Source organism: Rugamonas aquatica, from assembly GCF_009380215.1.
GTDB classification, from domain to species: Bacteria; Pseudomonadota; Gammaproteobacteria; order Burkholderiales; family Burkholderiaceae_D; genus Rugamonas; species Rugamonas aquatica_B.
The window spans coordinates 55,917-112,835 of the sequence record NZ_WHUG01000017.1 but is presented as its reverse complement, the minus strand read 5'-3'; the positions used below and the strand labels follow the sequence as shown (position 1 = coordinate 112,835).

Annotated in this window: 50 protein-coding genes (2 of these 50 running past the window's edge); 32 read left to right on the top strand and 18 right to left on the bottom strand. The window is 65.8% G+C overall.

Annotation, left to right across the window (positions count from 1 at the left end; genetic code table 11):
* The 3 genes in view from GEV02_RS28320 to GEV02_RS28310 are tightly spaced (at most 33 nt apart) and all read left to right on the top strand, a layout consistent with a single transcriptional unit that may run on beyond the window.
* Nucleotides 1-884: the end of a M1 family metallopeptidase gene (locus GEV02_RS28320; protein WP_152841221.1), read on the top strand. It extends 961 nt beyond the left edge of the window; the window shows 884 of its 1,845 coding nt (coding positions 962-1,845); its start codon lies beyond the left edge, outside the window; its stop codon occupies nt 882-884.
* Nucleotides 884-2,473, top strand: a complete 1,590-nt coding sequence (locus GEV02_RS28315) for a serine hydrolase (protein WP_152841220.1) — start codon at nt 884-886, stop codon at nt 2,471-2,473. The genes GEV02_RS28320 and GEV02_RS28315 overlap by 1 nt, the downstream gene beginning before the upstream one ends.
* A gap of 33 nt (nt 2,474-2,506) precedes the next feature.
* Complete coding sequence (locus GEV02_RS28310) at nt 2,507-4,474, top strand: alpha/beta hydrolase family protein (RefSeq protein ID WP_152841219.1); 1,968 nt, start codon at nt 2,507-2,509, stop codon at nt 4,472-4,474.
* Nucleotides 4,475-4,481: 7 nt separating this feature from the next.
* Here GEV02_RS28310 and GEV02_RS28305 read toward each other — a convergent pair whose 3' ends face one another.
* Entirely contained in the window at nt 4,482-6,200 is a 1,719-nt protein-coding gene (locus GEV02_RS28305; protein ID WP_152841218.1) for a GGDEF domain-containing protein, read from the bottom strand.
* Between the two features lie 199 nt (nt 6,201-6,399).
* Between GEV02_RS28305 and panD the strand changes: the two genes are divergently transcribed.
* Nucleotides 6,400-6,756 carry an aspartate 1-decarboxylase gene (gene panD / locus GEV02_RS28300; protein WP_026334859.1) on the top strand — a complete coding sequence of 119 codons (357 nt, stop codon included), beginning with the start codon at nt 6,400-6,402 and terminating at the stop codon, nt 6,754-6,756.
* Nucleotides 6,757-6,804: 48 nt separating this feature from the next.
* Here the strand turns inward: panD and GEV02_RS28295 are convergent, their stop codons facing one another.
* Complete coding sequence (locus GEV02_RS28295) at nt 6,805-7,350, bottom strand: Crp/Fnr family transcriptional regulator (protein ID WP_152841217.1); 546 nt, start codon at nt 7,348-7,350, stop codon at nt 6,805-6,807.
* A gap of 271 nt (nt 7,351-7,621) precedes the next feature.
* On the opposite strand from GEV02_RS28295, the gene GEV02_RS28290 reads away from it, so the two are divergent.
* Complete coding sequence (locus GEV02_RS28290) at nt 7,622-9,244, top strand: methyl-accepting chemotaxis protein (protein WP_152841216.1); 1,623 nt, start codon at nt 7,622-7,624, stop codon at nt 9,242-9,244.
* 15 nt (nt 9,245-9,259) lie between these two features.
* Here GEV02_RS28290 and aqpZ read toward each other — a convergent pair whose 3' ends face one another.
* A complete protein-coding gene (gene aqpZ / locus GEV02_RS28285) occupies nt 9,260-9,952 on the bottom strand; it encodes an aquaporin Z (RefSeq protein ID WP_043479666.1) in 693 nt (230 codons plus the stop codon).
* A 91-nt stretch (nt 9,953-10,043) separates the two neighbouring features.
* The gene (locus GEV02_RS28280; protein ID WP_152841215.1) at nt 10,044-11,609 is read right to left on the bottom strand and encodes a response regulator; all 1,566 of its coding nucleotides are present in this window, start codon (nt 11,607-11,609) and stop codon (nt 10,044-10,046) included.
* A gap of 273 nt (nt 11,610-11,882) precedes the next feature.
* Between GEV02_RS28280 and GEV02_RS33485 the strand changes: the two genes are divergently transcribed.
* From GEV02_RS33485 to GEV02_RS28215, 13 genes are all read left to right on the top strand, one after another.
* On the top strand, nt 11,883-13,049 hold the full coding sequence (locus GEV02_RS33485) for a methyl-accepting chemotaxis protein (RefSeq protein ID WP_328595939.1): 1,167 nt from the start codon (nt 11,883-11,885) through the stop codon (nt 13,047-13,049).
* Nucleotides 13,050-13,070: 21 nt separating this feature from the next.
* Entirely contained in the window at nt 13,071-13,439 is a 369-nt protein-coding gene (locus GEV02_RS28270; protein ID WP_008444158.1) for a response regulator, read from the top strand.
* Nucleotides 13,440-13,455: 16 nt separating this feature from the next.
* Entirely contained in the window at nt 13,456-13,764 is a 309-nt protein-coding gene (locus GEV02_RS28265) for an STAS domain-containing protein (RefSeq protein WP_008444159.1), read from the top strand.
* A gap of 53 nt (nt 13,765-13,817) precedes the next feature.
* On the top strand, nt 13,818-15,995 hold the full coding sequence (locus GEV02_RS28260; RefSeq protein ID WP_152841214.1) for a chemotaxis protein CheA: 2,178 nt from the start codon (nt 13,818-13,820) through the stop codon (nt 15,993-15,995).
* 16 nt (nt 15,996-16,011) lie between these two features.
* Nucleotides 16,012-16,569, top strand: a complete 558-nt coding sequence (locus tag GEV02_RS28255) for a chemotaxis protein CheW (RefSeq protein WP_174999388.1) — start codon at nt 16,012-16,014, stop codon at nt 16,567-16,569.
* 13 nt (nt 16,570-16,582) lie between these two features.
* Nucleotides 16,583-17,389 carry a CheR family methyltransferase gene (locus tag GEV02_RS28250; RefSeq protein ID WP_152841213.1) on the top strand — a complete coding sequence of 269 codons (807 nt, stop codon included), beginning with the start codon at nt 16,583-16,585 and terminating at the stop codon, nt 17,387-17,389.
* The gene (locus GEV02_RS28245) at nt 17,386-17,916 is read left to right on the top strand and encodes a chemotaxis protein CheD (RefSeq protein ID WP_152841212.1); all 531 of its coding nucleotides are present in this window, start codon (nt 17,386-17,388) and stop codon (nt 17,914-17,916) included. Before GEV02_RS28250 ends, GEV02_RS28245 begins: the two co-directional genes overlap by 4 nt.
* 2 nt (nt 17,917-17,918) lie before the next feature.
* Nucleotides 17,919-18,992, top strand: a complete 1,074-nt coding sequence (locus GEV02_RS28240; RefSeq protein WP_152841211.1) for a protein-glutamate methylesterase/protein-glutamine glutaminase — start codon at nt 17,919-17,921, stop codon at nt 18,990-18,992.
* Between the two features lie 11 nt (nt 18,993-19,003).
* Complete coding sequence (locus tag GEV02_RS28235) at nt 19,004-20,284, top strand: EAL domain-containing response regulator (protein ID WP_152841210.1); 1,281 nt, start codon at nt 19,004-19,006, stop codon at nt 20,282-20,284.
* Between the two features lie 42 nt (nt 20,285-20,326).
* A complete protein-coding gene (locus GEV02_RS28230) occupies nt 20,327-22,024 on the top strand; it encodes a methyl-accepting chemotaxis protein (protein ID WP_152841209.1) in 1,698 nt (565 codons plus the stop codon).
* Between the two features lie 11 nt (nt 22,025-22,035).
* Nucleotides 22,036-22,572, top strand: coding sequence for a chemotaxis protein CheW (locus tag GEV02_RS28225; RefSeq protein WP_152841208.1), 537 nt, complete (start codon nt 22,036-22,038; stop codon nt 22,570-22,572).
* Between the two features lie 19 nt (nt 22,573-22,591).
* Nucleotides 22,592-24,163 (top strand): HAMP domain-containing methyl-accepting chemotaxis protein, encoded by a 1,572-nt coding sequence (locus GEV02_RS28220; RefSeq protein ID WP_152841207.1) that lies wholly within the window; start codon nt 22,592-22,594, stop codon nt 24,161-24,163.
* 89 nt (nt 24,164-24,252) lie between these two features.
* Nucleotides 24,253-25,737: a methyl-accepting chemotaxis protein gene (locus tag GEV02_RS28215; protein ID WP_152841206.1), complete on the top strand. Its 1,485-nt coding sequence runs from the start codon at nt 24,253-24,255 to the stop codon at nt 25,735-25,737.
* Between the two features lie 2 nt (nt 25,738-25,739).
* On the opposite strand, the gene GEV02_RS28210 is transcribed toward GEV02_RS28215, so the two are convergent.
* A complete protein-coding gene (locus GEV02_RS28210) occupies nt 25,740-26,558 on the bottom strand; it encodes a class I SAM-dependent methyltransferase (RefSeq protein ID WP_152841205.1) in 819 nt (272 codons plus the stop codon).
* Between the two features lie 467 nt (nt 26,559-27,025).
* On the opposite strand from GEV02_RS28210, the gene GEV02_RS28205 reads away from it, so the two are divergent.
* The 10 genes from GEV02_RS28205 (at nt 27,026) to GEV02_RS28160 (ending at nt 40,436) form a co-directional block, all read left to right on the top strand.
* Nucleotides 27,026-28,663: a TldD/PmbA family protein gene (locus GEV02_RS28205; protein ID WP_152841204.1), complete on the top strand. Its 1,638-nt coding sequence runs from the start codon at nt 27,026-27,028 to the stop codon at nt 28,661-28,663.
* Nucleotides 28,664-28,680: 17 nt separating this feature from the next.
* Nucleotides 28,681-30,018, top strand: a complete 1,338-nt coding sequence (locus GEV02_RS28200) for a TldD/PmbA family protein (RefSeq protein WP_152841203.1) — start codon at nt 28,681-28,683, stop codon at nt 30,016-30,018.
* Nucleotides 30,019-30,136: 118 nt separating this feature from the next.
* On the top strand, nt 30,137-31,774 hold the full coding sequence (locus GEV02_RS28195; protein ID WP_328595938.1) for a TldD/PmbA family protein: 1,638 nt from the start codon (nt 30,137-30,139) through the stop codon (nt 31,772-31,774).
* A gap of 3 nt (nt 31,775-31,777) precedes the next feature.
* A complete protein-coding gene (locus tag GEV02_RS28190; RefSeq protein WP_152841201.1) occupies nt 31,778-33,115 on the top strand; it encodes a TldD/PmbA family protein in 1,338 nt (445 codons plus the stop codon).
* 10 nt (nt 33,116-33,125) lie between these two features.
* Nucleotides 33,126-33,746, top strand: a complete 621-nt coding sequence (locus GEV02_RS28185) for a DUF4159 domain-containing protein (protein WP_008444191.1) — start codon at nt 33,126-33,128, stop codon at nt 33,744-33,746.
* Nucleotides 33,747-33,748: 2 nt separating this feature from the next.
* The gene (locus GEV02_RS28180) at nt 33,749-34,747 is read left to right on the top strand and encodes an AAA family ATPase (RefSeq protein ID WP_152807873.1); all 999 of its coding nucleotides are present in this window, start codon (nt 33,749-33,751) and stop codon (nt 34,745-34,747) included.
* Between the two features lie 9 nt (nt 34,748-34,756).
* Nucleotides 34,757-35,671, top strand: coding sequence for a DUF58 domain-containing protein (locus GEV02_RS28175; RefSeq protein ID WP_152841200.1), 915 nt, complete (start codon nt 34,757-34,759; stop codon nt 35,669-35,671).
* A gap of 13 nt (nt 35,672-35,684) precedes the next feature.
* On the top strand, nt 35,685-36,752 hold the full coding sequence (locus tag GEV02_RS28170) for a BatA domain-containing protein (RefSeq protein ID WP_152841199.1): 1,068 nt from the start codon (nt 35,685-35,687) through the stop codon (nt 36,750-36,752).
* Complete coding sequence (locus GEV02_RS28165) at nt 36,736-38,772, top strand: DUF4175 family protein (protein ID WP_152841198.1); 2,037 nt, start codon at nt 36,736-36,738, stop codon at nt 38,770-38,772. The genes GEV02_RS28170 and GEV02_RS28165 overlap by 17 nt, the downstream gene beginning before the upstream one ends.
* A gap of 5 nt (nt 38,773-38,777) precedes the next feature.
* Nucleotides 38,778-40,436 carry a hypothetical protein gene (locus tag GEV02_RS28160; protein WP_235922996.1) on the top strand — a complete coding sequence of 553 codons (1,659 nt, stop codon included), beginning with the start codon at nt 38,778-38,780 and terminating at the stop codon, nt 40,434-40,436.
* Nucleotides 40,437-40,441: 5 nt separating this feature from the next.
* Here GEV02_RS28160 and GEV02_RS28155 read toward each other — a convergent pair whose 3' ends face one another.
* The 7 genes from GEV02_RS28155 to GEV02_RS28125 are packed head-to-tail and all read right to left on the bottom strand — an operon-like array spanning nt 40,442 to nt 46,867.
* Nucleotides 40,442-40,984, bottom strand: coding sequence for a hypothetical protein (locus GEV02_RS28155; RefSeq protein ID WP_152841196.1), 543 nt, complete (start codon nt 40,982-40,984; stop codon nt 40,442-40,444).
* Nucleotides 40,981-42,438 carry an aldehyde dehydrogenase family protein gene (locus GEV02_RS28150; RefSeq protein WP_152841195.1) on the bottom strand — a complete coding sequence of 486 codons (1,458 nt, stop codon included), beginning with the start codon at nt 42,436-42,438 and terminating at the stop codon, nt 40,981-40,983. Before GEV02_RS28150 ends, GEV02_RS28155 begins: the two co-directional genes overlap by 4 nt.
* A gap of 17 nt (nt 42,439-42,455) precedes the next feature.
* Nucleotides 42,456-43,979: a GMC family oxidoreductase gene (locus tag GEV02_RS28145; RefSeq protein WP_152841194.1), complete on the bottom strand. Its 1,524-nt coding sequence runs from the start codon at nt 43,977-43,979 to the stop codon at nt 42,456-42,458.
* 21 nt (nt 43,980-44,000) lie between these two features.
* Entirely contained in the window at nt 44,001-44,600 is a 600-nt protein-coding gene (wrbA, locus tag GEV02_RS28140; protein WP_152841193.1) for an NAD(P)H:quinone oxidoreductase, read from the bottom strand.
* An 18-nt stretch (nt 44,601-44,618) separates the two neighbouring features.
* Nucleotides 44,619-45,374 (bottom strand): alpha/beta fold hydrolase, encoded by a 756-nt coding sequence (locus GEV02_RS28135; protein WP_152841192.1) that lies wholly within the window; start codon nt 45,372-45,374, stop codon nt 44,619-44,621.
* Nucleotides 45,375-45,427: 53 nt separating this feature from the next.
* The gene (locus tag GEV02_RS28130) at nt 45,428-46,375 is read right to left on the bottom strand and encodes a catalase family peroxidase (protein ID WP_152841191.1); all 948 of its coding nucleotides are present in this window, start codon (nt 46,373-46,375) and stop codon (nt 45,428-45,430) included.
* A gap of 9 nt (nt 46,376-46,384) precedes the next feature.
* Complete coding sequence (locus GEV02_RS28125; RefSeq protein WP_152841190.1) at nt 46,385-46,867, bottom strand: nuclear transport factor 2 family protein; 483 nt, start codon at nt 46,865-46,867, stop codon at nt 46,385-46,387.
* Between the two features lie 182 nt (nt 46,868-47,049).
* On the opposite strand from GEV02_RS28125, the gene GEV02_RS28120 reads away from it, so the two are divergent.
* The gene (locus GEV02_RS28120; protein WP_152841189.1) at nt 47,050-48,012 is read left to right on the top strand and encodes a LysR substrate-binding domain-containing protein; all 963 of its coding nucleotides are present in this window, start codon (nt 47,050-47,052) and stop codon (nt 48,010-48,012) included.
* Here GEV02_RS28120 and GEV02_RS28115 read toward each other — a convergent pair.
* Nucleotides 47,998-49,017: an alpha/beta hydrolase gene (locus GEV02_RS28115; protein ID WP_152841188.1), complete on the bottom strand. Its 1,020-nt coding sequence runs from the start codon at nt 49,015-49,017 to the stop codon at nt 47,998-48,000. The genes GEV02_RS28120 and GEV02_RS28115 overlap by 15 nt on opposite strands.
* A gap of 58 nt (nt 49,018-49,075) precedes the next feature.
* A complete protein-coding gene (locus tag GEV02_RS28110; protein WP_152841187.1) occupies nt 49,076-49,957 on the bottom strand; it encodes an NmrA family NAD(P)-binding protein in 882 nt (293 codons plus the stop codon).
* Nucleotides 49,958-50,019: 62 nt separating this feature from the next.
* On the opposite strand from GEV02_RS28110, the gene GEV02_RS28105 reads away from it, so the two are divergent.
* Nucleotides 50,020-50,958 (top strand): LysR family transcriptional regulator, encoded by a 939-nt coding sequence (locus tag GEV02_RS28105; RefSeq protein ID WP_235922994.1) that lies wholly within the window; start codon nt 50,020-50,022, stop codon nt 50,956-50,958.
* Nucleotides 50,959-50,973: 15 nt separating this feature from the next.
* Here the strand turns inward: GEV02_RS28105 and GEV02_RS28100 are convergent, their stop codons facing one another.
* Both GEV02_RS28100 and GEV02_RS28095 read right to left on the bottom strand, forming a co-directional pair.
* Nucleotides 50,974-51,657 (bottom strand): hypothetical protein, encoded by a 684-nt coding sequence (locus GEV02_RS28100; RefSeq protein ID WP_152841185.1) that lies wholly within the window; start codon nt 51,655-51,657, stop codon nt 50,974-50,976.
* Between the two features lie 33 nt (nt 51,658-51,690).
* Nucleotides 51,691-52,347: a pyridoxamine 5'-phosphate oxidase family protein gene (locus GEV02_RS28095; RefSeq protein WP_152841184.1), complete on the bottom strand. Its 657-nt coding sequence runs from the start codon at nt 52,345-52,347 to the stop codon at nt 51,691-51,693.
* 193 nt (nt 52,348-52,540) lie between these two features.
* Here GEV02_RS28095 and GEV02_RS28090 point away from each other — a divergent pair, with 193 nt between their 5' ends.
* Complete coding sequence (locus tag GEV02_RS28090) at nt 52,541-53,311, top strand: hypothetical protein (RefSeq protein ID WP_152841183.1); 771 nt, start codon at nt 52,541-52,543, stop codon at nt 53,309-53,311.
* 9 nt (nt 53,312-53,320) lie between these two features.
* Here GEV02_RS28090 and GEV02_RS28085 read toward each other — a convergent pair whose 3' ends face one another.
* Entirely contained in the window at nt 53,321-54,373 is a 1,053-nt protein-coding gene (locus tag GEV02_RS28085) for a DUF5694 domain-containing protein (protein ID WP_152841182.1), read from the bottom strand.
* 177 nt (nt 54,374-54,550) lie between these two features.
* On the opposite strand from GEV02_RS28085, the gene pdxR reads away from it, so the two are divergent.
* Nucleotides 54,551-56,038 carry a MocR-like pyridoxine biosynthesis transcription factor PdxR gene (pdxR, locus tag GEV02_RS28080; RefSeq protein ID WP_152841181.1) on the top strand — a complete coding sequence of 496 codons (1,488 nt, stop codon included), beginning with the start codon at nt 54,551-54,553 and terminating at the stop codon, nt 56,036-56,038.
* On the opposite strand, the gene GEV02_RS28075 is transcribed toward pdxR, so the two are convergent.
* A protein-coding gene (locus tag GEV02_RS28075) for a TonB-dependent receptor plug domain-containing protein (RefSeq protein WP_152841180.1) crosses the window boundary here: on the bottom strand, nt 56,035-56,919 show its end. 1,551 nt of this gene lie beyond the right edge of the window; 885 of the gene's 2,436 nt are visible here — the last part of the coding sequence; its start codon lies off the right edge, out of view — the gene reads right to left on this strand; it ends in the stop codon at nt 56,035-56,037. The two genes, pdxR and GEV02_RS28075, sit on opposite strands and share 4 nt — an antisense overlap.

Here is a 56,919-nt window from a genome sequence, read left to right as displayed (position 1 = left end):
ACGCCTCGTGGAAGCACTTCTGGCTCAACGAAGGCTTCACCACCTACGTCACCACCCGCATCGTCGAGAAGCTGTACGGCGAGGAAGTGGCGGAGATGAACCTGCAGGTCGAGCAGGAAGAGGCGCTGGCGTCGCTGCCGTCCATCCCCGCGGCCAAGCAGGCCCTCGTCACGCGCGACGCCGACACCAGCGCCGCCGGCTACACCGACAGTGGCCTGGTCTATCCGAAAGGCGCGTGGCTGCTGCGCACATTGGAGCAGCGCGCCGGCCGCGAGACCTTCGATCCCTTCCTGCGCGGCTGGTTCGACCAGCACGCGTTCAAGTCGGCCACCACCGACGAATTCGTGGCCTACCTGAAGAAGAACCTGCTGGATGCGCGGCCGGAAGTGATGTCGCAGGCGGAGCTGGACGAGTGGCTGTACGGCGCCGGCATTCCGGCCAGCGCCAAGCACGCGGCCTCGCCGCGCCTGGCGGCGCTGGACGCGCAGCGCACCGCATGGCTGAAGGGCGAGCTGCCGACCAAGGACTTGAACGGCAAGAACTGGATCGCGCTGGAGTGGATGCACTTCCTGAACGATATCGACGGCAAGGCCGGCGCCGCGCAGATGCAGGAGCTGGACCAGGCTTTCGCGCTGGGCAAAAGCGGCAACAACGAAATCGCCTACCGCTTCTACCTGGCTTCCATCAAAGCCGGCTACAGCGTGCGCGAGCCGCTCAACGCCTTCCTGATGAGCGTCGGCCGCCAGAAGTTCGTGGTGCCGCTGTACACCGCGCTGCTGAAAAACCCGGCCGAAAAGGAATGGGCCAAATCGGTTTACGCCAAGGCGCGCGAACACTATCATCCGGTCACGCAAGGCTCGGTCGATAAACAATTTAAAAAATAATGATGATGAAATTCTCCCGTAATTTTGCTGCGGCGCTGCTGGTGCTGGCGGTATCCATGCCGGCGCTGGCCGCCGCGCCGGCCTACAACCTCGACGCCGACGTCAAGCTGGCCTTGAAGACCTTCGACGTGCCCGGCATGGCGATCGCCATCGTCAAGGATGGCAAGGTCATCGCCGCCAACGGCTACGGCGTGCGCAAGCTGGGCGACCCGGCGCCGGTGGATGGCAAGACGCTGTTCGAAGTGGCCTCCAACTCCAAGGCCTTCACCGCCGCCGCGCTGGCGATGCTGGTCGACGAAGGCAAGATCGCCTGGGACGATCCCGTCACCAAGCACCTGCCGGACTTCCAGATGTTCGACTCCTACGTCACCGGCGCGATGACGGTGCGCGATCTGCTGACGCACCGCAGCGGCCTGGGTCTGGGCGCGGGCGATCTGCTGTGGTGGCCGACCACCAGTTTCAGCACCGATGAAATCATCGCGCGGCTGCGCTACGTGAAGCCGGCCACCAGCTTCCGCAACAGCTACGCCTACGACAACCTGCTCTACATCGTGGCCGGCAAGATCATCGCCGCCAAGGCCGGCAAGCCGTGGGGCGCGGCCGTACAAGAGCGCATCCTGGCGCCGCTGGGCATGAACGGCACCACCACCAGCGTGGCCGCGATGCTCGCCAGCGGCGACTACTCCGCGCCGCACAGCAAGATCAACGACAAGGCGGCGGTGGTCAAGCCCATGCCGGTGGAGAACGCGGTGGGCGCGGTCGGCATCAACACCAGCGCCGAGGACATCGCGCGCTGGATGAACATGCTGCTTAACGGCGGCAAGCTGGAAAACGGCACGCAACTGATCAGCGCCAAGCAGCTGGCCGAGATGTGGTCCGAGCAGACGCCGATGCGCATTCGCGAACCCAAGCCGGCGCTGGCCGCGACCAAGCCGAACTTCTCGGCCTATGGCCTGGGCTTCAGCCTGCGCGACTACAAGGGCCGCAAGATCGCCATGCACGGCGGCGCGTTGCAGGGCTTCTATTCGACCGTGCTGATGGTGCCGGAAGAGAAGCTGGGCATCGCCATCCTGACCAATGCCGAGAACAGCCCGGCGATGGCGTCGCTGTACTGGCGCATCCTCGACCAGTACCTGAACGTGCCGGCCAGCGACTGGATACAGCTGTACGCCGACCAGGAAGCGGCGTCGCACAGGGAGGAGCAGGAGCGCCAGGGCAAGGAGTCCGGCGCGCGCACCGCCAAGTCGACGCCATCGCTGCCGCTGACGGCCTACGACGGCGAGTACGAAGACCCGTGGTACGGCAAGGTGACGATACGCGCCGAGGGCAAGAAGCACATCATGAGCTTCACCCGCACGCCGGACCTGACGGGCGAGCTGGAACACTTCCAGCACGACACCTTCATCGTCCGCTGGAAGGAGCGCAACTTCAACGCCGACGCCTACGTGACCTTCGCGCTGAACCCGGACGCCAGCATCGAGCGCATGAAGATGGCGCCGGTGTCGATGGAGACGGACTTCAGCTACGACTTCCGCGACCTGAACTTCACGCCGGCCAAGCCGCCCAAGTCCGACAAGACGTCCAAGTAAGCGCTGCTTGCTCAATTCTTTGGAAAGCCGTACATGCTGAAAATCAGACTTTTGCTGCAAGCTCTGTTGTTAAGTTGTACCGCCCATGCAATCGGGGCGCCGCTGGATGCCGCGCCTTACTTCGGCGACCCCGCCATGTTCGATGCGGCGGTATCGCCCAGCGGGCGCTATGTGGCGGTGCTGCTGAAGTCCGACAGCGGCCGCGCCGTGCTGGCCACCATCAGCGTCGAAACCATGAAGACCACGCCGGTGGCCGCCTTCTCCAATGCCGACGTCACCTACGCGCGTTGGCTGAGCGACCAGCGGCTGGCGATCATCTTGAACAATGTCGGTCAAAACGGCGCGGTCGGCGGCCCGGGCGTGTATGCCGTCGACCGGGATGGCGGCGCGCTGAAGGCGGTCACGGAAACCGTGCCATCGACCATGCCGTTCGCGGATACTTCCGAGTTTTATACCAGCGACAGCTGCAACAACGACGGCCGGTTGACGGCCGCGCTGGGGCCGGACGAGATGCTGATCAATCTCCAGTTCGAGAAGCAGGACATCCTGGGCCGCCTCAACACCCGCAGCTCCCAGAAGGTGGAATTGTTCGGCCCCTTCGACAAGACCGAGCCGCTGCTGCAAAGAGACCGCACGGTTTCCTGGCTGGTGGACCAGGCCGGAAAACTGCGCGTGGTGTACGCGATACGTGGCGGCCGCCACCACACCTATCATCTGGATGACGCAGGCCGGTGGAATGAGCTGACATCGCCCGCCCTCGGCGCGGACGACACCTTGCTGCCCGTGCTGTATCTGAACGATAAACTGTACGTCACGGCGCGCAATGGCAAGGACGAGACCAGCATCTACAAGTACGACTTCGCCGCCAAGGCGCTCAGCCCGGAGCCTTTAATCAGCACGCCGGGCTACGACATCACCGGCCATTTTGTCGTGTGCCAGAACCGTATCGCCGGCTACCGCCTGCAATCGGAAAACACCAGCACCATCTGGTTCGACGCCAGGATGAAGGCGATCCAGCAGCAGGTGGACCGCCTGTTGCCCAACACCGCCAATCGCGTGTCGCGTGGCGCGGCCAGCGAAACGCCCTATGTGCTGATCGAGGCGGAATCGAACCGCGTGCCGCGCGCTTACTACCTGCTCAATACCGACAGCGGCAAGCTCACACGCATAGGCCAAACCGCCGCCGCGATCGAGGCCAGGGACATGGGGCAGCGCAGCTGGATCCAATACACGGCGCCCGACGGCTTCGTCGTGTCCGCGTACCTGACGCTGCCGGCGCACGCGGAGAAAAAGCCGTTGCCGATGGTGGTGCTGCTGGCGAGTTCGCCGTGGTGGCGGGTGACGGTCGATGCCTGGAATCCGCAAGTCCAGTTCCTCGCCGCGCAGGGCTTCGCGGTGCTGCAGCCCGAGCCGCGTGGCACCTACGGCTATGGCGACCGCTATTTCAAGGCCGGCTGGAAGCAATGGGCCAGCGGCGTGCAGGACGATATCGCCGCCGGTGCGCGCTGGGCCGCAGCCCAGGGTTATGCCGATCCGAAGCGCATCTGCGTGGCCGGCTCGAAGTATGGCGGCTACGCGGCCTTGACCGCGCTGGCGCGCAAGCCTGACCTGTTTAAATGTGCCGTCAGCTGGTCGCCGATCGCCGATCCGAAGCTGATGGCGGCGCGAAACTGGAAAGGCATGCCGGCGACGCCGACGGCCGTGGTGATGGATCGCCTGGTGGACGTGGAGATGGCCCCGCTGCTGTCCGCGGACACCCGCTTCACCCGCGCAGCCTTGCTGGCGTATGGTGATGACGACGAGCTTGCACCGGACGGGTTTTTAAAACAGCTGTCCGGCATGCTCAAGGAAGGCAATGCGGCGTCGGAGGTCATCAGCTATGGCCAGCCGCACAGGCAGACGCCGATGGAAGCCAACCGTATCGGTTTCTGGAACCGCGCCGCCGCGTTCCTGACGCGCCAGATCGGCGCGCCCCAGACAGGCGACGCCTCCGCCAGATAGCGCGGGTTTAAACCTGACTCTCGACCCGGTTGCGGCCGTTGCGCTTGGCGCGGTACAGCGCCAGGTCGGCGGCGTGGAACAGATCGTCCAGCGCCGCGTGCGGGCCGTGCGCCACCGCCACGCCGAAGCTGGCCGTGACCCGCAGGATGTGGCCGTCGGCCAGCGTCAGCGGCTCATGCGAGATCGCCGCGCGCAGCCGCTCGGCCAGCGCGCGCGCCGCCTCCAGCCCGCAGTAGGTGGGCATCACCACGAATTCCTCGCCGCCGTAGCGCGCCACGATCTCGCCGTCGCGCAGGCTGTCGCGCACCACCTCGGCGATGCGTATCAAGACCTGGTCGCCGGCGTCGTGGCCGTAGGAGTCGTTGACCGATTTGAAGTGGTCGACATCGAACAGGATCACCGCCAGCGATTCGTCCTGCTCGCGCGCGCCGCGCAGGCGCAGGTTGCCGGCCGCCGTGAAGGCGCGCCGGTTCAGGATGCCGGTCAGGTAGTCGGTATCGGCGCGCAGCTTCAGTTCCTCGATCAGGCGCACGCGTTCCTGCTCCAGCCGTTGACGATCCATGCTGTTGGCGCGCAGCGTCGCCAGCGCGCGCAGCATGTCGCCGATTTCGTCGTCGCGCCTGGCGCCGCTGGGCGGCATCGAAAAGTCGCCGTTGCCCAGCCGGACCACGGCGCGCGTGGCGCGCAGCAGCGGCACCACCACGCGCCGCCGCACGATCGCCAGCAGCAGCGTCAGCGCCAGCAGGATGGCGGCGCCCACCAGCAGGGCCAGCACCAGCTCGCGCCGCGCGGCCTCGTAGTCTTGCAGGGCCTGCGTCTGCGCCTCCTGCAGCAGCACGTCGCGCAGCGCCAGGATGGGCGCCATGCAGGGCACGTAGCGCTGCGCGAACTGGCCGGTGTCCATGCCGTAGGCGCGGCCGGCGCGGCTGGCCTGCTCGACTTCGGCCACCAGTCGCTGGCCGGCGGCGAAATACACCTCGTCCATGCGCGCCACCGCCGCCAGCACGCGCGGCTCGCTGTCGATGTCGCTGCTGGGGATCTTGATCAGCTGGCGCAGCTGCTCGATGCGGCCGCGCAGGAATTGCAGGCGCTGGTGGTCGGCCTCGGTCAGCGGCCGGGGAGCGGCCAGCGGCACCGTCAGCGCCGAGCCGAGACGGCCGGCGAACTCGCGCAGCTCGACGGTCAGGCGGGCCTTCATCAGGATGCGGGCGATGCGCGGATACACCTGTTCCGAGGCGCGGGTGTAGCTGGTCACGGTGTTCAGCGCCAGCGGCACCAGCTGGAACATGCGTTCGATGGCGGCGTCCAATCGTTCCGGCGTGCGTTCTGCCGGCGGCAGCGCGGCCAGCTGGTCGACCGTCAGGCGGGCCGCGCCCAGCGCGTCGTACAGCGGCGCCAGCGCGGTAGAGGGCTGGCCGGATGCTTGGGACAGGTCCTGGCGCAGCTGGTCCAGCGCCAGGTCGGTGTCGGCGCGGGCGCGCAGCAGCCGGGCGCGGCGCGCCGGATCGGCCGGCATGCGGTCGCCCAGCACGGCGTTGACCGGGCCTCGTTCGTAGGAGAGTTTTTCAGCGGCGACCATGGCGCGCTGCATCAGTTGCAGCGTGTGGTGGCCGGTGCCGGCGGCGCGGTAGTGTTCCCATTCGCCCCACAGTAGACGGCCCAGCATGCCGCACACCAGCAATGCCAGCACGGCGCTGGCGATGGTGAATAGTCGGGTTAGTCTCATTGCTGCCAGTCTGCATTCCAATTTGCTAGTTAGCAATATGCCACAAAGCACGGCGACTGTGGTTGTTGGGACGGCGGCGGGGGGAAATGAGACGCCGGCAGGCGGCTAATGGTACGATGGCGCCCGCGCGTCACGGCAGGGCTGTTTGTTTTGATGCAAAGCTTGAATGATTAATAATTGAGGGATGAAGAAGATGTCTATGCAACGAGTTATGCTGCGCTCCAAGCTGCACCGTGTGACGGTCACGCAGGCTGACCTGAATTACGAAGGTTCCTGCGGTATCGACCAGGATCTGCTGGATGCGGCCGATATCTGGGTCAACGAGAAGATCGAGTTGTACAACGTGAACAATGGCGAACGTTTTGCCACCTACGCCATTCCCGGCCTGCGCGGCACGGGCGAGATCTCGCTGAACGGCGCCGCCGCGCGCCGCGCCCAGCTGGGCGACCTGCTGATCATCTGCACCTATGCGCCGATGACCGAAGAGCAGGCCCGCGACTACAAGCCGAAAGTCGTTTTTGTCGATGACAAGAACAAGATCAAAGGCATGAAGTAAGCCGTTGAACGAAGAGAGCCGCCGCCCCAAGGGCAGGCGGCTTTTTTTTTACTTGGACATGCCGTCGTTGCGCAGCAGCTGCGACATGTACTGCGGCGTGATGCCCAGGAAGGATGCCACCACCTTCTGCGAGATGCGCTGCTCCAGCCCCGGATACTCGCGCCGGAAGGCGCTCAGCCGCCCCTGCGCCGGCGAGGCGCTCAGGTACAGCCTGCGGCTCTGGTCGATGATGCCGCGCTCCGACACCCGCAGATAGTAATCCCGCAACAGGCTGTTGCTCATCGTCAGCTTGCTGATCTCCAGCCAGTCCATCCGGTAGCCATGCACGGCCGTCTCCGCCACCACGAAATTGAGCGCCGGCTCGTCCTCGCGCGCGCGCAGCAGGTCGTCGTGCGCCGCCGCCGGCTCGCCGTCGGTCAGGAAATGCAGCGTCACCTCGTTGCCGGTTTCGGTGATGAAACCGGTGCGCGCCACGCCGCTGTGCAACCAGACCACGCTGTTGGCGACGACGCCGATGCGCTGCAGGTACTCGCCCTTGCGCATGCTCACCGGCACCGCCAGCGGCGCCAGCATGCGCGTCACCTCGTCATACATGTCAGCCGTGACTTTGTATTTCCGGGCAACAATATCCCGGTACTTTGCTCTGTGGTCTAAGAATGCCTGGTTCATTTTTCGTGGTGTTTTTCATTCCGGCATGTAAATGGCCGTACATAAGTCCCGGAAGTGTAAACGTTTTCTCAGTCTTTAACGCAATTTTTGTTGTGATTTGGAATGTAAATCGAAAATATATTTCAAACTTAAACCAGTTGAATGGCGCTTGAAATTGGCGTTACCATAGGCAACTAACCAGCCACGGGAGACAGCCATGAAAATCACCGACCTCAGCATAGGACGCCGCCTGTCGCTGGGCTTTGCCGTCATCCTGGCGATCCTGATACTCAACACCGGGCTGGGCATTTACCGTCTGCAGGGCGTGGCCGAATCCACCCGCGCCATGATGGAGCTGCCGCTGGCCAAGGAGCGCCTGATCGCCGACTGGTACCGCGTGGTGTTCGCCGGCATCCGCCGCACCACCGCCGTGGCCAAGAGCGCCGATCCGGTGCTGGCCACCTTCTTTGCCGAGGAAGCCAGGAATTCCACCGCCTACGCCCAGGGCCTGATCAAGAAGATCGAGGAACTGGCCACCGACGACGACAAGGCCCTGATGGCCGACCTGGTCAACACCCGCAAGGCTTACGTGGCTTCGCGCGACGGCGTCATGAAGGCCAAGGCCGCAGGCGACGCCGACGGCGCCACCAAGCTGCTCGACGACGCCTACATCCCGGCCGCCAAGACCTACGAGGCGATGCTGCAGAAAATGCTGGACCACCAGCGCAAGGAAATCGACGCCGCCGCCGCCCGCATCGACCAGGTGGCCAAGGACAGCCGCAACCTGCTGGTGGTGATGGCGGCACTGGTGGTGGCCTTCAGCGTGGCGTTCGCGTGGTGGCTGACGGCCGGCATCACCCGTCCGATCAACGAGGCGGTGGCGCTGGCCGAATGCGTGGCCGGCGGCGACCTGGTCGACCACAGCGACCATGCCGCCGCCGGCTACAGCCAGGACGAGCCGGGCAAGCTGCTGCAGGCGCTGCACCGCATGTCGGGCGGCCTGGTGCGCATCGTCAGCGACGTGCGCAACGGTACGGACGCCATCGCCACCGCGTCCTCGCAGATCGCCGCCGGCAACCTCGACCTGTCGTCGCGCACCGAAGAACAGGCCAGCTCGCTGGAGGAAACCGCGTCGTCGATGGAAGAGCTGACCAGCACCGTCAAGCAGAACGCCGAGAACGCGCGCCAGGCCAACCAGCTGGCGGCGTCGGCCTCGGACGTGGCGCAGCGCGGCGGCGCCGTGGTGTCGGACGTGGTGCAGACCATGGCGTCGATTGACGAGTCGTCGAAAAAGATCGTCGACATCATCGGCGTCATCGACGGCATCGCCTTCCAGACCAATATCCTGGCGCTCAACGCCGCCGTGGAAGCGGCGCGCGCGGGCGAGCAGGGCCGCGGTTTCGCGGTGGTGGCGTCCGAGGTGCGCAACCTGGCGCAGCGCTCGGCCAGCGCCGCCAAGGAAATCAAGGCGCTGATCGACGATTCGGTGGGCAAGGTGGCGGCGGGCACGCGCCTGGTGGGTCAGGCCGGCAGCACGATGGAGGAGGTGGTGTCGAGCATCCGCCGCGTGACCGACATCATGGCCGAGATCAGCAACGCCAGCAGCGAGCAGACCAACGGCATCGAGCAGATCAACAATTCAATCACGCAGATGGATCATGTGACGCAGCAGAACGCTGCGCTGGTGGAGCAGGCCGCCGCGGCGGCCGATGCGATGCAGGAACAAGCCGCCAAGCTGGCCGACGCCGTCAGCATCTTCAAGCTGGGCGACGCCGCGCCAAGGCGGCCGGCCGTGCAGGGGCGCGGCGGCGCGCGCCCCATGCTGGCTCGAGGTGGCTGAAACCAGCTAAACGGTTTACGCTTTTTCCGGCGAGCCGATGAAGCGGTAGATCGCCGCGCCCAGCAGTGCGCCGACGATAGGCGCAACCCAGAACAGCCACAGCTGGCTGGTGGCCCAGTCGCCCACGTACAGCGCCACGCCGGTGCTGCGCGCAGGGTTGACCGAGGTGTTGGTGACCGGGATGCTGATCAGGTGGATCAGCGTCAGGCCCAGGCCGATCGGCAGCGGTGCGAAGCCTTTCGGTGCGCGCTCGTCGGTGGCGCCCAGGATAATCAGCAGGAACATCATGGTCATGACCACTTCCGTCACCAGCGCGGCCAGCAGCGAGTAGCCGCCTGGCGAATGGGCGCCGTAGCCGTTGGAGGCGAAGCCGCCCATGACGTCGAAGCCGGCCTTGCCGCTGGCGATGGTGTACAGCACGCCGCCGGCGACGATGGCGCCCAGCACCTGGGCGACGATGTAAGGCAGCAGCTTATTGGCCGGGAAGCGGCCGCCGGCCCACAGGCCGATCGATACCGCCGGGTTCAGGTGGCAGCCCGAGATGTGGCCGATGGCGTAGGCCATCGTCAGCACCGTCAGGCCGAAGGCCAGCGACACGCCCAGCAGGCCGATGCCGACGCCGGGAAAGGCCGCCGCCAGTACCGCGCTGCCGCAGCCGCCCAGTACCAGCCAAAACGTACCAAAAAATTCTGCGCCGTATTGTTTCATATTTGATTCCCCTAGATAGTCAATTTTACATACATTCTATGCAACGTTGGCAATCTAACCGGGGCGGGCGCAAATGTCGAGTGCTGTTTTTTCAAGCCGCCGGCAGACGCAGCAGCAACCGGCTGCGCGCGCTGTCGTCCAGCGCGCTCAATGTGCCGCCCTGGACCTGCGCCAGCAGGCGGGCCGCGTACATGGGCAGCGTCTGCTCGTCGTCCGGCCGTCCGGCCTGGCCTTGCAGGCAGGCGCGCTGCGCGGCCGGCAGCACGCCGGCGTATTCCACCGTCAATGCCCAGTGGCCGCCGTCCAGCGTCGCGCCCAGCACGATGGAGGTGCCGGCCGGCGTGTGGGCCGCCGCGTTCAGCGCCAGATGTTCGAACAGCATGTGGCATAGCGTGCCGTTGGCCAGCAACGTGGCCGCCTGCGCCGGCAGCATCACCGGATGGCTGGCGGCGACGGCCGCGGTGGCGCGCGCCAGCAGCGGGTTGAGCGCCACCTGCCCGGCGTGCGGGTGGCTGGCGCCCTGTTCGATGCGGCACAGTTCCAGCGACAGGCTGGTCAGGCGCAATGCGCGCCGCGCCGCCTCGTCCAGCGCGGCCATGCGCTCGCGCTGCGGCGGCGCCAGCGCCAGCGCCGGATCGGCCAGCAGCTGCGCGCTGGCGTCCAGCACCTCGGCCAGCGGCGCCGCCAGGTCGTAGCGGCTCAGGCGTTCGACTTCCTCGCGCAGATGGGCGTTGTCGGCCACGGCCGCGTTCTGCCGCCGCAGCTCGGCCATCATGCCGGCCAGCCGCAGATGGGTGCGCAGGCGCGCCTTGAGGATGGCCGGATCGACTGGCTTGGTCACGTAATCCACCGCGCCCAGTTCCAGCCCGCCGATGATGTCCTCGGCCTGGTCCTTGGCGGACAGGAAGATCACCGGGATGTCGGCGGTGGCCGGATCGGCCTTGAGCCGGCGGCACACTTCGAAGCCATCCATCTCCGGCATCATCACGTCGAGCAGGATGATGTCGGGGCGGTGCACGGGGATGATCTCCAGCGCCTTCTTGCCGGAGATCGCCACCTTCACGCCATAGCCATCCTCGGCCAGCATGCCGGCGATCACCTTGATGTTGGTGGCGATGTCGTCCACCACCAGCACCGTCGCTTCGCGCAGCCGTTCTTCCAGCGGACGCTCCAGGCCGATCAGCGGCGCGGGGGCTTGCACCGGGGCGGGCGCGGCAGGCATGGCGGCGCGGCGCACGGCGGCGCGCTTGACGGCGGCGTCGCCGCGCGACTGGAACATCGCCTGCAGCTTGCTGTGGAAGGTCGCCAGCGTGAACGGTTTGATCAGGCAGTCGGTCACGCCGGCCTGGGCCGCCGCGCGCAAGCCTTCTCGGTTGGCCTCGCTGGGCAGCAGCATGAAGGGCAGCTCGGCGTCGGCCAGATTGACGCGCACCCATTGCAGCAGCTGCAAGCCGTTCATGCCCGGCATGTCGAGATCGGAAATGACGGCGGCGATCGGCCGCTCGTTGAGGATGCGGCACGCTTCCTCGCCGCTGCCGGCCAGGAACACGTTGACGAAGCCGAGGTCGGCCAGGATGCCCTTGACCACGGAGCGCATCTGCTGGTTGTCGTCCACCACCAGCAGCGGCAGCGACAGGTCGATATTCAAAGCGGGCATAGGCAGGTTCCAGCGTGATAGTCAGGCGCTGCCGGCGGCGCGCCCGGGGCGCGGTTGCGCGGGTGCAACAGGTGCGCAAGCAGCGGGCGCACCAGCCACCATCTTAAACGTAAATTATTTCCCGTCGGAAGCTATTTAAACTGTTGTCGCGTAAAACACAGATACAATTGATACGCCACCTACATTGTGGCGCAGGCCAAGTTTCTGAGATACAGTTGGACTCCACGGCATCGCTATCGAGAGTGCCGGGAGACTACAGCGGGGTGGCGTCCAGTGAAGAACACTAGCGGCTTCGACAGCAAAATTCTGGTTCCCTTCGGCCTGGCCGGCGGGGGCGCCTTGGGCACGATGGTCGCGGGTTGGAGCGCCTGGGGCTGGTACACAGTCTTGTGGTCGGCCCTGCTGCTGGCGGCCGCCGCGTGGTGCGCGCGCGGCGCCGGCGCCGCCGCGCTGGGCGGCGGCGAGCAAGCCATGATCGACGACTACCTGGCCGCGCGCGAACGCTTCGGCGACGCCGTGCTGCCGATCTGGTGCCGCCACATAGAAAATTCCCGCAACCAGATGGAGGAAGCCGTGGCCGACCTGGCCGGGCGCTTCTCCAGCATCGTCGACAAGCTCGACGACGCGGTCCACGTGTCCAGCCATGACAGCGGCAAGGGCGGCGGCAATGCGATGACCGAAATCTTTTCGCGCAGCGAAACCCAGCTCGGCTCGGTGGTGACGTCGATGAAGTCGGCCATGTCGTCCAAGCACGCGATGCTGGCGCAGATCAAGGACCTGGAACGCTTCACCCGCGAGCTGCGCGACATGGCCGAAGGCGTGGCCAGCATCGCCGCGCAAACCAATCTGCTGGCGCTGAACGCCGCCATCGAAGCGGCGCGCGCCGGTCCCGCCGGACGCGGCTTCGCCGTGGTGGCGCAGGAAGTGCGCAACCTGTCGAGCCGCTCTGCCGAGACCGGCCGCAACATCTCCAACCGCGTCGGCCTGATCAGCAGCGCCATCCTGGCCGCCAGCCAGGCCGCCGAACAATCGAGCGAGCAGGAAGACAAGTCGATGCAGTCGGCCGAGGGCATGATCGAATCGGTGCTGGGCGACTTCCGCACCATGACCGACGCGCTGGTGCAATCGTCCGAAAAGCTCAAGCAGGACAGCATCGGCATCCAGGGCGAAGTGGGCGAGGCGCTGGTGCAGCTGCAATTCCAGGACCGCGTCAGCCAGGTGATGGCGCACGTGCGCGAAAACATGGAGCTGCTGCCGGCGCTGCTGCGCGACAACCGCGACCGCTACAACGCCGACCAGGTGCTGGAAGCGCTGGACCCGCAGCCGCTGCTGCACGAGCTGCAAAAGACCTACGCCATGGCCGAAGAGCACGCGGTGCACGACGGCGACAGCCACGCGGCGCCGGTGGCCGCGGCGGCCGACGAGATCACATTTTTCTGACGTGCTAACGAGGTAGAGAACATGGCAAAAACCATCATGGTGGTCGACGATTCGGCCTCCCTGCGTCAAGTGGTCGGCATCGCGCTCAAGGGCGCGGGCTATGAGGTGATCGAAGGCCGCGACGGCGTCGATGCACTGTCCAAATGCACCGGCCAGAAAATCCATCTGGTGGTGTGCGACGTCAACATGCCTAATATGGATGGCATCACCTTCGTCAAGCAGTTCAAGCAGCTGCCGCTGTACAAGTTCACGCCCGTCATCATGCTGACCACCGAGTCGCAGGAAAGCAAGAAGGAAGAGGGCAAGGCGGCCGGCGCCAAGGCCTGGGTGGTCAAGCCGTTCAAGCCGGAAGTGCTGCTGGGCGCCGTCGCCAAACTCGTCATGCCATAACCCCACGGAGGACGCCATGTCCGATCAGACTGGAGCAGCGGTCGCCCGCATCGCCCTCGACGGCGAGATGACCATCTATCGCGCGGCCGACCTGAAGACCACGGTGCTGGAAGCGCTGCGCAAGACCCAGGTGCTGGAGATCGACCTGTCCGGCATCACCGAGCTCGATACGGCCGGCCTGCAGGTGCTGATGCTGGCCAAGCTGACCGCCAACGCCGACCAGCGCGAACTGCGGCTGCTGCAGCACAGTCCCGCCGTGGTGGAAATCTTCGAGATGCTGGACATGGGCGCCTTCTTCGGCGACGCCCTGCTGATACACGCCTGAGCTGTCATATACCTGCCGTACTCATCTGTTTCTTTCTGTTCCGAGGGCATGCCATGAACCTGGACGAAGCACTACAGACCTTTATCACCGAAAGCCGCGAGCTGCTGGAAGAGATGGAAAACGCGCTGCTCAACGTCGACATCGCGGGCGACCAGAGCGAGGCGATCAACGCCATCTTCCGGGCGGCCCACACCATCAAGGGTTCCGCCGGCCTGTTCAGCCTGGACCACATCGTCGCCTTCACCCACGTGGTCGAGAGCCTGCTCGATGAGGTGCGCGACGGCCGCGTGGTGCTCAACGACGAGATGATCGTGCTGCTGCTGTCCTGTTGCGACTACCTGTCCGGCATGACCGACGCGCTGGCCGCCGGCCGCCTCGACGCCGATCCCGACACCGCGCCCGAAGGCGAGATGCTGCTGCAACAGCTGCGCCGCCACATGGAGGGCGGCCACGCCGGGGAAGCCCAGGCCGCCGACGCGCCGCTGGCGGTGCACGCCGAGCCCGGCGTCGAACGCATCGACCAGGAGCGGGGCGACAGCGACTACTGGCACATCTCGCTGCGCTTCGGCCGCGGCGTGCTGCAGAACGGCATGGACCCGATCGCCTTCCTGCGCTACCTGGCCAAGCTGGGCAAGATCGTCGGCATCGCCACCGTGCCGGACGCCGTGCCGCCGGCCGAGGAAATGGACGCCGAGCTGTGCTACCTGGGCTTCGAGATCGCCTTCGACAGCACGGCCGACCGCGAAGCCATCGCCGGCGTGTTCGAGTTCGTGCAGGACGATTGCGAGATCCGCATCATCCCGCCGCACAGCAAGGTGTCGCACTACGTCGACCTGATCCGCGCCCTGCCCGAGCAGGCGGCGCGGCTGGGCGAGATCCTGGTGCGCTGCGGCAGCGTCACCGCCCACGAACTGGAAGGCGCGCTGCACCAGCAGTCCCATCCCGACAACCCGCAGGACGACGCGCCGCAGCAGCAGCTGGGCAGCATCCTGGTCGGCGCCGGCAATGTGCCGCCGGTGGTGGTGGAGGCCGCGCTGGCCAAGCAAAAGCAGGTCAGCGAGCAGAAGGCGCAGGAAAGCCGGTCGATCCGCGTCGATTCCGACAAGCTCGACCGCCTGATCGACCTGGTCGGCGAACTGATCATCGCCGGCGCGCGCGCCAACATGATAGGCCAGCACATCCAGAACACCGAGCTGCAGGAATGCACGTCGACGCTGTCCGGCCTGGTGGAGGAAGTGCGCGACGCCGCGCTGGAACTGCGCATGGTGAAGATAGGCGCCACCTTCAACCGCTTCCAGCGCGTGGTGCACGATGTCGCGCGCGAGCTGGGCAAGGACATCGGCCTGATCGTCGACGGCGAGGATTCGGAACTGGACAAGACCGTGGTCGAGAAGATCGGCGATCCGCTGATGCACCTGGTGCGCAACGCCATGGACCACGGCATCGAGCCGGGCGATGTGCGCGTCGCCAACGGCAAGCCGGCCAAGGGCATGATAAAGCTCAACGCCTTCCATGAATCGGGCAGCATCGTCATCGAAGTCAGCGACGACGGCGGCGGCTTGCGCAAGGAAAAAATCCTGGCCAAGGCCGTCGAGCGCGGCCTGGTGGACGCCGACCGCAAGCTGACCGACAGCGAAATCTACAACCTGATCTTCGAGGCCGGCTTCTCGACCGCCGAGAAGATCACCAACCTGTCCGGGCGCGGCGTCGGCATGGACGTGGTCAAGCGCAACATCACGGCGCTGCGCGGCAGCGTCGACGTCTCCAGCAAGGAGGGCGCCGGCACCACCGTCACCGTGCGCCTGCCGCTGACCCTGGCCATCATCGACGGCTTCCTGGTGCAGGTGGGCAGCTCGGTGTTCGTCATCCCGCTCGACATGATCGAAGAGTGCATCGAATACGCCACCGAGCCGGGCCAGGACTACTGCAATCTGCGCGGCCAGGTGCTGCCCTTCGTGCGGCTGCGCGAGCTGTTCCGCATCGAAGGCGCGGCCACGCGGCGCGAGAGCATCGTCGTGCTCAAGCTGGGCAACCACCGCGCCGGGCTGGCGGTCGATACCCTGCTGGGCGAATTCCAGACCGTCATCAAGCCGCTCAGCCCGATGTTCAGCGAAGTCAAATGCATCAGCGGCTCGACCATCCTGGGCAGCGGCGAGGTGGCGCTGATCCTGGACGTGGCCGCGCTGATGCAGGCCGTCAGCGGCAAGGGCGTCGTGGCGCTGGCCGCCTAACTCCGGAGAGGACAATATGAATACAGCCGCAGCCAATGTGGTGACGTACGGGAGCAGCGCCATCGTCGCGCTGCAGAGCGGTGCCGCCCTGCCCAGCCAGTTCCTGACCTTCATGCTGGGCGAGGACCAGTATGCGGTCGGCATCCTGCACATCAAGGAGATCATCGAGTACGGCAGCCTGGCCACGGTGCCGATGATGCCGGCCTGCGTGCGCGGCGTAATCAACCTGCGCGGCGCGGTGGTGCCGGTGATGGACCTGTCGGCGCGCTTCGACCGCGCGCCCAGCGTGATCGGCAAGCGCAGCTGCATCGTCATCGTCGAAGTCGAGGCCGGCGACGGCGACGGCAAGCAGGTGCTGGGCATGCTGGTGGATTCGGTCAACGCGGTGGTGGAGATCGCCGCCGGCGACATCGAGGCGGCGCCGTCGTTCGGCACCCGCATCCGGCCCGACTTCATCGCCGGCATCGGCAAGGTCGGCGGCAAGTTCGTGATCCTGCTCGACATCGAGCATGTGCTGTCGAGCGAGGAGATCGTCGAGATGGCGCGCGGCACCGTCGCCACGCACCACAATTGAAACGGCGGCCGCCATGCCCGTAGTCACCATCACCGAGCGCGAGTTCACGCAATTCCAGCGCTTCATATACGAGGCGGCGGGGATCTTCATGGCCAACGGCAAGCAGGCGCTGGTCAGCGGGCGGCTGGCCAAGCGGCTGGCGCACTACCAGCTGGAGAGTTACGGCGACTATCTGCGCCTGCTGGAAAGCCGCGCCCAGCCGGCCGAGCTGCAAGTGGCGGTCGATCTGCTGACCACCAACGAAACCTATTTCTTCCGCGAGCCCAAGCACTTCGCGCTGCTGCGCGACCTGGCCACCGAAGCGCGCGAGCGCCGCCAGACCATGCGCGTGTGGAGCGCGGCCAGCTCCAGCGGCGAGGAAACCTACAGCATCGCCATGGTGATGGCCGACGTGCTGGGCGACGCCGCGTGGGAAGTGCTGGGCACCGACATCAGCACCCGCGTGCTGGAGCGCGCCCGCTGCGGCCACTATCCGATGGAGCGCGCCAACCAGATGCCGCAGGCTTACCTGAAGCGCTTCTGCCTCAAGGGCCAGGGCAGCGAGGCCGGCACCATGCTGATCGAACGGGCCTTGCGCCAGCGCGTGCAGTTCCGCCACCTGAACCTGAACGAACCCTTGCCCAAGCTGGGCAGCTTCGATGTGATCTTCCTGCGCAATGTGATGATCTACTTTAACCTGGAGACCAAGCGCCAGGTGGTGGCGCGGCTGCTGGCGCAGCTGCGGCCGGGCGGCTACTTCCTGATCGGGCATTCGGAAACGCTGAACGATATCAACGACACCGTGACCGCGGTGGCGCCCTCGATCTACCGCAAACCATGATCGTCACCCTGACCATGCCAGACGCAAAACTCATCGATATCTTCCTGATGCCCGGCGATTACTTCGTCGGCGACGAGCGGTATCGCGTGCGCACGCTGCTGGGGTCTTGCGTGTCGGTCACGCTGTGGCATCCGGCCATGCGCATCGGCGCCATGTCGCACTTCCTGTTGCCGGGGCAGGGCCGCCGCAAGGCCCACGACAAGCCCGGCATCTACGGCGCCGACGCCATGAACCTGCTGCTGGAGGGACTGGCCCACCACGGCGTGCCGCTGATCCAGTGCCAGGGCAAGATCTTCGGCGGCGCCGCCATGTTTCCGCGTAACGCCAAGGTGCGCGACATCGGCATGCAGAATGGCGACTACGCGCGCAGCACGCTGCAGCAGCACGGCATACACGTGGTGTCCGAGAGCCTGTTCGGCGAAGGCCACCGTCAACTGATCTTCACCATCCGCAGCGGCGAAGTGCTGAGCCGCCAGGTGCCGCCCGATACGGCGGTCGGTGGCCTCGCCGCACAGAACAAGGAATAGGCATGAGTGGAATAAACGTCATGATCGTCGATGATTCGGCCGTAGTGCGCCAGGTGCTGAGCAGCTTGCTGAATGCGGCGCCGGGCATCGTCGTCAGCCACGCGGTGGCCAACCCGCTGCTGGCGATGGAGCGCATGAAGGTGCAGTGGCCGGACGTGATCGTGCTCGATGTCGAGATGCCCAAGATGGACGGCATCACCTTCCTGCGCAAGATCATGAGCGAGCATCCGACGCCGGTGGTGATCTGCTCGACGCTGACCGAGAAGGGCGCGCAGACCTCGATGGAGGCGCTCGCCGCCGGCGCGGTGGCCATCATCACCAAGCCGCGCCTGGACCTCAAGCAGTTCCTGCACGATTCCGCCGACGAGCTGGTGTCGGCGGTGCGGGCTGCGGCCGGCGCCCGCGTCGGCAAACTGAACAACCGACCGCCGCCGCCGCCAGTGACGGCCAAGCTCAATGCGGACGCGGTACTGCCGCCGACCGACCTGCGGCCGATGACCGCCACCACCGAGCGCGTGGTGGCGATCGGCACCTCGACCGGCGGCACCCAGGCGCTGGAAGAGGTGCTGACGGCGCTGCCGAGGGTATCGCCCGGCATCGTGGTGGTGCAGCACATGCCGGAAAAATTCACCGCCGCCTTTGCCGCCCGCCTGGACAGCGTGTGCGAGGTGCGCGTCAAGGAGGCGGCCAATAACGACCGCGTGCTGCAAGGCGTGGTGCTGATCGCGCCCGGCGGCAAGCACATGCTGCTGCGCCGCACCGGCGCGCAGTACTTCGTCGAGGTGGTGGACGGCCCGCTGGTCAACCGCCACCGGCCGTCGGTCGATGTGCTGTTCCGTTCCGCCGCGCGCGCGGCCGGCGCCAACGCGCTGGGCGTCATCATGACCGGCATGGGCGACGACGGCGCCGCCGGCATGCTGGAGATGCACAAGGCCGGCGCCCGCACCGTGGCGCAGGACGAGGCCAGCTGCGTGGTGTACGGCATGCCCAAGGAAGCGGTCAAGCGCGGCGGCGTGGAGCGCTCGGTGCCGCTGAACGCGATCTACCGCGAAATCCTGCAGCAGCTGTCCTACTGACCGCCGCGATCATGGCCACCGACACGCTCACCGCTGCCGCCACCGAATCTGCGCCGGCGCCTGCCCGCAGCTGGGCCGGTCAGCGCGTGCTGGTGGTGGAGGACAGCGTGGTGCAGCGCGGCTACCTGGCCGGCCTGCTGCGCGAGCTGGCCTTCGGCGAGGTGCTGGAGGCGGCTGACGGCAACGAAGCCTTGCAGGTGCTGGAGCGGCTGGGCGGCGACGCGATCTTCCTGGTGCTGACCGACCTGGAGATGCCGGGCATGGACGGCATCGAGCTGACCTGCCAGCTGCGCGAACGGCGGCTGGCGCAGAACCTGATCGTGGTCAGCGCGCGCGATCCGCGCCTGCTGGAGATCATCGAGAGCATGGATTTCGACGATGCCTGCATGGACCTGCTGGGCACCTTGCTCAAGCCGGTGCAGCTCGATGCGCTGGCGCAGCTGCTGGCGCGCGCAGGCCGCAAGGCGGTCGTCAGGCACAGCTGCGCGCCGCCGGACATGCCGGGCCCGGACGAACTGGCGCAGGCGGTGGCGCGGCAAGAGTTCATTCCCCATTTCCAGCCCAAGGTGGCGATCCGCAGCGGCCAGCTGAAAGGCCTGGAAGCGCTGGCGCGCTGGCGCCATCCGACGCGCGGTTTGCTGTCGCCGCTGCACTTCATCGACGCGATGGAGGGCACGCCGCTGATGGAGGAGTTCACGCTGAGCATGGTGCGCCAGGTGCTGGAGCGCTTGCAGGAATGGAGCCAGTCCGGCCTGCCGACGCTGACGGTGTCGGTCAACCTGTCGGCCGACAACCTGGCCGAACGCGCCTTCATCGACCGCCTGACCGCGCTGGTGATGGCTTCCGGCGTGGCGCCGTCGTCGCTGGTATGGGAAGTGACCGAGACCAGCGTGATGCGCCAGCTGTCGCACGCGCTGACCAATATGGGGCGGCTGCGGCTGATGGGCTTCGGCCTGGCGATGGACGATTTCGGCATCGGCTATTCGTCGATGCAGCAGTTCGCCCGCTGCCCGTTCACCGAGTTGAAGATAGACCGCGCCTTCGTCAACGGCGCGTCGCAGTGGCCGAACCGGCATGTGGTGCTGAAAAGCGCTTTGGACCTGGGGCAAAGCCTGGGCGTGGCGACCGTGGCCGAAGGCGTGGAGACGCTGGAGGACTGGCAGTTGCTGCGCGAGCTGGGCTGCGACCTGGCGCAGGGCTATCTGCTGGCCAAGCCGATGCCGGCGGAAGAGTTGGTGGGGTGGATCAGGCAGGACCGGCGCAGGCTGCGCGCGCTGGCGGAACAAGCGTAGTTAAAAAAATATCCGATCAGTAGCATCTCTGGGGGAATCATCATGTTGTCTATGTTAACGGTCAGGGCCAAGATACTCATACTGCTGACGGTGGCGGTGCTAGCGCTGGTGGTGGTGGTGACGATCGCCTTCCTGGGATTGAAGCAGGAAGGCGCGATGCTCAACCAGATCGGCAAGAACCGCATGCCGTCGGTGCAGGCGCTGCTGCAGATCAGCGAGGGGCAGACGGCGCTGCGCTCGGCCAGCCGCTCGATCGACACCACTGCGGCCTATCCTGAGGAAGCGGGCAACGTCGCGCATGAAATCAAGCGCAAGCAAGAGATCTGGGGCGACATCGACAAAGCCTGGAAAATCTACGACGCGCTGCCACAGGAGACCGAAGAGGCGACGGTCTGGAAGACCTTCGTCAAGCAGTGGGAAACCTGGAAGGCGCGTGACGCCATCATCAACGATCTGGCCGGCCAGATCGTGCTGGCCGATAGCGTCAAGCGCAAGGAGCTTTATGTCACCGTGCACAAGACCCTGCAGGAAAACCGTCCTGCCTTCCACGATGCGGAGGAAAGCCTGAACAAGCTGGTGGCGCTCAACATCGCCTACGGCGAGGGCGACGTCAAGAATGCCGACGAGTCCTCCGCCCACGCGCTCAGCCTGATGTACACGGCGTCCGGCGTGGCGCTGGCGCTGCTGGTGGCGATCGGACTGGTGATCCTGAACGGCATCATGAAGCAGCTGGGCGGCGATCCGTCGTATGCGGCCGAGATCGTGCGCCAGGTGGCGGACGGCGATCTGAGCGCCGACGTCGCGCTGAAGAACGGCGACACCACCAGCCTGCTGGCGGCGATGAAGGGCATGATAGAAAAACTGTCGCATGTGGTGCAGGAAGTGAACAACGGCGCCGAAGCGCTGGCCAGCGCCTCCGAGGAAGTGAGCGCGACGGCGCAGTCACTGTCGCAGGCCGCCAGCGAGCAGGCCGCCGGCACCGAAGAGACCAGCGCTTCCGTGGAGCAGATGACGGCGTCGATTTCGCAGAACACGGAAAACGCCAAAGTCACCGACGGCATCGCCAGCAAGGCCTCGCTGGAGGCGGCCGAGGGTGGCGAGGCGGTCAAGTCGACGGTGGCGGCGATGCAGCAGATCGCCAAGAAGATCAGCATCATCGACGACATCGCCTACCAGACCAATCTGCTGGCGCTGAACGCGGCCATCGAGGCGGCGCGCGCGGGCGAGCATGGCAAGGGCTTCGCGGTGGTGGCGGCCGAGGTGCGCAAGCTGGCCGAACGCAGCCAGGTGGCGGCGCAGGAAATCGAACAGGTGGCGTCGAGCAGCGTCGAGCTGGCGGAGAAGGCCGGCCGCCTGCTGGACGAGATGGTGCCGAATATCCGCCGCACCTCCAACCTGGTGCAGGAGATCACGGCGGCGTCGGAAGAGCAGTCGGCCGGCGTCGGCCAGATCAACGCGGCCGTCACACAGCTGAGCCAGACCACGCAGCAGAACGCCTCCAGTTCCGAGGAGCTGGCCGCCACCGCCGAAGAGATGAGCGGCCAGGCCGAGCAGCTGCAGCAGACCATGTCCTTCTTCAAGCTGGCCGGCGTGTCGCGGCCCATCCGCACGACGACGGTGGCGCGCAAGCCCGGCAAGCCGATGGCGCGCGCGGGCGGGCGCATGGCGGCCGGCGTGGGCGGCAACCGCCGCATGACGGAAATGAGCGAGCCTGACGAATCGCATTTCGTTAAATTCTGAGCGAGGCGGCGATGAACACCATGATCCGATCCGACCCGAAGTCCGACCCGAAGCAGCTGGCCGGTGCGACCCCGTCGCAGTTCCTCAGCTTCATGCTGGGACAGGACATGTTCGCCATCGGCATCCTGGCCGTGCGCGAAATCCTGGAGTACGCCGGGGTGACGCCGGTGCCGCAGATGCCACCCTGTATCAGCGGCGTCATCAACCTGCGCGGCACGGCGGTGCCGGTGCTGGACCTGGCGCGCAGGCTGGAGCGCGAGCCCTCGCCGATCGGCAAGCGCACCTGCATCATCGTGGTCGAAGTCGACAGCGACGACGGCCCGTTCGTGATCGGCATCCTGGTCGACGCGGTCAACGCGGTGCTGGACATTCCGCCGGCCGATATCGAACCGGCCCCCAGCTTCGGCGCCCAGGTGCGCGCCGAAATGCTGCAGGGGATAGGCAAGGTGCAGGGGCGCTTCGTGCTGCTGCTGAATGTGCAACACGTGGTATCGGCCAGCGAGATCGCCGCGCTGGCGGCAGGCGGCGCATTGCCGCAACATTCGTAACACTTACCGGGAGTCTTACATGCTTGCCACGATAACAGTCAGGACCAAGATCCTGACGCTGATCGCTGTCGCCGTTCTGGCGCTGCTGCTGGTGATGGTGATCGCCTTCCAGGGGCTGAAAAAAGAGAGTGCGATGCTGGCCGAAATCGGCAAGAACCGGATGCCATCGGTGCAGGCGCTGATGGCCATCAATGAAGGCAAGACCGCGATCCGGTCCTCCAACCGTGGCGCCGATGCCGTTTCCATGTACCCCGAGGACACGGCGGAAATCGCCCAGCAGGTCAAGCGTCGCGCGGAGATCTTCGGCGAGATCGACAAGGCCTGGAAGATCTACGATCCTCTGCCGCAGAGCAGCGAAGAGGCGGCGGTGTGGAAAACCTTCGTCAAGCAGTGGGATACGTGGAAGCAGAAGGATGCCGAGTTCGGCGACATCCTGAAGCAGATCCAGTCCACCGATCCTGCCAAGCGCAAGGACTTGTTTATCGCGCTGCACGGCAAGCTGACCGCGAATCGTCCGGCCTTCCATGATGTGGAGAGCAGCCTGGACAAACTGGTGGCGATGAACGTCAAGTACGGCGAGGACGCGGTGATCGAGGCCGATGCCGCATCGGCCAGCGCGCTGACCAGCATGTACGTGGCCTCCGGCGTGGCGCTGGCCTTGCTGGTGTCGCTGGGCCTGCTGATCCTGAGCGGCATCCTGCGCCAGCTGGGCGGCGATCCGGGCTATGCGGCGGAGATCGTGCGCCAGGTGGCGGACGGCGACCTCAGCGCCGATGTCGCCATCAAGCCGGGCGACACCACCAGCCTGCTGGCGGCGATGCGGGGCATGATCGAAAAGCTGTCGCAGGTGGTGCAGGAAGTGAACAACGGCGCCGAGGCGCTGGCCAGCGCTTCCGAGGAAGTGAGCGCGACGGCGCAGTCGCTGTCGCAGGCCGCCAGCGAGCAGGCCGCCGGCACCGAGCAGACCAGCGCCTCGGTGGAACAGATGACGGCGTCGATTTCGCAGAACACGGAAAACGCCAAAGTCACCGACGGCATCGCCAGCAAGGCGGCGGTGGAAGCGTCCGAGGGCGGCGAGGCGGTCAAGTCGACGGTGGCGGCGATGCAGCAGATCGCCAAGAAGATCAGCATCATCGACGACATCGCCTACCAGACCAATCTGCTGGCGCTGAACGCGGCCATCGAGGCGGCGCGCGCGGGCGAGCATGGCAAGGGCTTCGCGGTGGTGGCGGCCGAGGTGCGCAAGCTGGCCGAACGCAGCCAGGTGGCGGCGCAGGAAATCGAACAGGTGGCGTCGAGCAGCGTCGAGCTGGCGGAGAAGGCCGGCCGCCTGCTGGACGAGATGGTGCCGAATATCCGCCGCACCTCCAACCTGGTGCAGGAGATCACGGCGGCGTCGGAAGAGCAGTCGGCCGGCGTCGGCCAGATCAACGCGGCGGTCACGCAGCTGAGCCAGACCACGCAGCAGAACGCCTCCAGTTCCGAGGAGCTGGCCGCCACCGCCGAAGAGATGAGCGGCCAGGCTGAGCAGTTGCAGCAGACCATGGCTTTCTTCAAGCTGGCCGGGGCCGGACACCGGCGTCGTGGGTAGTTCGCCACAGGTGAGTATTGGTGAGATTTGCAGCGGCGGATTGGTTCACAATGCATCGTGGACCTCCCCGTCGAATGGAGAAATCTCTCATGTTCAAGCAGATGAAAATGGAGACCCGGCTGCATGCCGGATTTGGCGCCATCGTAGTGCTGGTGGTGCTGCTGGGTGTGATCGCCTTCGCTAAGCTCAGCTCGCTTCACGAACACTGGACCGAGTTCGAGAGCATCACGCTGGCGCGCAAGAACGCCGTGCTGGAGGGCGTCACCGCCCACGGCCACGCGGTGCGCCATTTCAAGAACTACATCCTGCGCGGCGGCGACAACAATGTGCAGTTCCGCGCCGACCTGGCGGCCATCGACAAGGAGATCGCCAACTACAAGGGCGGCGGCGGCCTCACCGCCGATGAGCAGTCGCTGATGAACGAGGTGCTGGCCGGCACCAAGGCTTACGGCGACAGCATGAGCAAGCTGGAAGCGATGCAGGAGAAGGGCATGACGGCGGTGGAGATGGACAAGGCTATCAAGGGCGCCGACGAGGCCATCTCGACCGCCTTCCGCAAACTCCTCAAGGTCAACGACAGCGAAACCCAGGGCGAATCGGCCGCCATGACGGAAGTGACCGATTCCGCCAAGCGCCTGATCCTGGCGATGGATGTGCTGATCGCGGTGCTCGGTTGCGTGCTGGCGGTGTGGCTGGCGCGCAGCCTGTCGGGCATCGTGCGCGAAGTGCAGCTGGTCGTTTCCAGCCTGGCCGGCGCGTCGGAGGAAGTCAGTTCGACGGCGCAGTCGCTGTCGCAGGCGGCCAGCGAGCAGGCGGCGGGCGTGGAGGAAACCAGCGCGTCCATCGAGCAGATGACGGCGTCGATCGCGCAGAACACCGAGAACGCCAAGGTCACCGACGGCATCGCCACGCAGGCGGCGGTCGACGCCGCGCGCGGCGGCGAAGTGGTCAAGGCCACGGCGGCGGCGATGAAGCAGATCGCCAGCAAGATCGGCATCATCGACGACATCGCCTACCAGACCAATCTGCTGGCGCTGAACGCGGCCATCGAGGCGGCGCGCGCGCATGAACACGGCAAGGGTTTCGCGGTGGTGGCGGCCGAGGTGCGCAAGCTGGCCGAGCGCAGCCAGGTGGCGGCGCAGGAAATCAGCAAGGTGGCGTCGGACAGCGTGGAGCTGGCCGAGCAGGCCGGCCAGATGTTCGATGCGCTGGTGCCCAACATCCGCAAGACGTCGGACCTGGTGCAGGAAATTTCAGCGGCGTCGGAAGAGCAGAGTTCCGGCGTGCGGCAGATTAACAGCGCGGTGATTCAGCTGAGCCAGACCACGCAGGTCAACGCGGCCAGCTCGGAGGAACTGGCGGCCACGTCGGAAGAGATGAGCGCCCAGGCCGAGCAGCTCGGCCAGCTGATGGCGGTGTTCAAGCAGTATGCGGTGGACGATGCGCCGCGCGTGTCGTCATTGCGGCGCGCGGCGGTGCTGAAGCCGGGCGCGCCCCGCAACGCCCGCCCGGCGCGCAAACTCGACCTGGTGGCCGACGGCGCGCCGGACGAGAACAAGTTCACGCGGTTTTAACGTTACGGCTTGACGAACTTCAGCGTCATGCGGTCGCTCTCGCCGATCGCCTTGTACATCTCGCGGTCCGCGTCCTTGTTGGCGTAGGTCGGCGGCAGCGCCCAGACGCCGCCTTTGTGCTCGGCGTTGTCCTTCGGATTGGCGTTGACCTCCGACTTGTCCGCCAGCTTGAAGCCGGCCGCTTCGGCCAGGCCGATCACATACTTCTCGTGCATGTAGCCGGTGCTGGCATCCTTGTCCTGCACCTTGGAGGCCGGCAGTCGATGCTCGACCACGCCGAACACGCCGCCCTTTTTCAAACTGGTGTACACGCTGCCGAACAGCGTTTTCAGGTTGTCCGGACCGGTTTCCATCCAGTTGTGGATGTTGCGGAAGGTGAGCACCATGTCGACGCTGCCGGCCGGCGCGAATTCATACTTGCGCGGCGGCGAGAACACGCCCAGCGCCACCTTGTTGTACACCTCCGGCTTGGCGTTCAGGCGCGCCATGTAGCGCTCCGCGCCTTTGCGTTCGTTGGCGTCGGGCGAGGCCAGGTCGTTGCCGGCGGCGATCAGCTTGCCGTGGTCGCGCAGGTAGGGCGCGAGGATCTCGGTGTACCAGCCGCCGCCCGGCGCCAGTTCCACCACCGTCATGGTCGGCTTGATGCCGAAGAAGTTCAGCGTCTCGTACGGATGGCGATACACGTCGCGTTCGACGTTGGCCGGCGTGCGCGATGGCGCGGCGATGGCGGCCTTCAGCGCGGCGTCTTCGGCGGCGATGGCGCCGGCGGCGCTGAACAGCATGGTGGTGGTGGCCAGGGCGGCAAGTACGGTTCGTTTCATGCAGAGTCTCCTGAGGGTTCGTATGTGTGGACGATGCGCAGCCGCTCGCCCTGCGCGATCATGGTCCAGGGCGGCATGCAGGTCAAGCGAATTGGGATGACGCTCCGCCGCACCGTGACGGAGCGCCGCGCACCGCTGCAGCGCAGCATTTCCAACGCCCTCCGCTAGCGGACACTCGCGGACACTGGCGGACAGTCCGCCGGACACTTATGCGGACACTCCACCATGCCCATCGTCGCAAAAACAGCGGCTTTCAACATGCTTATTCGTGGCACAAAATTTGCCTATCTCGTTCCTTAATCCGGCGCTAATATTGCAAAACCGGCGGAAACGGCGGCGGATATTCAGGTGTAGTGCAAAGCAACGAGCGGTAAAGAAGTAGTTCCAGCTAGAAAAGCAAATAAAAAGCAGAACCCCGGGCGACCGGCCCGCAATCTAATCCTTGCTGTTACGTTTTTGGAGATACGATGGAACGACGTGCATTCCTCAATGTTAGTAGTCTGGCCCTGGGCACGATGCTGCTGCCCGCTTTCGGTCGCGCAATCGCGGCGGAAGAGCTGCTCAAGCCAGTCGCCCTGCAATTCAAGAAAATGCTGGCCGATACCGCGCTGACCGCGGCGACCCAGGCCGGCGCTTCCTACTGCGACGTACGCGTAGGCCGCTACCTGAACCAGTTCATCACCACCCGCGACCTGAACGTCGAGAACGTGGTCAACACGGAATCGGCCGGTGTCGGCGTGCGCGTGATCGCCGGCGGCGCCTACGGCTTTGCCGCCACCAACGACATGACGCCGGACGGCGTGGCCGCGGCCGCGCGCCAGGCCGTCGCCATCGCCAAGGCCAACGCCAAGCTGCAGACCGAACCGGTCATCCTGGCCCCGGTCAAGGGCGTGGGCGAAGTGGCGTGGGCCACGCCCATCGTCAAGGATTGGCGCACCGTCGCCATCAAGGAGAAGGCCGACCTGCTGATCGCCGCCAACAAGGCCGGCATGGAAGGCGGCGCCAGCTTCATGCAGTCGCTGCTGTTCCAGGTGAACCAGCAGAAGTACTTCGCCTCCACCGACGGCTCCTACATCGACCAGGACCTGCACCGCCTGTGGATGCCGGTGTTCGCCACCGCCGTCGACCAGAAGACCAACAAGTTCCGCTCGCGCCAGGGCCTGTCGTCGCCGGTCGGCATGGGCTACGAATACCTGGATGCGCGTCCCGAGCACAAGATCAAGGCGGCCGGCGGCGTGACCACGCTGTACACCCAGTCCTACGACCTGATCGAAGATGCGCGCGCGGCCGGCAAGCAGGCCAAGCAGAAGCTGACCGCCAAGTCGGTCGAGCCGGGCAAGTACGACCTGGTGCTGTCGCCGGAACACCTGTGGCTGACCATCCACGAATCGGTCGGCCACCCGACCGAACTCGATCGCGTGCTGGGCTACGAGGCCAACTACGCCGGCACCAGCTTCGCCACGCTGGACAAATGGCAGTCGAAGAAATTCAAGTACGGTTCGGAGATGGTCAACATCGTCGCCGACAAGACCACTCCGGGCTCGCTGGCCAACGTCGGCTACGACGACGAAGGCGTCAAGTGCAAGCGCTGGGACATCATCAAGGACGGCATCCTGGTCAACTACCAGGCCACCCGCGACCAGGCCCACATCATCGGCGAGAAGGAATCGCACGGCTGCTCGTATGCGGACAACTGGAGCAGCGTGCAGTTCCAGCGCATGCCCAACGTCTCGCTGCAAGCGGGCAAAAAGAAGATGACCCCGGACGAGATGGTCAAGGACGTCAAGAAGGGCATCTACATCGTCGGCGACGGTTCCTTCTCGATCGACCAGCAGCGCTACAACTTCCAGTTCGGCGGCCAGCTGTTCTACGAAATCAAGAACGGCAAGATCGGCGCGATGCTGGAAGACGTGGCCTATCAATCGAATACCCAGGAGTTCTGGAATGCCTGCGCCGGTCTGTGCGACGAGCGCGATTGGCGCATGGGCGGTTCCTTCTTTGACGGCAAAGGCCAGCCTTCGCAGGTGTCGGTGGTGTCGCACGGCGCCAGTACGGCGCGCTTCAACGGCATCAACGTCATCAACACCGCACGCAAAATCGGCTAAGCCCTGGAGACCACGAGATGAAGAATTTGAGTCAAGACGAAGCAAAACGCATCAGCGACAAAGTGCTGTCCTTTTCCAAGGGCGACCAGTGCGAAGTGAACATCACCGGCAGCCGCAAAGGCAATATCCGCTACGCCCGCAATGCCGTGTCGACCGCTGGTTTGATCGAAGACACGCAACTGAGCGTGTCGGTCGCCTTCGGCAAGAAGCAGGGCACGGCCACCATCAACGAGTTTGACGACAAGTCGCTGGAAAAAGTGGTACGCCGTGCGGAAGACCTGGCGCGCCTGGCGCCGGAAAATCCGGAGTTCATGCCGACGCCGACCAAGCAGGAATACAAGGCCAGCCAGACCTTCTTCCAGAAGACCGCCGACATCGATCCTGAATTCCGCGCGCAGGTGGCGGCCTACAGCATCGAGAACAGCAAGAAGAACAAGCTGGTGGCCGCCGGCTTCTTCAGCGACAGCTCGCAGTTCACCACCATCGCCAACTCCAACGGCGTGTTCGGCTACCAGCAGGACACGGGCCTGGACTTCACCGTCACCGTGCGCACGGAAGACGGCCGCGGTTCGGGCTGGGTCAAGCGCAGCGTCGGTGACGTCAGCAAGTTCGACGCGCGCGAAGCGTCCAATGTGGCGATTGAAAAAGCGCTGCGTTCGGTGGAAGCCAAGGCGCTGGAGCCGGGCCGCTACACGGTGATCCTGGAACCGGCGGCGACCTCGGACCTGCTGGCCTTCATGTTCAACGGTTTCGATGCGCGCCAGGCCGACGAAGGCCGCAGCTTCCTGTCGAAAAAAGGCGGCGGCAACCGCATGGGCGAGAAGCTGTTCGACGAGCAGGTCAACGTCTGGGCCGACCCGTGGGACAAGGACGTGGCGGTGCTGCCGTGGGACGGCCAGAACATGCTGGCCCGCGAACGCCAGGACATCATCAAGGGCGGCAAGATCGCCAACCTCGATTACTCGACCTACTGGGCCAAGAAGCAGGGCAAGCGCGCCGTCGGCGCGCCGGGCAACATCATCATGGCCGGCACCAACAAGTCGACCGAGGAGCTGATCGCCAATACCAAGAAGGGCGTGCTGGTCACGCGTACCTGGTACATCCGCATGGTCGATCCGCAGTCGGTGCTGCTGACTGGCTTGACCCGCGACGGTACCTTCTACATCGAGAACGGCAAGATCAAGCATCCGATCAAGAATTTCCGCTTCAACGAAAGCCCGGTGACGATGTTGAACAACATCGAGGAACTGGGCCGGCCGGAGATCCTGTCGGGCGACGAGTCGCAGTTCCAGCTGCTGATACCGGCGATGCGGGTGCGCGACTTTAACTTTACTTCGCTTTCCGACGCGGTTTAAAGCAAGAGCCGTCGTTCCCGCGCAGGCGGGAACCCATGCCGAGCTTCCTGGCCGGCGAAGTATGGATTCCCGCCTGCGCGGGAATGACGGCGGTAAGGCCTGCTGTCAGGAGTCTCAAGTGGAACGACGTTCATTTCTAAAAGTTAGTGCGGCCGCCGGCGGCAGCCTGCTGATACCGGTCTTCGGCAACGCCATCGCGGCCGAAGAACTGCTCAACCCCGTGGCCGTGCAGTTCAAGAAATCGCTGGCCGACGCCGCGATGAATGCCGCCACCAAGGCCGGCGCCAGCTACTGCGACGTGCGTATCGGCCGCTATCTGAACCAGTTCCTCACCACGCGCGACCTGAACGTGGAAAACATCGTCAACACCGAATCGTCCGGCGTCGGCGTGCGCGTGATCGCGGGCGGCGCCTACGGCTTCTGCTCGACCAACGTCATGACGCTGGACTCGGTGGCCGCCGCCGCGCGCCAGGCGGTCGCCATCGCGCGCGCCAACGCCAAGCTGCAAACCGAGCCTGTGGTGCTGGCGCCTGTCAAAGGCGTGGGCGAAGTGGCGTGGGCCACGCCGTTCAAGAAGGATTGGCGCATCGTGCCGATCAAGGAAAAGGCCGAGATGCTGATCGCCGCCAACAAGGCAGGCCTGGACGCGGGCGCCAGCTTCATGTCGTCCAACCTGTTCCAGGTGAACCAGCAGAAGTACTTCGCTTCCACCGACGGCTCCTACATCGACCAGGACATCCATCGCCTGTGGGCGCCGCTGACCGCCACCGCTGTCGACAAGACCAGCAACCGCTTCCGCACGCGCGACGGCCTGTCGTCGCCGGCCAGCATGGGCTATGAATTCTTCGACGCCAGGGAGTCCAACAAGGTCAAGGCCGCCGGCAACGTCACCACGCTGTACAAGGGCGCCTACGATCTGATCGAGGACGCCCGCGCCGCCGGCCGCCAGGCCCGCGAAAAGCTGACCGCGAAAACCGTCGAACCGGGCAAATACGATCTGGTGCTGTCGCCGGAACACCTGTTCCTGACCATCCATGAATCGGTCGGCCACGCCACCGAACTGGATCGCGTGCTGGGCTACGAGGCCAATTACGCCGGCACCAGCTTCGCCACGCTGGACAAGTGGAAGAGCAAAAACTTCAAATACGGTTCGGACATGGTCAACATCGTCGCCGACAAGACCACGCCAGGCTCGCTGGGCTGCGTGGGCTACGACGACGAAGGCGTTGCCTCCAAGCGCTGGGACCTGATCCGCAACGGCATCCTGGTCAACTACCAGGCCACGCGCGACCAGGCGGCCATCATCGGCGAAAAAGAATCGCACGGCTGCTCGTATGCGGACAGCTGGAGCAGCGTGCAGTTCCAGCGCATGCCCAACGTGTCGCTGGAAGCGGGCAAGAAGCCGCTGACGCCGGATGACATGGTCAAGGATGTCAAGAAGGGCATCTACATCCTGGGGCGCGGCTCGTACTCGATCGACCAGCAGCGCTACAACTTCCAGTTCGGCGGCCAGCTGTACTTCGAGATCAAGAACGGCAAGATCACCAACCAGCTGGAGGACGTGGCTTACCAGTCCAACACGCAGGAATTCTGGAACGCCTGCTCGGCGCTGTGCGATGAACGCGACTGGCGCATGGGCGGCTCCTTCTTCGATGGCAAGGGCCAGCCTTCGCAGGTCAGCGCCGTGTCGCATGGTTCTCCGACCACGCGCTTCAACGGCATCAACGTCATCAACACCGCTCGCAAGATAGGATAAACAATGAAGATGCTGAATCAGGAAGAAGCAAAACGCATTTGCGACAGGGTGATGTCGCTGTCCAAGGCCGACGAATGCCGCGTGCAGATCAGCGGCGCCCGCAACGGCAATATCCGCTACGCGCGCAACGCGGTGTCGACCGCTGGCCTGACCGAGAATACGCAGCTGAGCATCAGCGTGGCCTTCGGCAAGCGCCAGGGCACGGCCTCGATCAATGAGTTCGACGACAAGTCGCTGGAAAAAGCCGTGCGCCGCGCCGAAGACGTGGCGCGCCTGGCGCCGGAGAATCCGGAGTTCCAGCCGGCGATCAAGAAGCAGGAATACAAAACCTCGGCCACCTACAGCGAGGCCACGGCCGCCATCGATCCCGAGTACCGCGCCGAAGTGGCGGCCGTCAGCATCAACGCCTGCCGCAAGCAGGGCCTGGTGGCTGCTGGCTTCTTCAGCGACACCACCGGCTTTGAAACGGTGGCCAACTCGAACGGCGTGTTCGGCTACCAGACCTTGAGCAATCTGGGCTTCACCATCACAACCCGCACCGAGGATGGACGCGGCTCCGGCTGGGCCACGCGCTCGGCCAACGATGCGAAGAAGTTCGATGCCCGCGAGGCGTCCGAGATCGCGATCGAGAAGGCGCTGAAATCGGTGGAGGCCAAGGCGCTGGAGCCGGGCCGCTACACGGTGATCCTGGAGCCGGCGGCGACGTCGGAAATCATCGGCCGCATGTTCGGCGCCTTCGATGCGCGCCAGGCCGACGAAGGCCGCAGCTTCCTGTCGAAGAAAGGCGGCGGCAACCGCCTGGGCGAAAAGCTGTTCGACGAGCAGGTCAACGTCTGGGCCGATCCGTGGGACAAGGATGTGCCGGTGCTGGCGTGGGACGGTGCGTCGATGCTGGCGCGCGAGCGCGCGGACGTCATCAAGGGCGGCAAGGTGGCCTCGCTGGACTACACCCGCTACTGGGCCGAGAAGCAGGGCCAGCGCGCCAGCGGCCGTCACGGCAACATGATTATGGCGGGCGGCGGCAAATCGACCGAGGAACTGATCGCGTCGACCAAGAAGGGCGTGCTGGTCACGCGTACCTGGTACATCCGCATGGTCGATCCGCAGTCGCTGCTGCTGACCGGCTTGACGCGCGACGGCACCTTCTACATCGAGAACGGCAAGATCAAGCATCCGATCAAGAACTTCCGCTTCAACGAAAGCCCGGTGTCGATGCTGAACAATATCGATGAACTGGGCAAGCCGGTGGTGATCGGCGGCGACGAGGTGCGCTTCCAGATGCTGATCCCGCCGATGAAGGTGCGCGACTTTAACTTCACCTCCTTGTCGGACGCGGTTTAAAGGCGAGGTTGTGGCCAACTACGATTTTTATTTCACCCGCCTGACTTACGAGTCGGGCGACTGGGATGTCGATATCCGCATGCCGAGCAACGTGCTCAACTCGCTGGTCGAATATACGACCTTGCGGGTCGATCCCGTTGAGCGCATCGTCGCGCTGTCCGATCCGAAGATGCTGGAGGCGCCGTTCTGCTATTTCGCCGGCCACAAGCTGGTGCAGTTCACGCCGGCCGAGCGCAAGAACCTGGAGCGCTACATCAAGGGCGGCGGCTTCCTGTTCGTGGACGACTGCAACCACGATATCGACGGCCTGTTCGCCAAATCGTTCGAGGCCGAAATCGCCCGTATCTTCGGGCCGAAGGCGCTGCACAAGATACCGAATACGCATCCGGTGTATTCGAGCTTCTTCCATTTCGACGGCCCGCCGAACACCAGCGTGGAGCTGAACGGCTGGGGCGACGATCTGGTGCACGACTACCTGAAGGCGGTGGAAGTCGGCGGCCGCGTGCGGCTTTTGTACAGCAACAAGGACTACGGCTGCGAGTGGGACTACGACTTCCGCAACAAGCGGTGGCTGGTGGTCGATAACACCCGCTTCGCGGTCAATATCATTCAATATGCGTTGGGAGCCTGATCTTGGATAGTGCAATCGCCTGGAGCGAAAATGAAATCGGCGCGCTGAGCGCCAAGGTGGCGGCGCTGAAGGCGAGCATGTCCCGTGTAATCATCGGTCAGGAAAACGTGATCGATTCGCTCATCATCTGTTTGCTGGCCGGCGGCCACGCGCTGGTGGAGGGCGTGCCGGGCCTGGGCAAGACGCTGCTGGTGAAGTCGCTGTCGCAGGCGACGGATATGGACTTCCATCGCGTGCAGTTCACGCCGGACCTGATGCCGTCGGATATCGTCGGCACCGAGATCCTGGAAGAAGACCATGCGACGCGCAAGCGCGAGTTCCGCTTCCAGCAAGGGCCGGTGTTCACGCAGGTGCTGCTGGCGGACGAGATCAACCGCGCGCCGCCGAAGACGCAATCGGCGCTGCTGGAGGCGATGCAGGAACGCAGCGTGACCTTCGCCGGCCAGACGCACAAGCTGCCCAAGCCTTTCTTCGTGCTGGCGACGCAGAACCCGATCGAGCAGGCCGGCACTTATCCGCTGCCGGAAGCGCAGCTGGACCGCTTCCTGTTGCGCATTGACGTGGTGTATCCGACCGAGGAAGAGGAGATCGCGATGGTCTCCGCCACCACCCACGCTGGCCTGAAAGATGCGGATCCGGTGATGGACGTTGAGACCTTGCTGCGCCTGCAGCAGCTGGTGCGCGACATCGAGATCGGCGATCATCTGCTGGCCTATGCGACGCGCCTGGTGCGCGCCACGCGCCCTGCGTTGACGACGGTGCCGGCGGTGAAGAAGCATGTGGGCTGGGGCGCGGGGCCGCGTGCGGGGCAGGCGCTGGTGCTGGCCTCCAAGGCGCGTGCGCTGATGCACAACCGTCTTGCCGTCACGCGTGAGGATATCGCCGAGATGCTGTTGCCGGTGCTGGCGCATCGCGTGATCCGCAACTTCGAGGCCGAGGCGGACGGTGTGGCGATTGCCGACATCCTGCTGGCGCTGCGCGAGCACATTCGCCCGGAATAACAGGCCGCGATGCAATCGACCTTTAAACCGTCCGCCGCCACCATGACGGCGATGATGGCGCAGACCAAGGATCTGGAGCTGGTGATCCGTCACGTGCTGGCGGGACTGGGCCACGGCCTGCATGCGGGCCGCGAACGGGGCGCCGGCGTGGAGTTTTCCGAGTACCGGGCTTACGCGCCGGGCGACGAGTGGCGCCGCGTGGACTGGAAACTGCTGGCGCGTGCGGACCGCTACTTCGTCCGCGAGGCGGAGCGCGACAGCCACGTCGCCACCTGGCTGTGGCTGGACGCCAGCGCTTCGATGGCGGAGCCTAGCCGCGAGATCAATGGCGTGGATAAGCTGTGGTTCGCGCGTACCGTACTGGCCTGCGTGGCTGCCATCGCGCAGCGGCAGGGCGATGCGTTCGGGTTGGTGGTATGCAGCGGTGGCAAGGTCGAATTCACGCAGGCCTCGCGCGGGCCGCGCCAGTTGCAGCGCGTGCTGGCGCAGCTGGCCAAGGCCAAGCCGGAAGGCGTTCTGCCAAGCGCGGAGGTGCTGAAGGCGAATCTGCATTTTGCGCGGTCGCCGAGTTTGATTTTTGCGGCCAGCGATTTCCTCGATTGGCCGTCGGCGTTGAGCGAGGCGTTGCTGCGCTTGCGCAGTCTGCGGCACGACGTGCGTCTGCTGACGTTGCGCACGCAGGCGGAGGTGGATGCCAGCTTCCGCGCCGGCGCTGCGTACCGTGATCCCGAGTTGAGCGACGGCCTGCATCGTTTGACCAACGCGGACCGCGACAGCTACAGGCAGCAAAGCCGCGCGCACTTCGATGCGGTGGCGACCAGCTGCCGTCAAAACAATATCGTCCACTACGAGGCGCGTATCGAGCAGCCTTTGGGCGGCGTGCTGCGAAGCTGGTTGCAGCTAGCGGGAGCGCGCGCAAAATGATGATGGGTTGTCGATGCTGAGTTCTTATCCATTCTGGTGGCTTGCGTTGCCGGTGTTGCTGCTGCCGGTGTGGTGGCATCGCCAGAAGCGTCAACGCCTGAAGGCCGAGCCGCTGGCGACGGCGCGCTTCCTGCCGTCGGCCGCGCCGGAGCAGCTGCGCGTGTGGCAGTGGCGGGATCGCCTGCTGTTGCTGGTGCGCTGCCTGATGCTGGTGGCCTTGATCGCCTGGCTGGCCGCGACTATCTTCCCATGGCGCGGCGATACCGTGCTGCTGGATGCAGGTGCGGACAAGGCGTGGGCGGAACAGCAGATCGCCGCCGCCGGCATGGGCACGGCGCAGCGTATCGAGTTGCCGTCGCACGGCTTGCAATGGCTGCGCCAGCACGAGCGCGATTGGCGCCCCAGCGCGCGCTTGCTGATCGTCGCCCGCGCCGACCAGGTAGCGATGCCGGCCCGCGTGCCGCAATTCAGCCATCAGGTCGAAGTACGCACCAAGCTGCCGACCGCCGCCGCAGCAGCGTCGTCCGCCGCAGCGTCGGCGCCGACGCCGGCCGGGCGTCACATCGTGCTGGCGGGGGCGCAGGAGCAGGGCGCAGCATGGCGCTCGCTGTTCGCCGCCTTCGACCGCGCTGGCGATGGCGCCAGCCGCTACACGCTCGCTACCGAGCCAGGCGCCAAGACCGAATTAATCGTCTGGGACTCCACCGCCGCACCGCCCGCCGGCTGGCGCGCCCCGCACTGGTGGCTTACTTCCGCAACCGCTTTCCCCGAACTGGCCAAAGCCTCCACGCTGACCATCAACGGCCTCACGCTGAAATACGCCGACTCCCCGCGCGGCCGCTTGTGGCTTACCGACGCCTGGCCGCCCCGCGACGCCGACACCGCACGCGCCATCTATGAAGCCTGGCAGCAGCTCAACGCCGCTCCCGCACCGGCCTACCCGATGCCATCGCAAACACTGGCCGCCGCCCGCAGCGCGCTGCCCGCCATCACCGACGCCAAGCCCGCCGCCTGGCTCGCGCTAGCCCTGCTCGCGCTGTTTTTACTCGAACGGATACTGACCCATGTACGGCGAAACTAACACCCTGCGCCGCCACCTGTGGACCGCCGTGCTGCGCCGGCGCGTACCGCAATGGCTGGCCGCACTGGCGCCGCTGGTCATCGCCCTGATCCTGCTGCACGCCGCCCGTCCGCTGGTCATCACCGCGATACTGCCATGGGCCATCTGGGTAGCCGCAGACATCTACCGCTGGCGCCGACGTCTCAAGCGCGAGTGGACCTCCTGGCTGGACGCCGCCATCCCCGCACTGGAGGACAGCAGCACCCTGCTGGCCGCCGACGCCACCACACCCATCGCCAGGCTTCAGCAGGACCGCCTGCGCGCCCGCCTGGCCTCCGCGCTGGGCGACGACGACTACCGCCGCATCGCCCGCACCCGCGTGCGTGTCGGCATCCTGCCCGTGCTGCTCAGCCTTGCCGCAGCGGGCGCCGCATGGGGCTACCACGGCAAGCAGATCGCCACCAGCGCACCAGCCGCCGACAGCCAGGCAGCCAAAGCTATCGTCGACGGCGAAATCTACCTGAGCATCAAGCCTCCAGCCTACACCGGCGTCAAGCCATTCGAAACCGCCGCCCGCGACCTGCAAGTACCGCAGTTCTCGGAAGTGCGTTGGTGCGTGCGCAATCCGAGCGGCGCGCAGCCGGTGGTGGAGCTGGGCGACGGCCAGACCCTGCCCGTCACCGAAGCCTGCGCCGCAAAGCGCGTCGAAGAATCGCTGTTCTGGCGCGCACGCGGCAAGAACGGCACGCGCTACAACATCCGCATTACGCCCGACCAGGCACCGCAAGTCACCATCGTCGAGCCGACCGAATTGATACACGTCCTGTCCAAGGACGCCAAGACGGTGCAGATCGCCGTCACCGCCCGCGACGACTACGCCATCGTCCGCGCCAGCCTGCATATGACGCTGGCGCGCGGCAGCGGCGAGAACATCCGCTTCAGCGACCGCGAAGTGCCGTTGCCGCAATCGCCGGATCCCAAAGTCCGCAACTGGAAGAAGCAGTGGACGCTCACGGAACTGGGCATGGAGCCTGGTGACGAGTTGTACTTCTTCGTGCGCGCCACCGATAACTCGCCGGACAATCCGCACACCACGCAATCGCCAACCTACACGCTGCGCCTGCCCGCGCCGGAAGCGGAGAGCCTGGAATCGACCGCCTTGCCGTCACTGGCGAAGCCCGAAAACCTGCGCAGCCAGCGCCAGATCATCATCGACACCGAACAACTGGTGGCCGACATGCAGGCCCACCCCAACATGTCCGCCGCCACGGTGCGCGCGCGCAGCGAAGCCATCGCCTCGGACCAGGCCGCGCTGCGGCTGCGCTATGGCCAGTTCCTCGGCGAGGAATCCAGCCTGTTCGGCGATGAGCATGACCATGAGGGTGAGGAGCACCATGGCGGCAAGGCAGCCTTCGGCAGCGAGATGTCGGTGCTGAAGGAGTTCGGCCACGCGCACGACCAGGAAGACAACGCCACCATCTTCGACCCCAAGACCAAGGCGGTGCTGAAGCGCGCCCTGTCGGCCATGTGGGATGCGGAGAAATCGCTGCGCGCGGTTTCGCCCAAGCCCGCGCTGCCGCCCGAGTACAAGGCACTCGACGCGATCAAGGAATTGCAGGCGGCGGAGCGCATCTACCTGCACCGCACGGCCTTCGTTCCTCCCGCGCTGAAGGAAGAGAAGCGCATGAGCGGCGACATCGTGGGCGTGTTGAGCTACAAGCGCGCGCAGGGTGCGGCGGACAACACGGTACCGGCTGAAGTACGCGAGCTGGTACAGGCGTTGTCGCAGGACGGCGCGCTGCCGGCCCTGTGGAGCAAGGCGGCGCGCGACACCATCGTCGCCCGCATCGTCGACCAGGAACAGAAATTGAGCGCCCAGCGCGCGGTGCAGGATGTGCAGGATGGCTGCGCCGCCTGCCGTGGTGAACTGCGTGCCTGGCTGCGCGGCACGCTGACGGATGCTCCGGTGCTGCTGCAGGCGCGGCCTTCGACGGATACGCCGTTCCGTCAGGCCTGGAGCGGCAAGGAGCAGCAGAAATGATCGACATGGATTTTTCAACCCTCGCCGTACCCGCCACCGCACTGGCTGCCGGCGCGGTCAGCGCCGTGCTGTATGGCCGCAAGCGCAAGTGGATCGATGCCGCATTGATTGTCGCGGCGTCGGCATCGCTGGCCGTCGCGCTGGCCGATATACGTTTGCCGCAGGCGGGCGAGAACATCGTGTCGGTGGCGACCGATGCATCCGGCGGCATCAGCGAAGCAGCGCTGCTGGCGATACCGCGTGCGCAGTCGATCGCCTTGAGCGGCGACGGCCTGCGCGAAGCGGAATGGCGCGATCTTCCAGCGCGCCGCGTGCAATGGAAGCCTGCCGCCGCCGATTTGCTGTGGCTGGACTTCCCACGCTCGATGTCGCTCGGCCGCATCTTCACGCTGACGGTGCGGCGCGGGCAAGCACAACCCGGTTGGCGCCTGCAACTGCTGGCCGAAAACAAACAGGTGCTGGCGGATTCGCAAATCGCCGCGACGGCGACATCGCAACTGAGCGTACAGTGGCTGCCACCGGTGGCGGAGGCCATGGTGTTGCAGGCGCGCTTGCTCGATGGCGCCGGCAAGGTGATCGCGCAAGGCCCGGTACCGTTGCAGGTGAAAGATGCGTTGCCCTTGCAGATACAAGGGCGCTTCGATGCGCCGTCGTTCGATGCCCGCGCACTGAACCAGCTGCTGGCCGACGGCAGCGCGATACTGGACTGGAGCGTCACGCTCGGTAAAGCCGTGGCGCGCAGCGAGACCGCGCGCGCACCGCTGACGGCGCCGAACGCGGTGTTTGTCGATGCCGCGTACGTCGAGCATATGAACCCGTCGGCACGCAGCGCATTGCTGGCGCAGACGCGGCAGGGCGTGCCCTTGGTGGTGCTGGGTTCCAATGCCGCCGATGCGGCGATGTGGCAGCGTGAATTCGGCTTGCGCCTGCGTCCGCAATCTCCGACAACGGAGAAGGAAGATACGCGCCAGTTCACCGTGGCTGGCGCTGTGCTGGCGATGCCGCCGGCGGGCTTGAATCCCGACGATAACGCTGCCGCGCCGTGGTCCGTCGTGGCGCGCGATGGCAAGAAGCTGCCGTGGCTATGGCAGCGCGATTTGCAGCAGGGACGCGTGGTGTGGATAGGCGTGTCGGACTGGCACCGCTACGCAATCAGCTCACCGCAGGCATTGGCCCTGTGGTGGCAGGGTGCGATGGACGCCATCTCGCTGGCCAGCGTGCAGAAGACGGGCTGGCAGATGGCCGATCCGATGCCGCTACCCGGCTTGCGCAGCGAGATCTGCGCGCAGGGCGTGAAGGCTGGAACGGTGTTGGATGTTGCGGACGCCGCGCAGCTTCAGTTGCAGCCGCGTGCGGACAAGGCGGAAGCGGCATGCGCCGCGCTGTGGCCGCAGAAGACCGGATGGATGACCTTCAAGGCTGCCGGCGTCGCGGAGCCGGGCATGGAGTATGTATATGCGCGCGCCGATTGGCCGGCATGGCAGAAGGCGCTGCGCCGCGACGCGACCGCGCACTACGCGGCGCGTGCGGCCAGCGCGGCAGATGCCTCGGGCGGCAATGCCGAAGCCGCGCAGCCGCCAAGCCGTCCACTGCCGGTTGCGCCGTTCATCGTATTGTTCGCGTTGTCTATGCTGGGACTGTGGTGGCGCGAGCAGCGTCGCTGACTTGTCTAGCGCGTCAACCAGCCCGAAACCGCCTTGACGTAGCGCGGCATAATTACATACACCATCAGCCAAACGGTCAGCGCGGACGCGGACAGTTGCACCACAGCCGATGGCAGGCCCCAGCTCCCGGTCAGCGTACGCAAGATGGCAGGAACCACCTGGGTAAGCGGATAGATGGCCGATAGCGTCAAGAGAAACTGTTTATACGGTTTCGCCTGCGGGCCGGTATAGGCAGGCGAGAACCACAAGCCCATGCCTGCCCGCACACGCTCATCGCGCAGCAGCAAGGGCCGCAACGCCTCCACCAATTCGCGGCGCCGTTCCGATCCCACCCAGTCCTGCAGCTGCGCGTGGGTATCGAAATGCACCAGCAAAGTGTAGGTCGCATCGCGGCCTTTCGGCCGCATCACCGCCACCCCTTGAAAGCCTGCGTAACGCTGGCACTCCAGGGTGACGTTGGCGATCCAGACCTCGTACTGCGACCTGGCCGCCGGCGCCACCGCGTGCTGCACCAGCAGCGCGGCCTGGTCTGCCGCGCCCTGGCTCATAGGTTGGTGAAAGCGATGTGCTTGGATTCCAGGAAGTCGTCGATGGATGTCATGCCGTTCAGACGACCTTGGCCCGACTGCTTGTAGCCGCCTTCCTCGAACTCATCGAACACCTGCGCCCAGTCGTTGATCCAGATCGTGCCTGCCTTGATCTTGCGGGCCACGCGCAACGAGCGCTTGGTGTCGCGCGTCCAGATGGCCGCAGCCAGGCCGTACTCGCTGTCGTTGGCCAGCGCCAGGGCTTCCTGCTCGCTGTCGAATACCTGCAGCGTCATCACCGGGCCGAAGGTTTCTTCCTGCACGATAGGCAGCTTGGCGTCGCAGACTTCCAGCAGCGTGGGGCGGTAGAAGGCGCCAGCGGCAAGCGGGCCTTCGCTGACAGGGCCGCCGCGCAGCAGCACCTTGGCGCCGGAAGCGATGGCACGGTTCACCACCGCATCGACGCGCGCCACGTTGGCCTTGTCGATCAGCGGACCCATATCGCTGTCCGCATCGGCCGCAGGGCCAACCCGCACCGCGTCCAGCCGCGCTGCGAGACGTTCGCGCACCTGCGCCGCGATGTCGCGGTGCACCAGCAGGCGCGAGCCGGTCATGCAGAACTGGCCGGCAAACACGGTCAGCGATTTCTCGATCACCGGCAGCACCGCATCCAGATCGGCATCGTCGAACAGCAGGTGCGGCGTCTTGCCACCCAGTTCCAGGCCGAAGCGCTTGAGCTGCTGCGCGCCCACGGCGGATATGGCCTGGCCGGTGCGGGTGGAGCCGGTGAAGCTGATGACCGGCACGTCCGGCGAGGCTACCATCAGCTTGGCGCCTTCCGCGCCGGACTCGGTGAACATATTAATCACGCCGCGCGGCAGCGACGGCGCTTCCGACATGATGCGCGCCACCAGCGCGTTGACCTGCGCCGTCTGGCTCGGCATCTTGATGACGACCGTGGTGCCTGCCGCCAGCGCAGGCGCCAGCGAGCGTACCATCAGGATCACCGGCGAGTTCCACGGCACCATGATGCCGGCCACGCCGACCGGCTCGCGCAGCAGCACGGAGACCGCGTTGGGGCGCGGCGAACCGCTGCGGCCCAATTCGGTACGCGCCAGCGCGCCGGCGAAGCGCAGCTTGGACGGCACCATGTCGACTTCAAAGCCGGCTTCCGGCTTGATCTTGCCGTTTTCCGTCGCCAGCAGTTCGATCAACGTATCGCGATGGCGTTCGAAGGATGCCGCCAGTTCTTCCAGCACGCGGGCGCGCAGAATCGCGTCTTCCGCCCAGTCGCCCTGTTCGAAAGCCTGGCGGGCCGCCGCGATGGCCAGCGCCGCCTCGTGCGCGCCGCCGTCGGCGTAGGTGCCGATCACGCCGCCGGTGGCGGGATTGTACGATTCGCGGATGTCGTCGGAGCTTAGCCATTCGCCATTGATCCAGTGACGGGCCAGCGTGTTGTGTTCAGGTTTGTTCATGATCGTTCTCGGTGAGGTCAGAAGAAACGCGCGGCCGCGTGTTCGGCGATCGCGATGGTGGTGATGTTGGTGGCGACCGACACGGTGTCCGGGAAGATCGAAGCGTCCACCACGCGCAGGCCCGTCACGCCGCGCACGCGGCATTCAAGGTCCAGCACCGTATGCGGATCGCCATCGCGGCCCATCGGCACGGTGGAAGTCGGATGGTGGTAGGTGTCCAGCGTGTCGAGCATGGAGCGTTCGATGGCGCTGTCGTCCTGGGCGTCCGCGCCCGGCGCCAGCTCGCTGTGCACCAGCGCGGACAGCGGGGCGGTCTGGCCCAGCTTGCGCGCCAGCTTCACGCCTTCCAGCAGGCGCGCGCGGTCGCCCGCATCGGCCAGGAAGTTCAGGTCGATGGACGGCGCGGCCAGCGGATCGCGCGTGGTGATGCGGAACTTGCCCACCGATTGCGGCAGCGTCAGCGCCACCGCCAGCACGAAGCCGACTTTGGTCGGGCTGAATTCATGCGGGAACAGGTGGGTGGCGGTGATGTGCAGATCCAGCTCGCCCGGTTTGGCCAGGCTGCTGCGGGTCCACAGCTTGGCGCCGATGGCGGGCGATTGCGCGCCGATGGCTTCCGGTTTGGCGGCGTAGGCGTTGTAGTAGAACGGGTGGTCCTTCAGGCGCTGGCCCACCGGCAGGTTGGCCACCGACGGAATGTCCAACGCCTCCAGCTCTTTCGCGGGACCGACGCCGGAGCGCAGCAGGATGGCCGCGCTGCCGTAAGTGCCGGCGCTCAGCACCACTTGCTTTGCTTTGATGACCTGGCCATCTGCCAGGCGCACGCCGACCGCTTGCGTGCCTTCGAACAGTACGCGGTCGACCGTCACGCCGCCCTGCACGCGCAGGTTGGCGCGGGCGCGCACGCTGTTGCCAAGGTAAGCCATGCCGGTGTTGACGCGCACGCCGTTGACGACGTTCATGCGGTACGGACCAACGCCGTGCGGATCCGCGCCGTCGAAATCGGAAACGGCCGCGTAGCCGGCGGCGAGGGCCGCGTCGGTGAAGGCTTGCTGCATCGGCGTGGTGTCCGCACGCGTCAGCTGGCGCACTGGCAGCGGGCCGCCCTGGCCGTGCAGGTCGGTGGCGCCGCCGTCGCTGTCTTCCAGGCGCTTGAAGGACGGCAGCAGATCGTCGTAGGACCAGCCGGGCAGGTTCCAGTTCTGGAAGTCGCTGGCGCGCGCGCGGATGGCGACGGCGCCGTTGATGCCGGAGCTGCCGCCCAGTACCTTGCCGCGCAGGGCGCCGACCGGATGGCCGATGTAGCCTGGCTCGGTCTTGTAGCCCCATTCGTGATCCTGGTCGCCGCCAAGCCGGTCGCTGCTGCTGATGACTGCGGGGTAGTCCCAGGCCGCGTGGGCCGGGCCGGCTTCAAGCAGCAGCACGCTGCGGTCGGCGCGTTCGCTCAGGCGCGAGGCCAGCACGGCGCCGGCCGAGCCGCCGCCGACCACCAGGATGTCGACGATGTCGTTCAAAACTTTTAGGGAGGAGAGGGAAGTCATGGCTGTGGTGGAGGTCTGTGGTTAGCCGAACAGTTTGGCGGCAGTCTGGGCGACGACTTCGCCCTGGTGGCGGGCGCCGGCCAGGTCGATGGCGCTGGGCTGGCGCGAGCCGTCGTTGCCGGCGATGGTGCCGGCGCCGTACGGCGAGCCGCCGACGATTTCCGCCGACGTGGACTGGCCTGCGTGCGTGTACGGCATGCCGACGATGACCATACCGAAGTGCAGCAGGTTGGTGATGACGGAGAACAGCGTCTGCTCATGGCCGCCGTGCTGAGTGCCGGTGGAGGTGAAGGCCGCGCCGACCTTGCCGGTGAAGGCGCCGCGCGCCCACATGCCGCCGGTCTGGTCGAGGAAGGCCGCCATCTGCGACGCCATGCGGCCGTAGCGCGTCGGCGTGCCGATGATGATGGCGTCGTAGTGTTCCAGCTCGGCGGCCGTGGCCACCGGTGCGATCTGGTCCAGTTTGAAGTGGCCGCGCTGCGCCACTTCGACCGGCACCGTTTCCGGCACGCGCTTGACATCGACGGTGGCGCCGGCCGCGCTGGCGCCTTCGGCGAGGGCGTGCGCCATCTGTTCGAGATGTCCGTAGGACGAGTAGTAGAGTACCAAAACCTTGGCCATGAAAATTCCTGTGTGGGGTTACTGGGAGATGCCGGCCGCTTGCAGGATCACCTGTGCCACTTCGGCCGGGTGCGAGCGGTGCGCGACGTGGCTGGCTTGCAGGCTGGTGGTCTTGGCTTTGATGCGGCTGGCCAGTGCGCGTTGCAGCTCGGGCGGGATCATGCGGTCCTGCTCACTGACGATGTAGTACGACGGCTTGGTGGTCCATGCCGCGGTGCTGATGCGGTCCTCGAAAGCCTTGGCCCGGATCGCGCCCTGGGTGGCGGCCATCACTTTGGTGACGTCGGCCGGCAGGTCTTGTGCGAAGGCGGTGCTCATGCCCTTGGCGCTCAGCGACAGGTAGTTGTGCGCGTCCTTGACGAATTCGCGCTGGCCCTGCGATGGCGGGTAGTCCTTGCCCAATTCGCCGGTGCTTTGGCCGCTGCCCGGCGCGAACGCGGCGACATACACCAGCGCCGCTACTTTGGCGTGGGTGCCCGCTTCGGTGATGACGCTGCCGCCCCACGAGTGGCCGACCAGGATCACTTTGCCCGGCGCTGCGTCGATGGAGCGGCGGGTTGCGGCGGCGTCGCCGGCCAGTGAATCGAGGCTGTTCTGTACCGCCTGTACGTGCAGGCCTTTGGCTTGCAGTAGCGGGATCACTTGCGCCCAGTCGGAGCCGTCGGCGAAAGCGCCGTGCACCAGCACGACCGAAGTAGGTGCAGCGGTGGTCTGGGCTTGCGCGCCCAGTGCGGAAGTGGCCAGTACGGCCGTGGCGATTGCTTTACGCAGCATGTTTGTTCTCCTGATGTGATGGTGGTTGTGGTGGGTAGTGCTTCGGTAACTGCTTAACGTCTGCGGCTTGCGGCCAGGCGGTAGACCGCGCTGCGCACCGGGACCATGGGATCGTCGGACAGCATCAGTCCATCGATCAATCGGCCCGGATCTAGCGCCAGATCGCGCGCGGCCTGGATCTGGTCATCGGCCAGCGCCGTGATTCGCAATTCACCGAGGTCGATCTCGGCGCGCGCATCCGGTCCGCTGTGCGGCCAGGCGATGGAGCCGTCGGCGCTGTCGTCGCCGGGGCCGGCCAGCTGGAACTTCAGCCGCATGGAGACTGGCCCTTGCGCCAGCCGCGCCGCCAGTTCGTCGGCCAGATAACCGTCGGCCTGCGCCGGCACTTCGTCGTCCGGCACGAAGGCCTGTGTCAGCGTTGGATCGATGCGGTAGCGGCCCATGCTCAGCGCGCCGTCGGCGGCGGCCAGCAGGAAGGCGTTGACGCCGAAGTAGGGCAGCGAAGCGTAGCTGCGCGGCGCAGGCTTGGGCGTTTCCAGGTAGTGGCGCGCACTGTCGTGGGCCGCGAGGAAGCGCTCCAGCGGCGCGGCATCGGGTGCGGATTCGAAGACCGAGGCCGCAATCGCCTGCAGGAATTCGAGGAATAGCTGCGGCGAGCCCACCGGGAAGCCGTCGAAGGAGTGGGCCACGATGTCCGTCTCCGCGCCGTCCGCCAGATGGAAGCGGATGCCCAGGCCGCGCGGGCTGGCCATGGGATCGCCGTCCGGCGTCTGCGGCACGCCGCTGAAATTACTGAACCTCAGCGTGACCGGCACCGTTTGCCCCTGCAGGTGCGCCGCGCGGCTCAAGCGCCCTGCGGCGGCCGTGGCGGTGAAGAAGCCGCTCGCCACGATGCCCTTCGCATGCGTGGCGCGCTGGCCGGGGTGGCGGCCGAAGGTGGCCTGCAGCGCCGCCAGCAGGCCTTCCAGCAAGGCGTCGCCGCTTGCGTGTTGGTCGCTCATGGCGCTGCCTCAGGATGCCTTGAAGGTCTGGTCCTGGCGGTCCACCCAGGGCTGGAACTTCTCGGCCGGCCAGTTCGGATCGACGTGGGAGATGCGGTCCGCGCATTTCCAGACGCCGCCGCGTTTTTCGAACTTGTCGAAGTAGGTGCCGGTCGACAGGAAGCCTTCGCCGCCTTCGCGCCAGGTGACGACCCAGTTCCATTCGACGGTGGCGGCGTCGCCCGCGCCCTGGATCACGAAGGTGCCCAGCGAGTGGCGCATGCGCTGCATCGGGAACACGCTGTGGGCATAGTCGTAGAGCTGCTTCATGCCGGCCGGGCCGTCGAACACGTTCTGGCGGATGTCGTTCACGGTGAAGCGCGCTTCCGGCCAGTACAGCGACGCGTACAGCTCGGCGGAGGCGCGGCTGGCGTCGTTGTCGATGTAGCGCTGGTGCAGATGGAGCTGTTCGAAGATTTCGAAGCGGTCGATGGTCGACAGTGGGGCGGTCATGGTGAAGCTCCTTGCGTTGGGTGGTAGGGAAAAGCGAGCTCATTCTAGATTTGTATAGACAACCGCCGGTAGTCCGTGGAAACTGTCAGCACCTTCCCGTCCGTGGGACAGTGCAACCCCAGGCTGCGTGCTATAGTCCCGCCCGTTTTTTTGATAACTCTTCTTAACAACTTCCCCCGCTTATGCTTGACCTGAACGACCTGCAGTACTTTGTGATGGTGATCGACCACGGCGGGTTCAACCCCACGGCGCGGGCGCTGGGCATCCCAAAGTCCAGCCTGAGTCGCCGTATCGCCTTGCTGGAAGAGCGGCTGGGCGTGCGCCTGATCGTGCGCAACACGCGCAGCTTCAAGGCGACCGAGGTGGGCCAGAACTACTACACGCATTGCCGCGCCATGCTGTCCGCCGCCACCGCCGCCGAGGAGTCGGTGGCGATGAGCAGCAACGAGCCGGCCGGCCTGCTGCGGCTGACCTGCCCGATCGCCTTGCTGGAGGAGTGCGTGGGCCTGATGATTACGCAGTTCATGCTGCAGTACCCGCGCGTGGATGTGCAGCTGGAGGCCAGCAACCGCAGCGTGGATGTGGTGGCGGAAGGCGTGGACATTGCGCTGCGGGTGCGCGTGCCGCCGTTCGAGGATTCGGATTTGATTTCACGCGAGCTGTCGCAGCGCGTGCAGCGGCTGGTGGCCAGCCCGGACCTGTTGCAGCGCCTGGGTGCGCCGACAACGCCGGAAGATCTGGCGCGCTTCCCCAGCGCGCACCATGGCAAGGTGCAGCGCGACTACAGCTGGACGCTGCATCACCAGAGCGGCGCAAGCAGCACGGTGCGGCATCGTCCGCGCCTGGCGGTCAACGATATGCGTATGCTGCGCCTGGCCGCGCTGCGCGGGCTCGGCATCGTGCAGCTGCCGAGCGCGCAGGTGCATGACGACCTGGCGCAGCGGCAGCTGATCGAGGTCTTGCCCGGCTGGGCGCCGAAGACCGAAGTGATCTACGCGGTGATGCCGACCCGGCGCGGCATGCTGCCCGCCACGCGCTTGCTGGTGGATTTTTTAGCCGAGCGTTTCATGCTGCTTGACGATCCGTTCCGCGGCCCGACCGGCGGCGCGGCTTGCCAGATCGGCCCTGCGTCACCGCAGCCCTAGCGCCCAGCGGGCGATGCGCTCCGCGACCGCCGGATCGCTGGTGGTGTCGAGCGCCATCGACTGCATCGGCGGCATGTAGGGCGGCGTGACTTTGTAGAAGTGGTTCAGCTCCGGGAAGCGGGCCAGTTCCGTCGGCAGATTGCGCCGTCCCTCTTGGAGACGGGCCGCGTGCGCGGGCGGCACCGAGCCATCGCGTCCACCCTGCACGATCAGCACCGGCTGGCGCACGCGCGCCAGTTCGGCCACAGGGTCGAAGCGATCGGTGCTGCGCAGATAGGCCAGGCTGAATGGGGGCATGGCCGCCAGCATCGCCGTTTGCGGATTGGCCTGCGCGCCCGCAGGTAAAGGCTCGCCGGCGCGGATGGCGGCGATGGCGCGGTCGAACATCGTCATATCGGGGCTGGCGCCCGGCGGCGCCATCGCGCTCACCTGGTCGCGCAGCAGGCTGAGGATGGGCAGCGCTGGGCCGGACAGCATCACCACGCCGTCGATGGCCGCCGCATCGGGGCTGCCGGCCAGCAGGGAGGCCACCAGCGCGCCTTCGCTGTGTCCCGCCACGATGAGGGGACGGGCCGGAGCGGCCTTGTGCAGCAAGGCCAGGCCGGCGGCCGCTGCTTCGGTGCGGGTCGTGAAGTCGGCGTGGCGGGCGGCGGCTTGTGCGTTCACGGTGCGCGAGCCGGTGCCCGGGCCGATCTTCGCCATGCGCAGCACGGCGAAACCGCGCTCGCCCAACTGCGCGGCCAGGTCCGCATACAGGTGAGGCTTGAGTTGCATGGCCGGGTAGTTGCCGTCCACGTCGCTGAAGAGTGAGCCCGGCAGCAAAAGCACCGCGCCCCGCGCAGGCCCTGACGGGAAAGTGAGGCGGCAGGCGATCTCCACGCCGGCGACGGTGACGATGTCGTCCTGTTCGCGCAGCGGGGCAGCGCCGGCTGCCGGCGCGATGATCGATAGGCCGAGTGCACCGGCCGCCGTGGCGGCCTTGGCTATCTGTTGAAGCTTACGCATGATGTCCCTTTCCTTGGTGATGAGTGCACCAAGTTTTGGGTATCACGTTATGTCAGAGTCAAGCTGCGATGACTCGTTCGAGCGTCGTCGTTCCTGCCCATTCGACCGCGTTGGGATCGCTCTTGATGTCGATATGCGAGTCATTGAGGCTGCGGGTCATTTCGGCGAAACCGGCAAGGGCGGCCTTGGAGAAACGGGCATCCGCCAGCGCGTTGGGCCACTCGGCTTCGGGCAGTACCGCCACGTCGACAGGCTTCCTGAGCGAGGCTGAAATAACGGCGGCGACATCGTTCGGGGCGTAGTCTTTCGGCCCCGAGAGCGTGACGATGCTGGTCGCGGTTCTTTCTTCCTGCAGCAGGGCGGCTGCGGCGCTGCCGACATCGACCGTCGCCACCATCGGGATCGCGCGCTGTGCCGGCGCCAGGAACGTCGGCAGCGTGCCGCTGCACATGGCGTATCCGACCAGCGGCATCCAGTTCTCCATGAAGTAGGCCGCGCGCAGGAAGGCGGTGGGGATGCCGGTTGCGCCCAGGCGCTGTTCGAAGATGCGGTTCATCCCGATCCATCCTGTCGCGCTTTCGCGGTCGGCGCCTATCGAGGACAGTGCCACCAGCCTTGGCACCTCGGCCGCAACCGCAGCGCGCGCCGTGGTATCGGCAATCAGGTCGGCGATCTCGAACAGGTCTTCACGGTTGTAGTGCTGCGGGCTGACGACGTAGGCGCCCCGGGCCTGGTTGAGCGCCTTCGTCATCGAGGACAGGTCGGTCAGGTCGGCCACGGCGACCTGCGCGCCGCGTTCGGCCCAGGGGCGGCCTTGAGCCGGGTCGCGCACCACGACGCGCACGGCTAGCCCTGCGCGCAACAGCGCATCGGCGGCTGCGGCGCCGGTACGGCCGGTCACGCCGAATACTACGTATGGGAGGGGGAGGGAAGCAGTCATACAGAAATCTCCTATTCAGATGAGCCTGAATGGTGCATGATCGCTCGACATACATAAATGGCATGAAAGTCATACTCAACATGCACCAAGTGGATTTATCTGCAGTCGATCTCAATCTGTTGAAGCTGTTCGAAGCGCTGGTTCGGGAGCGTAGCGTTACCCAGGCCGGCCTCCGCCTGGGCTTGAGCCAGCCGGCCGCCAGCCGAGCGCTGGGGCGGCTGCGCACGATGCTGGGCGATCGCCTGGTGGTACGCGGCAAGCTCGGCCTGGAACTGACGCCGCGCGGCGAGGCGCTGGCGGGGCCGGTGGCCAAGCTGCTGGATGATGCGCGGGGCATCGTCTCGCCTGCCGTCTTCGATCCAGCGTCGGCAACGGGGCGCATCACGATCGCCGCGCATGACCACCTGAGCCTGATGGTGCTTGCCGGGTTGATGGCGCGCTTCGAGCGCCATGCGCCTGCGCTCAGTCTCCATATCGCGCAACCGGTCGGGGATAATGTGCGGCTGATAGAGCAGGGCGGCGCGGATCTGGCGTTGGGGATTTTTGATGCGCTGCCAGGCAGTTTGCATCGGCGCAGTCTTTACGCCGACAGCCTGGTGTGCGTGATGAGAGCCGATCATCCTGCGGTGTCTGAGGGACTTGGTCTGGAGCGGTACGTGAGCTTGCGTCACATTGCCGTGACCATTTCCGGCGTGGGCGAGAGTGCGGTTGACGTTGCGTTATCGGCGCAGGGGCGCACTCGCCACGTCGCGTTGCGCGTGCCCCATTTTCTTGCCGGTGCGATGCTGGTGGCGGACAGCGATATGATACTCACGCTGCCCGGCCGTCTGGCGCGGCTGCTGGCGGAAAGGCTGCCGCTCGCGCTGCTGGAACTGCCGCTACAGCTGGCGCCCTTGTCGCCAGCGATGATCTGGCACGAGCGCTTTCACCGCGACCCTGCGCATGTCTGGGTCAGGCAGCAACTGGTCGACGTTGTCGCTGCGTTCAATCAGGATGGATAAATGCCGCCGGCCGTCTCACGCTGAGACGGGACCGCTATCGGCCAGAATATCTTGGCCCTTGGCGCGCCGCCGGAATTGGACCACGTATGCAATGGTGAGGGTGAAAATTGCGAGGGTGCCCATGATATTCGGGATCACAATGCTCCATGGCTGCAGGGACACCAGAAGGTTGCCTGCGCCCGCCGACAGCATTCCAAAAAAGACGGCAGTCATCTTCAGTCCGGGGTCGAGCGGACGCGCTGCACGTAACCAGAATACCGGCCACCAGTGGCGTGACAGGTCGTAGCTGGCAACGAACGCCAGCATGCCCAAGCTTGGCAAGGTGACGATCGCGGCACGCGCGCTCATTTCAGTGTTTGCGAGTACCAACACGCATGCAGCCAGCGCCGAAATGGCAAATAGCGCATCCGGCCACAAAGGCCCGTGCGAGCGCAGCTTCAGTGCGCGCAGGCCGCTGACAAATTCGTAGAACATCACCAGCACAAGCGCCTGCACTGCCGACAGCGACGAATGATGGCCAAGCACCAATGTCATGCCGCCGCTGCCAATCACGAACGCCGCCAGCAGCGCGAAGCGGCGCCCCCAGCGTCGATGCTGAAGCCCTCCCTTTGTGCTGAGCAAAGGAATGAGTCCAAGCACAAGGCCAATACCGCCGAATCCAATATGGACCAGTAAATTCAAGAATTGGGCAGTATGCATCGGCGGCTGGGGAGTTGTAAAAATATAGTCACACTACCATTTCTGCCAGCTCACCACATAAGCCGGCGCCGGCTGGGTGCATTGCGGATCGACCACCGGCTTCATCGCCACGCGCTCGAACGGCAGCACGCCCGCCCACACCGGCCAGTTCATGTCTTCCTCGTCGTCTTCCGGCGGGCCGGAGCGCACCTTGCAGGCCGCTTCGCCGAGCGCGATGCGCATCACCGTGGTGGCGGCGAATTCCTTGTCCGAACCCGGACGTATCTCGGCCTGGCGGCCCGGCACCAGCTTCTCCATGAAGGCCGCCATCGTGCTGCGCCGCTCGGCTTCGTCAGCCACCACTTCGAACCGCCCGTAAATCATCGCCGACCGGTAGTTCATCGAATGATTGAACGCGGAACGCGCCATCACCAGGCCGTCGAGGTGCGTGATGGTCACGCAGGTCTCGCTCTCCGTCAACCGCTTGAGCATGCGGCTGCCGTTGGAGCCGTGGATGTACAAGTGATTGCCCTCGCGCCAGCAGGCGGTCGGGATGCAATGCGCACCCTTCTCGTCGGCGAAGGCGATGTGGCACAGGTAGGCATCGTCGATGATCGCGTGCAGCGTGGCGGTGTCGTAGTGCGCGTTGGTCGGAATGCGGCGGACGCGGGTGCGTTCGCTCGGTGCGGCGTGGTTTGCTGGTTCGGTCATGATCTCCATCCAAAAAGGTTGAGGCCGAAATATAGTTGCTGACTGGCTCCTGTAACAGATCCAGAAATATTCATTTTCATGGGGCCAGCGAACTGCCGGTGTGATTATCTGTGCATTTCTGCCGCAGGCCACCCTGTAGACTGGGAGCGCCGCATGTTCGCGGCGACTCGATCACCCACACCGTGGAAGCCACATGAATCTCAATGCCAGGATACTCGTCGCCGCATTTGCCGGCATGCTGTTCCATTTTGCGCCGGCCCGGGCGCAAGCCGACGCGCGCAGCTACGCTGTGCTGTCCTTGATCGGCAACGCGATCCACGTCGACACCGTGCGTACCTCGGTGGGCGTGCGCGCGCCGGGGGAAACCCACCACGTGCTCGACATCCCCGACCAGGGCTTCGATACCACCGCGCTGCTGGCGGCCAATGCGTCAATCAGGCGGCTCCAGCCCGGCGCGAAAATCGTGCTGATGACGACCCAGGACGCGGAACTGTACAAGGCGCAGAACACGATGTTCGAGCGGCCCGAGGCCAACCAGGCCAATCGCGATTACCTGCTCGATCTGCTCAAGGATCGTGGCGTGAGTCATCTGGTGCTGGTGACGAAGCAGCGTGACAATGCGTACTTCAAACTGGACAACGGCTCGACCGGCACCGGCCAACTGGAGGGGCTCGGCTTCTACATCGACGACACCACAATGTTGCGCGGTACCGAGACGGCGATCTCATCGCGCGGCATGCTCGGCCCGTTTGCCTACGTCAAGGCGCGGCTGCTGGACGCCCGCACGCTGGCGCTGGTGGGCGAAGTCAAATCGAACCAGTCATCGATCGTGGTCCGCCCGTCGAGTGAGGCCAGCGGCATGGAGATCTGGGACACCATGGCCAGCCCCGAGAAAGTCGATCTGATCAACGCTCTGCTGAGCGATGCCGTCAAGGGCGCGATGGCGCCGTTGCTCAGCAAGTAGCCGGCGCCGCTACTTCAGCACCGCCACCGCATCGACGATGTCCACGCCCTGCAGCTGGCCGAGCCAGGCGTCGAACCACGGCTTGTGGGTGGCGCCGACGATGGTCAGCACGCGGACTCCCGGACGTTCGCGGAAGGTTTCGCGGATGTTGGCGACCATGCGCAGGTTGCGGACTTCCCATCCGCCGACCCAGATCTGCGGGTAGTTCTCGGGCGACTTGGCGCGCATGGCCGGACCGACGTTGCCTTCGGCGCGCACGCGCAGGTTCTGGCTGTCGTTGATGACGCGGTACAGCGGCAGCAGGTCGGCGGCGCGCGACAGTTCGTCCTCGCGCTTTTCGTTGGCTTTCAGCGTGGCCCCGCCTGCGGCCCATGCGGCTTCGATCGAGCGGACGAAGGCTTTGACATCCGGCACGTCGAGACTGTCGCCGGTGTGGTTGTCCACCGCATGCACGCGCGGCAGGCCGAGGCGCGCGGCCAGGCGGCCGGCCAGCTGATAGTCTTCGCCGTTGCGGTGGCCGGTTTTTTCCAGCGTCTCCACCAGCGCCGCGCTCAGGCTGTCGCCGGCGTGGCGCTCGGCCTCGGGCAGCTGCAGCCACTGCACGTAGGCCGAGGCGGTATCGTTCGACGCCATGAACAGCGCGGCCAGGCGCCGCCGCTGTGCCGGCGCCGGTTGCGCGGGCCAGGCCTTGAGCGTCTTGCTGGTTTCGGCGATGGCCGCCGGCATATCCATGCCCGTGGCGGCCTTGGCGGCGTCGGTCGATGGGCAGTAGTCGGCGCCGTACCTGGCGGGATGGCGCGCGGCCAGATCGCATTCTTCGCCGGACTCCTTTTCGATCGTGATGATGTCCGGCTTGAACGCCGCCAGCCGATTGAGCACGCCGTCCAGCGCGGCCGGGTTGAAATCCGCCGGCATCTCGCGCAGGTGGACGGTGCCCAATACCAGAACCTGCGTCCGTGGTCCGGCCATGTCGCGGTCCAGCCCTGCCAACATCCCCTGCGCCTGCGCGGCCAAAGGCAGTGTGGCGATCAGTCCCAGGATCCAGTGTGTCGCTTTGCGCATGTCTTCCCTCAAAAATGAAATGATGCATGGAAGTCTACAAAGGTCGGCAAGACGGGCAGGGCGGATTCCGATGAAATGCCGATTTGCGGGCATGGAGCGTCAAAAACGGCGATCGCCATATAATGGCGGACTGGCTCCTGAAAATGGCCCAGAAGAACAGCTTTTCATGGAGCCAAAATGGATATCGCCCTGCTGATCGACGGCTATGCCGACCAGAACCGCCATCGCGGCTGGCCGCGCCAGCGCCTGCTGCACGAATGTCTGCGCGCGGCGATCCGCAGCGGCACGCTGGCGGCGGGCACGCGGCTGGCCGCTTCGCGCGCGCTGGCCGAGGAGCTGGGCCTGGCCCGCAACACCGTGCTGTACGCCTACGAGCAGCTGGCCAGCGAAGGCTATGTCACCACCGACCGGCGCGGCACCGTGGTGGCCGTCGTGGCGCCGGACCGCAAGCCTGCGGCGCAGCGGCACGCGGCCACGCCGCAGGCCGGCCTGTCGCAGCGGGCACTGGCGCTGCGGCCGCAGCCCGGACCTGCCGAGATGATGGGCGCCTTCGTGCCCGGCGTGCCGGCGCTCGACCATTTTCCGCTGACGCTGTGGCGCCGCATGCTGGAACGGGCCTGGCGCGCGATGACGGTGGAGCAGCTCAACTACGGCGATCCGGCCGGCGAGCCGCTGCTGCGCGAAGCCATCGCCGACCACCTGCGCGCCGCGCGCGGCGTGGTGTGCGACGCGGCCCAGGTATTCATCACCGACGGCACGCAGAGCAGCCTGGATCTGTGCATGCGCGCGCTGGCCGATGTCGGCGACACCATCTGGATCGAGAACCCCGGCTACGCCGGCGCGCTGGCGGCCGCGCGCGCGGCCAGCCTGAACGTGGCCGGCATCGACATCGACGACGACGGCATGGCGGCCAGCGCCGACGACTGGCTGCTGCGTCCACCGCGCCTGGTCTACACCACGCCGTCGCACCAGTATCCGGTGGGCGGCGTGCTCAGTCTGCGCCGGCGGCTGGCGCTGATCGCCGCCGCGCGCGAGGCCGGCGCGCTGGTCATCGAGGACGACTACGACAGCGAATTCCGCCACGACGGCGCGCCGCTGCCGGCCATGCAGGGCCTGGCGCCGGATGCGCCGGTGGTCTACCTGGGCACCTTCAGCAAGACCATGTTCCCGTCGCTGCGGATCGGCTTCGTGGTGGTGCCGCCGTGGCTGGCCGAGTCCTTCGCGCAGATGCGCGCGCAGTCGTCGGCGCGCGGGCGCGTGGCGGAGCAGCTGGCGCTGGCGGAGTTCCTGCGCAGCGGCCAGTTCGCGCTGCACCTGCGCCGCATGCGGCGGCTGTACCGCCAGCGGCGCGACGCGCTGGTGGCGGCGCTGGAAAAGCATCTGGGATCGGTGGCGACGGTGCACGGCGGCTCGGCCGGCATGCACCTGGCGCTGCGCTTCACGCGGCCGGAGCTGGACGACCACGCGATCAGCGCGCAGGCGCTGGAGCACGGCATCGTCGCCGAGCCGTTGAGCGGCAAGGATACGCAGGGCGTGTCGGGCTGGCAGGGACTGATGCTCGGCTACGCACAAGTGCCGGCCGAGCGGATGGAGGGATTGGTCAAACAGTTGGCGGCGATCGTGCACCTGGCGGCCTTCGCCGCCAACCGTTCAAGACGACATTAAAACGCGGTGTCGGCGCGGATGTACATCGAGCGGCCGTTGACGCCGATCGGGCAGGTTTCCCAGCAGCGGGTGAAGCCCAGTTTCGGGAACGCGCCGCCGTTGGTCCACTCCGACGGCAGCTGGTTGAACATATTGTTCACGCCGATGCTGAAGAAGGTGCGCTTGGTGTAGGCATAGCGTACCGAGGCGTCGACCAGCCACTTGGCATCCCACTTCTGCAGCGGGCTGAAGTTTTCAGCTTCCACTTCGCCGTAGTAGTTGGCGCGGGTGTTGACGTTCCACTGGCCGGCGGTGTAATCGGCGGCGATCACGTGGTGCTTGCGCGGCTGGCCGTGTTCGATCAGCGTCACTTGCGACTTGTCGAACAGCTGCTCGCCGGTCAGCACCGAGGAGGTCGAGTGGCGCTTGGTGACTTCGGTTTTATTGAAGCCCAGCTGGCCCGACAGCACCAGCGTCGACGCCGCGAACTTCGACGTATGCTCGGCCACGATGTCCAGGCCGCGCGTGCGGGTGTCGACCGCGTTGGTGAAGAACTGCGCCTGGCCGACGGCAAACGGCTTGAGGATGTTGGCGATCGGGCCGCCGCCGGCTTCCGGTGCGATCTCGCTGGAGAATACGATGCGGTCCTTGATCTTGATCTCGTACAGGTCGGCGGTCAGCGACATATTCTTCGCCGGACGCAGCACCATGCCGACGCTGCCGCTGGTCGAGGTTTCCTCTTTCAGCGGCGCGATGCCGAAGGCCTTGGTGACGGCGCTGCCCTGGCGCGCGGTCAGGGTTTCGGTCAGCACGCCGTTGTTCAGGTTGGTCGAGACCGAGCTGTAGAACTCTTGCTGCACGCTCGGCGCGCGGAAGCCGGTCGACAGGCTGCCGCGGAAGCC

What these genes read in the sequence shown, in the direction of transcription:
- GEV02_RS28310 (WP_152841219.1), top strand. Translation starts at nt 2,507, where the DNA reads ATGCTGAAAATCAGACTTTTGCTGCAAGCTCTGTTGTTAAGTTGTACC.
- GEV02_RS28295 (WP_152841217.1), bottom strand. Translation starts at nt 7,350, where the DNA reads ATGTATGACGAGGTGACGCGCATGCTGGCGCCGCTGGCGGTGCCGGTG.
- GEV02_RS28290 (WP_152841216.1), top strand. Translation starts at nt 7,622, where the DNA reads ATGAAAATCACCGACCTCAGCATAGGACGCCGCCTGTCGCTGGGCTTT.
- GEV02_RS28270 (WP_008444158.1), top strand. Translation starts at nt 13,071, where the DNA reads ATGGCAAAAACCATCATGGTGGTCGACGATTCGGCCTCCCTGCGTCAA.
- GEV02_RS28190 (WP_152841201.1), top strand. Translation starts at nt 31,778, where the DNA reads ATGAAGATGCTGAATCAGGAAGAAGCAAAACGCATTTGCGACAGGGTG.
- GEV02_RS28165 (WP_152841198.1), top strand. Translation starts at nt 36,736, where the DNA reads ATGTACGGCGAAACTAACACCCTGCGCCGCCACCTGTGGACCGCCGTG.
- pdxR (WP_152841181.1), top strand. Translation starts at nt 54,551, where the DNA reads ATGGATATCGCCCTGCTGATCGACGGCTATGCCGACCAGAACCGCCAT.
- GEV02_RS28225 (WP_152841208.1), top strand. Translation starts at nt 22,036, where the DNA reads ATGAACACCATGATCCGATCCGACCCGAAGTCCGACCCGAAGCAGCTG.
- GEV02_RS28125 (WP_152841190.1), bottom strand. Translation starts at nt 46,867, where the DNA reads ATGACCGCCCCACTGTCGACCATCGACCGCTTCGAAATCTTCGAACAG.
- wrbA (WP_152841193.1), bottom strand. Translation starts at nt 44,600, where the DNA reads ATGGCCAAGGTTTTGGTACTCTACTACTCGTCCTACGGACATCTCGAA.
- GEV02_RS28115 (WP_152841188.1), bottom strand. Translation starts at nt 49,017, where the DNA reads ATGCGTAAGCTTCAACAGATAGCCAAGGCCGCCACGGCGGCCGGTGCA.
- panD (WP_026334859.1), top strand. Translation starts at nt 6,400, where the DNA reads ATGCAACGAGTTATGCTGCGCTCCAAGCTGCACCGTGTGACGGTCACG.
- GEV02_RS28085 (WP_152841182.1), bottom strand. Translation starts at nt 54,373, where the DNA reads ATGCGCAAAGCGACACACTGGATCCTGGGACTGATCGCCACACTGCCT.
- GEV02_RS28105 (WP_235922994.1), top strand. Translation starts at nt 50,020, where the DNA reads ATGAAAGTCATACTCAACATGCACCAAGTGGATTTATCTGCAGTCGAT.
- GEV02_RS28160 (WP_235922996.1), top strand. Translation starts at nt 38,778, where the DNA reads ATGGATTTTTCAACCCTCGCCGTACCCGCCACCGCACTGGCTGCCGGC.
- GEV02_RS28145 (WP_152841194.1), bottom strand. Translation starts at nt 43,979, where the DNA reads ATGACTTCCCTCTCCTCCCTAAAAGTTTTGAACGACATCGTCGACATC.
- GEV02_RS28095 (WP_152841184.1), bottom strand. Translation starts at nt 52,347, where the DNA reads ATGACCGAACCAGCAAACCACGCCGCACCGAGCGAACGCACCCGCGTC.
- GEV02_RS28280 (WP_152841215.1), bottom strand. Translation starts at nt 11,609, where the DNA reads ATGCCCGCTTTGAATATCGACCTGTCGCTGCCGCTGCTGGTGGTGGAC.
- GEV02_RS28205 (WP_152841204.1), top strand. Translation starts at nt 27,026, where the DNA reads ATGGAACGACGTGCATTCCTCAATGTTAGTAGTCTGGCCCTGGGCACG.
- GEV02_RS28235 (WP_152841210.1), top strand. Translation starts at nt 19,004, where the DNA reads ATGGCCACCGACACGCTCACCGCTGCCGCCACCGAATCTGCGCCGGCG.
- GEV02_RS28175 (WP_152841200.1), top strand. Translation starts at nt 34,757, where the DNA reads ATGCAATCGACCTTTAAACCGTCCGCCGCCACCATGACGGCGATGATG.
- GEV02_RS28090 (WP_152841183.1), top strand. Translation starts at nt 52,541, where the DNA reads ATGAATCTCAATGCCAGGATACTCGTCGCCGCATTTGCCGGCATGCTG.
- GEV02_RS28200 (WP_152841203.1), top strand. Translation starts at nt 28,681, where the DNA reads ATGAAGAATTTGAGTCAAGACGAAGCAAAACGCATCAGCGACAAAGTG.
- GEV02_RS28220 (WP_152841207.1), top strand. Translation starts at nt 22,592, where the DNA reads ATGCTTGCCACGATAACAGTCAGGACCAAGATCCTGACGCTGATCGCT.
- GEV02_RS28100 (WP_152841185.1), bottom strand. Translation starts at nt 51,657, where the DNA reads ATGCATACTGCCCAATTCTTGAATTTACTGGTCCATATTGGATTCGGC.
- GEV02_RS28245 (WP_152841212.1), top strand. Translation starts at nt 17,386, where the DNA reads ATGATCGTCACCCTGACCATGCCAGACGCAAAACTCATCGATATCTTC.
- GEV02_RS28130 (WP_152841191.1), bottom strand. Translation starts at nt 46,375, where the DNA reads ATGAGCGACCAACACGCAAGCGGCGACGCCTTGCTGGAAGGCCTGCTG.
- GEV02_RS28250 (WP_152841213.1), top strand. Translation starts at nt 16,583, where the DNA reads ATGCCCGTAGTCACCATCACCGAGCGCGAGTTCACGCAATTCCAGCGC.
- GEV02_RS28155 (WP_152841196.1), bottom strand. Translation starts at nt 40,984, where the DNA reads ATGAGCCAGGGCGCGGCAGACCAGGCCGCGCTGCTGGTGCAGCACGCG.
- GEV02_RS28120 (WP_152841189.1), top strand. Translation starts at nt 47,050, where the DNA reads ATGCTTGACCTGAACGACCTGCAGTACTTTGTGATGGTGATCGACCAC.
- GEV02_RS28255 (WP_174999388.1), top strand. Translation starts at nt 16,012, where the DNA reads ATGAATACAGCCGCAGCCAATGTGGTGACGTACGGGAGCAGCGCCATC.
- GEV02_RS28215 (WP_152841206.1), top strand. Translation starts at nt 24,253, where the DNA reads ATGTTCAAGCAGATGAAAATGGAGACCCGGCTGCATGCCGGATTTGGC.
- GEV02_RS28230 (WP_152841209.1), top strand. Translation starts at nt 20,327, where the DNA reads ATGTTGTCTATGTTAACGGTCAGGGCCAAGATACTCATACTGCTGACG.
- GEV02_RS28305 (WP_152841218.1), bottom strand. Translation starts at nt 6,200, where the DNA reads ATGAGACTAACCCGACTATTCACCATCGCCAGCGCCGTGCTGGCATTG.
- GEV02_RS28170 (WP_152841199.1), top strand. Translation starts at nt 35,685, where the DNA reads ATGCTGAGTTCTTATCCATTCTGGTGGCTTGCGTTGCCGGTGTTGCTG.
- aqpZ (WP_043479666.1), bottom strand. Translation starts at nt 9,952, where the DNA reads ATGAAACAATACGGCGCAGAATTTTTTGGTACGTTTTGGCTGGTACTG.
- GEV02_RS28150 (WP_152841195.1), bottom strand. Translation starts at nt 42,438, where the DNA reads ATGAACAAACCTGAACACAACACGCTGGCCCGTCACTGGATCAATGGC.
- GEV02_RS28265 (WP_008444159.1), top strand. Translation starts at nt 13,456, where the DNA reads ATGTCCGATCAGACTGGAGCAGCGGTCGCCCGCATCGCCCTCGACGGC.
- GEV02_RS28260 (WP_152841214.1), top strand. Translation starts at nt 13,818, where the DNA reads ATGAACCTGGACGAAGCACTACAGACCTTTATCACCGAAAGCCGCGAG.
- GEV02_RS28110 (WP_152841187.1), bottom strand. Translation starts at nt 49,957, where the DNA reads ATGACTGCTTCCCTCCCCCTCCCATACGTAGTATTCGGCGTGACCGGC.
- GEV02_RS28315 (WP_152841220.1), top strand. Translation starts at nt 884, where the DNA reads ATGATGATGAAATTCTCCCGTAATTTTGCTGCGGCGCTGCTGGTGCTG.
- GEV02_RS28240 (WP_152841211.1), top strand. Translation starts at nt 17,919, where the DNA reads ATGAGTGGAATAAACGTCATGATCGTCGATGATTCGGCCGTAGTGCGC.
- GEV02_RS28210 (WP_152841205.1), bottom strand. Translation starts at nt 26,558, where the DNA reads ATGAAACGAACCGTACTTGCCGCCCTGGCCACCACCACCATGCTGTTC.
- GEV02_RS28135 (WP_152841192.1), bottom strand. Translation starts at nt 45,374, where the DNA reads ATGCTGCGTAAAGCAATCGCCACGGCCGTACTGGCCACTTCCGCACTG.